58 protein-coding genes, 3 tRNA genes and 2 pseudogenes (1 of these 63 running past the window's edge) are annotated in these 57,671 nt (G+C 42.5%); 42 read left to right on the top strand and 21 right to left on the bottom strand.

Annotated features, from left to right (window positions below; genetic code table 11):
- Positions 1-147, bottom strand: the beginning of a protein-coding gene (gene metK / locus CK1_RS13885) for a methionine adenosyltransferase (protein ID WP_015526821.1). It extends 1,044 nt beyond the left edge of the window; 147 of the gene's 1,191 nt are visible here — the first part of the coding sequence; it begins with the start codon at positions 145-147; its stop codon lies beyond the left edge, outside the window.
- A 723-nt stretch (positions 148-870) separates the two neighbouring features.
- On the opposite strand from metK, the gene CK1_RS13880 reads away from it, so the two are divergent.
- Positions 871-1,263 carry a tyrosine-type recombinase/integrase gene (locus CK1_RS13880; protein ID WP_306288936.1) on the top strand — a complete coding sequence of 131 codons (393 nt, stop codon included), beginning with the start codon at positions 871-873 and terminating at the stop codon, positions 1,261-1,263.
- A gap of 346 nt (positions 1,264-1,609) precedes the next feature.
- On the opposite strand, the gene CK1_RS13875 is transcribed toward CK1_RS13880, so the two are convergent.
- Positions 1,610-1,681, bottom strand: a tRNA-Cys gene (locus CK1_RS13875).
- 37 nt (positions 1,682-1,718) lie between these two features.
- Positions 1,719-1,791, bottom strand: a tRNA-Asn gene (locus tag CK1_RS13870).
- Between the two features lie 244 nt (positions 1,792-2,035).
- On the opposite strand from CK1_RS13870, the gene CK1_RS13865 reads away from it, so the two are divergent.
- On the top strand, positions 2,036-2,605 hold the full coding sequence (locus CK1_RS13865) for an NUDIX hydrolase (protein ID WP_015526818.1): 570 nt from the start codon (positions 2,036-2,038) through the stop codon (positions 2,603-2,605).
- 6 nt (positions 2,606-2,611) lie between these two features.
- Positions 2,612-3,172 (top strand): flavin reductase family protein, encoded by a 561-nt coding sequence (locus CK1_RS13860; RefSeq protein WP_015526817.1) that lies wholly within the window; start codon positions 2,612-2,614, stop codon positions 3,170-3,172.
- Between the two features lie 92 nt (positions 3,173-3,264).
- Here the strand turns inward: CK1_RS13860 and CK1_RS13855 are convergent, their stop codons facing one another.
- Complete coding sequence (locus CK1_RS13855) at positions 3,265-4,086, bottom strand: Cof-type HAD-IIB family hydrolase (RefSeq protein ID WP_015526816.1); 822 nt, start codon at positions 4,084-4,086, stop codon at positions 3,265-3,267.
- A 77-nt stretch (positions 4,087-4,163) separates the two neighbouring features.
- Here CK1_RS13855 and CK1_RS13850 point away from each other — a divergent pair, with 77 nt between their 5' ends.
- From CK1_RS13850 to CK1_RS13835, 4 genes are all read left to right on the top strand, one after another.
- Positions 4,164-4,442 (top strand): DeoR/GlpR family DNA-binding transcription regulator, encoded by a 279-nt coding sequence (locus tag CK1_RS13850; RefSeq protein WP_092070922.1) that lies wholly within the window; start codon positions 4,164-4,166, stop codon positions 4,440-4,442.
- A 190-nt stretch (positions 4,443-4,632) separates the two neighbouring features.
- Positions 4,633-4,776 carry a maltose acetyltransferase domain-containing protein gene (locus tag CK1_RS13845; RefSeq protein WP_015526815.1) on the top strand — a complete coding sequence of 48 codons (144 nt, stop codon included), beginning with the start codon at positions 4,633-4,635 and terminating at the stop codon, positions 4,774-4,776.
- A 109-nt stretch (positions 4,777-4,885) separates the two neighbouring features.
- Positions 4,886-6,187 (top strand): [FeFe] hydrogenase H-cluster maturation GTPase HydF, encoded by a 1,302-nt coding sequence (hydF, locus tag CK1_RS13840; RefSeq protein ID WP_015526813.1) that lies wholly within the window; start codon positions 4,886-4,888, stop codon positions 6,185-6,187.
- A gap of 99 nt (positions 6,188-6,286) precedes the next feature.
- Positions 6,287-6,979 (top strand): hypothetical protein, encoded by a 693-nt coding sequence (locus CK1_RS13835; RefSeq protein ID WP_015526812.1) that lies wholly within the window; start codon positions 6,287-6,289, stop codon positions 6,977-6,979.
- Positions 6,980-7,178: 199 nt separating this feature from the next.
- On the opposite strand, the gene CK1_RS13830 is transcribed toward CK1_RS13835, so the two are convergent.
- Together CK1_RS13830 and CK1_RS13825 are read right to left on the bottom strand one after the other, a co-directional pair.
- Positions 7,179-8,942: an ABC transporter ATP-binding protein gene (locus CK1_RS13830; protein WP_015526811.1), complete on the bottom strand. Its 1,764-nt coding sequence runs from the start codon at positions 8,940-8,942 to the stop codon at positions 7,179-7,181.
- Positions 8,939-10,705: an ABC transporter ATP-binding protein gene (locus CK1_RS13825; protein WP_015526810.1), complete on the bottom strand. Its 1,767-nt coding sequence runs from the start codon at positions 10,703-10,705 to the stop codon at positions 8,939-8,941. The genes CK1_RS13830 and CK1_RS13825 overlap by 4 nt, the downstream gene beginning before the upstream one ends.
- A gap of 320 nt (positions 10,706-11,025) precedes the next feature.
- On the opposite strand from CK1_RS13825, the pseudogene CK1_RS13820 reads away from it, so the two are divergent.
- Positions 11,026-11,900: pseudogene (locus CK1_RS13820) on the top strand (LysR family transcriptional regulator).
- A gap of 32 nt (positions 11,901-11,932) precedes the next feature.
- On the opposite strand, the gene CK1_RS18470 reads toward CK1_RS13820, so the two are convergent.
- Together CK1_RS18470 and CK1_RS13815 are read right to left on the bottom strand one after the other, a co-directional pair.
- Entirely contained in the window at positions 11,933-12,505 is a 573-nt protein-coding gene (locus tag CK1_RS18470) for a hypothetical protein (RefSeq protein WP_015526807.1), read from the bottom strand.
- Positions 12,502-14,091 carry a SulP family inorganic anion transporter gene (locus CK1_RS13815; protein WP_015526806.1) on the bottom strand — a complete coding sequence of 530 codons (1,590 nt, stop codon included), beginning with the start codon at positions 14,089-14,091 and terminating at the stop codon, positions 12,502-12,504. Before CK1_RS13815 ends, CK1_RS18470 begins: the two co-directional genes overlap by 4 nt.
- A 205-nt stretch (positions 14,092-14,296) precedes the next feature.
- On the opposite strand from CK1_RS13815, the gene mnmA reads away from it, so the two are divergent.
- Positions 14,297-15,385: a tRNA 2-thiouridine(34) synthase MnmA gene (mnmA, locus tag CK1_RS13810; protein WP_015526805.1), complete on the top strand. Its 1,089-nt coding sequence runs from the start codon at positions 14,297-14,299 to the stop codon at positions 15,383-15,385.
- A 261-nt stretch (positions 15,386-15,646) separates the two neighbouring features.
- Positions 15,647-16,954, top strand: a complete 1,308-nt coding sequence (locus tag CK1_RS13805) for an O-acetylhomoserine aminocarboxypropyltransferase/cysteine synthase family protein (protein ID WP_015526804.1) — start codon at positions 15,647-15,649, stop codon at positions 16,952-16,954.
- A 177-nt stretch (positions 16,955-17,131) separates the two neighbouring features.
- Here the strand turns inward: CK1_RS13805 and CK1_RS13800 are convergent, their stop codons facing one another.
- The 6 genes from CK1_RS13800 to CK1_RS13775 form a co-directional block, all read right to left on the bottom strand.
- Positions 17,132-17,989, bottom strand: a complete 858-nt coding sequence (locus tag CK1_RS13800) for a polysaccharide deacetylase family protein (protein ID WP_015526803.1) — start codon at positions 17,987-17,989, stop codon at positions 17,132-17,134.
- A gap of 648 nt (positions 17,990-18,637) precedes the next feature.
- Positions 18,638-19,354: a GHKL domain-containing protein gene (locus CK1_RS13795; RefSeq protein ID WP_015526802.1), complete on the bottom strand. Its 717-nt coding sequence runs from the start codon at positions 19,352-19,354 to the stop codon at positions 18,638-18,640.
- Positions 19,351-19,587 carry a hypothetical protein gene (locus CK1_RS13790; RefSeq protein ID WP_288787926.1) on the bottom strand — a complete coding sequence of 79 codons (237 nt, stop codon included), beginning with the start codon at positions 19,585-19,587 and terminating at the stop codon, positions 19,351-19,353. Before CK1_RS13790 ends, CK1_RS13795 begins: the two co-directional genes overlap by 4 nt.
- A gap of 694 nt (positions 19,588-20,281) precedes the next feature.
- Positions 20,282-21,007, bottom strand: coding sequence for a LytR/AlgR family response regulator transcription factor (locus CK1_RS13785; protein WP_015526800.1), 726 nt, complete (start codon positions 21,005-21,007; stop codon positions 20,282-20,284).
- Positions 21,008-21,454: 447 nt separating this feature from the next.
- Positions 21,455-21,832: an IS110 family transposase gene (locus tag CK1_RS13780; protein ID WP_015526799.1), complete on the bottom strand. Its 378-nt coding sequence runs from the start codon at positions 21,830-21,832 to the stop codon at positions 21,455-21,457.
- A 480-nt stretch (positions 21,833-22,312) separates the two neighbouring features.
- Positions 22,313-22,699, bottom strand: coding sequence for an ATP-binding protein (locus CK1_RS13775; RefSeq protein ID WP_306289108.1), 387 nt, complete (start codon positions 22,697-22,699; stop codon positions 22,313-22,315).
- Between the two features lie 621 nt (positions 22,700-23,320).
- Here CK1_RS13775 and CK1_RS13770 point away from each other — a divergent pair.
- The 27 genes and pseudogenes from CK1_RS13770 (at position 23,321) to CK1_RS13650 (ending at position 47,917) form a co-directional block, all read left to right on the top strand.
- Positions 23,321-24,589 carry a hypothetical protein gene (locus tag CK1_RS13770; RefSeq protein ID WP_306288935.1) on the top strand — a complete coding sequence of 423 codons (1,269 nt, stop codon included), beginning with the start codon at positions 23,321-23,323 and terminating at the stop codon, positions 24,587-24,589.
- A gap of 35 nt (positions 24,590-24,624) precedes the next feature.
- Positions 24,625-25,017, top strand: a complete 393-nt coding sequence (locus tag CK1_RS13765; RefSeq protein WP_015526797.1) for a zinc ribbon domain-containing protein — start codon at positions 24,625-24,627, stop codon at positions 25,015-25,017.
- A gap of 216 nt (positions 25,018-25,233) precedes the next feature.
- On the top strand, positions 25,234-25,542 hold the full coding sequence (locus CK1_RS13760) for a hypothetical protein (protein ID WP_306288934.1): 309 nt from the start codon (positions 25,234-25,236) through the stop codon (positions 25,540-25,542).
- Positions 25,436-26,473 (top strand): hypothetical protein, encoded by a 1,038-nt coding sequence (locus CK1_RS13755; protein WP_015526796.1) that lies wholly within the window; start codon positions 25,436-25,438, stop codon positions 26,471-26,473. The genes CK1_RS13760 and CK1_RS13755 overlap by 107 nt, the downstream gene beginning before the upstream one ends.
- A 266-nt stretch (positions 26,474-26,739) precedes the next feature.
- A complete protein-coding gene (locus tag CK1_RS13750) occupies positions 26,740-27,213 on the top strand; it encodes a hypothetical protein (protein ID WP_015526795.1) in 474 nt (157 codons plus the stop codon).
- A gap of 426 nt (positions 27,214-27,639) precedes the next feature.
- Positions 27,640-28,035 carry a hypothetical protein gene (locus CK1_RS13745; RefSeq protein ID WP_015526794.1) on the top strand — a complete coding sequence of 132 codons (396 nt, stop codon included), beginning with the start codon at positions 27,640-27,642 and terminating at the stop codon, positions 28,033-28,035.
- On the top strand, positions 28,025-28,393 hold the full coding sequence (gene tnpB, locus CK1_RS13740) for an IS66 family insertion sequence element accessory protein TnpB (protein WP_015526793.1): 369 nt from the start codon (positions 28,025-28,027) through the stop codon (positions 28,391-28,393). Before CK1_RS13745 ends, tnpB begins: the two co-directional genes overlap by 11 nt.
- A 189-nt stretch (positions 28,394-28,582) precedes the next feature.
- Positions 28,583-28,936, top strand: a complete 354-nt coding sequence (locus CK1_RS18460; protein WP_015526792.1) for an IS66 family transposase — start codon at positions 28,583-28,585, stop codon at positions 28,934-28,936.
- Positions 28,937-29,070: 134 nt separating this feature from the next.
- A pseudogene (gene tnpC, locus CK1_RS18455) lies at positions 29,071-29,967 on the top strand (IS66 family transposase); the annotation flags it as partial.
- Positions 29,968-30,000: 33 nt separating this feature from the next.
- Complete coding sequence (locus tag CK1_RS18450) at positions 30,001-30,225, top strand: transposase domain-containing protein (RefSeq protein ID WP_330591163.1); 225 nt, start codon at positions 30,001-30,003, stop codon at positions 30,223-30,225.
- A 224-nt stretch (positions 30,226-30,449) separates the two neighbouring features.
- Entirely contained in the window at positions 30,450-31,799 is a 1,350-nt protein-coding gene (gene eno, locus CK1_RS13730) for a phosphopyruvate hydratase (RefSeq protein WP_015526790.1), read from the top strand.
- Between the two features lie 70 nt (positions 31,800-31,869).
- Positions 31,870-32,103, top strand: a complete 234-nt coding sequence (gene secG, locus CK1_RS13725; protein WP_021652956.1) for a preprotein translocase subunit SecG — start codon at positions 31,870-31,872, stop codon at positions 32,101-32,103.
- A gap of 185 nt (positions 32,104-32,288) precedes the next feature.
- Positions 32,289-34,550 (top strand): ribonuclease R, encoded by a 2,262-nt coding sequence (gene rnr, locus CK1_RS13720; RefSeq protein WP_288999910.1) that lies wholly within the window; start codon positions 32,289-32,291, stop codon positions 34,548-34,550.
- Entirely contained in the window at positions 34,528-35,031 is a 504-nt protein-coding gene (smpB, locus tag CK1_RS13715) for an SsrA-binding protein SmpB (protein WP_353611173.1), read from the top strand. The genes rnr and smpB overlap by 23 nt, the downstream gene beginning before the upstream one ends.
- A 98-nt stretch (positions 35,032-35,129) precedes the next feature.
- Positions 35,130-35,576, top strand: a complete 447-nt coding sequence (locus tag CK1_RS13710) for an acyl-CoA thioesterase (protein WP_015526788.1) — start codon at positions 35,130-35,132, stop codon at positions 35,574-35,576.
- Positions 35,577-35,774: 198 nt separating this feature from the next.
- Positions 35,775-36,800 carry a hypothetical protein gene (locus CK1_RS13705; protein WP_015526787.1) on the top strand — a complete coding sequence of 342 codons (1,026 nt, stop codon included), beginning with the start codon at positions 35,775-35,777 and terminating at the stop codon, positions 36,798-36,800.
- Positions 36,801-36,814: 14 nt separating this feature from the next.
- Positions 36,815-37,510: a UMP kinase gene (pyrH, locus tag CK1_RS13700; RefSeq protein WP_015526786.1), complete on the top strand. Its 696-nt coding sequence runs from the start codon at positions 36,815-36,817 to the stop codon at positions 37,508-37,510.
- A 42-nt stretch (positions 37,511-37,552) separates the two neighbouring features.
- A complete protein-coding gene (gene frr / locus CK1_RS13695; RefSeq protein WP_015526785.1) occupies positions 37,553-38,104 on the top strand; it encodes a ribosome recycling factor in 552 nt (183 codons plus the stop codon).
- Between the two features lie 66 nt (positions 38,105-38,170).
- On the top strand, positions 38,171-38,878 hold the full coding sequence (gene uppS / locus CK1_RS13690; protein WP_015526784.1) for an undecaprenyl pyrophosphate synthase: 708 nt from the start codon (positions 38,171-38,173) through the stop codon (positions 38,876-38,878).
- Positions 38,879-38,881: 3 nt separating this feature from the next.
- Positions 38,882-39,676 (top strand): phosphatidate cytidylyltransferase, encoded by a 795-nt coding sequence (locus CK1_RS13685; protein ID WP_015526783.1) that lies wholly within the window; start codon positions 38,882-38,884, stop codon positions 39,674-39,676.
- A gap of 12 nt (positions 39,677-39,688) precedes the next feature.
- Complete coding sequence (gene dxr, locus CK1_RS13680; protein WP_015526782.1) at positions 39,689-40,831, top strand: 1-deoxy-D-xylulose-5-phosphate reductoisomerase; 1,143 nt, start codon at positions 39,689-39,691, stop codon at positions 40,829-40,831.
- Positions 40,832-40,841: 10 nt separating this feature from the next.
- Entirely contained in the window at positions 40,842-42,119 is a 1,278-nt protein-coding gene (rseP, locus tag CK1_RS13675) for an RIP metalloprotease RseP (protein WP_286188484.1), read from the top strand.
- Positions 42,120-42,276: 157 nt separating this feature from the next.
- Positions 42,277-43,101 (top strand): outer membrane protein assembly factor BamD, encoded by an 825-nt coding sequence (locus tag CK1_RS13670; RefSeq protein ID WP_288999906.1) that lies wholly within the window; start codon positions 42,277-42,279, stop codon positions 43,099-43,101.
- A gap of 80 nt (positions 43,102-43,181) precedes the next feature.
- Positions 43,182-44,456, top strand: coding sequence for a peptidoglycan-binding protein (locus CK1_RS13665; protein WP_015526781.1), 1,275 nt, complete (start codon positions 43,182-43,184; stop codon positions 44,454-44,456).
- A gap of 222 nt (positions 44,457-44,678) precedes the next feature.
- Positions 44,679-45,737: an FUSC family protein gene (locus CK1_RS13660; RefSeq protein WP_015526780.1), complete on the top strand. Its 1,059-nt coding sequence runs from the start codon at positions 44,679-44,681 to the stop codon at positions 45,735-45,737.
- A gap of 84 nt (positions 45,738-45,821) precedes the next feature.
- Positions 45,822-47,090 (top strand): M18 family aminopeptidase, encoded by a 1,269-nt coding sequence (locus tag CK1_RS13655; RefSeq protein ID WP_015526779.1) that lies wholly within the window; start codon positions 45,822-45,824, stop codon positions 47,088-47,090.
- Between the two features lie 17 nt (positions 47,091-47,107).
- A complete protein-coding gene (locus tag CK1_RS13650; RefSeq protein WP_015526778.1) occupies positions 47,108-47,917 on the top strand; it encodes a Cof-type HAD-IIB family hydrolase in 810 nt (269 codons plus the stop codon).
- Between the two features lie 182 nt (positions 47,918-48,099).
- Here the strand turns inward: CK1_RS13650 and CK1_RS13645 are convergent, their stop codons facing one another.
- Positions 48,100-49,044 carry an AEC family transporter gene (locus tag CK1_RS13645; protein ID WP_015526777.1) on the bottom strand — a complete coding sequence of 315 codons (945 nt, stop codon included), beginning with the start codon at positions 49,042-49,044 and terminating at the stop codon, positions 48,100-48,102.
- A gap of 153 nt (positions 49,045-49,197) precedes the next feature.
- On the opposite strand from CK1_RS13645, the gene CK1_RS13640 reads away from it, so the two are divergent.
- The 3 genes from CK1_RS13640 (at position 49,198) to ilvC (ending at position 52,016) form a co-directional block, all read left to right on the top strand.
- The gene (locus CK1_RS13640) at positions 49,198-50,238 is read left to right on the top strand and encodes a tyrosine-protein phosphatase (protein ID WP_015526775.1); all 1,041 of its coding nucleotides are present in this window, start codon (positions 49,198-49,200) and stop codon (positions 50,236-50,238) included.
- Between the two features lie 164 nt (positions 50,239-50,402).
- Positions 50,403-50,900: an acetolactate synthase small subunit gene (gene ilvN, locus CK1_RS13635; protein WP_015526774.1), complete on the top strand. Its 498-nt coding sequence runs from the start codon at positions 50,403-50,405 to the stop codon at positions 50,898-50,900.
- 96 nt (positions 50,901-50,996) lie between these two features.
- On the top strand, positions 50,997-52,016 hold the full coding sequence (gene ilvC, locus CK1_RS13630) for a ketol-acid reductoisomerase (RefSeq protein ID WP_015526773.1): 1,020 nt from the start codon (positions 50,997-50,999) through the stop codon (positions 52,014-52,016).
- A gap of 163 nt (positions 52,017-52,179) precedes the next feature.
- Here the strand turns inward: ilvC and CK1_RS13625 are convergent, their stop codons facing one another.
- The 6 genes from CK1_RS13625 to CK1_RS18925 all read right to left on the bottom strand — a co-directional run bounded on the left by CK1_RS13625 (position 52,180) and on the right by CK1_RS18925 (position 56,652).
- Positions 52,180-52,305 (bottom strand): hypothetical protein, encoded by a 126-nt coding sequence (locus CK1_RS13625; RefSeq protein WP_306288933.1) that lies wholly within the window; start codon positions 52,303-52,305, stop codon positions 52,180-52,182.
- Positions 52,290-53,075 carry a LysR family transcriptional regulator gene (locus CK1_RS13620; RefSeq protein ID WP_015526772.1) on the bottom strand — a complete coding sequence of 262 codons (786 nt, stop codon included), beginning with the start codon at positions 53,073-53,075 and terminating at the stop codon, positions 52,290-52,292. Before CK1_RS13620 ends, CK1_RS13625 begins: the two co-directional genes overlap by 16 nt.
- Before the next feature lie 90 nt (positions 53,076-53,165).
- Positions 53,166-53,239: transfer RNA gene (locus CK1_RS13615), tRNA-Pro, on the bottom strand.
- A gap of 134 nt (positions 53,240-53,373) precedes the next feature.
- Positions 53,374-53,814 carry a hypothetical protein gene (locus CK1_RS13610; RefSeq protein WP_015526771.1) on the bottom strand — a complete coding sequence of 147 codons (441 nt, stop codon included), beginning with the start codon at positions 53,812-53,814 and terminating at the stop codon, positions 53,374-53,376.
- Positions 53,815-54,382: 568 nt separating this feature from the next.
- Positions 54,383-56,068 carry a glycoside hydrolase family 3 C-terminal domain-containing protein gene (locus tag CK1_RS13605; protein ID WP_502685110.1) on the bottom strand — a complete coding sequence of 562 codons (1,686 nt, stop codon included), beginning with the start codon at positions 56,066-56,068 and terminating at the stop codon, positions 54,383-54,385.
- Positions 55,969-56,652 carry a glycoside hydrolase family 3 protein gene (locus CK1_RS18925; RefSeq protein ID WP_015526769.1) on the bottom strand — a complete coding sequence of 228 codons (684 nt, stop codon included), beginning with the start codon at positions 56,650-56,652 and terminating at the stop codon, positions 55,969-55,971. The genes CK1_RS13605 and CK1_RS18925 overlap by 100 nt, the downstream gene beginning before the upstream one ends.
- Before the next feature lie 471 nt (positions 56,653-57,123).
- Between CK1_RS18925 and CK1_RS13600 the strand changes: the two genes are divergently transcribed.
- Positions 57,124-57,402, top strand: coding sequence for a hypothetical protein (locus CK1_RS13600; RefSeq protein ID WP_306288932.1), 279 nt, complete (start codon positions 57,124-57,126; stop codon positions 57,400-57,402).
- Positions 57,403-57,407: 5 nt separating this feature from the next.
- On the top strand, positions 57,408-57,587 hold the full coding sequence (locus CK1_RS13595) for a VanZ family protein (protein ID WP_306289106.1): 180 nt from the start codon (positions 57,408-57,410) through the stop codon (positions 57,585-57,587).
- Positions 57,588-57,671 lie beyond the last annotated feature (84 nt).

Here is a 57,671-nt window from a genome sequence, read left to right as displayed (position 1 = left end):
ACCCGTTGTAATTGCAGTCTCACAGGCCACTCTGCTCATCGGATCCTTCTCCATAAGAGCATCCAATATGGCGTCTGATATGGCATCACAAATTTTGTCCGGATGCCCTTCTGTTACTGATTCTGAGGTAAATATTCTTTTTTCCATAGTAAATTCTCCTTTGTATCAATATTTCATATTTGTCAATAACATAAAATATCTTTACTATTATTACTATATTTTTTGTCTACATTGTACTTTTTTCTGTCCGGTTGGTTTTATCTTTAAACCAAATAACTTTTCTATTCTTCTACGAAATAACATATCCGTCTGATTAATTCTGGAATATTAACAGGACTGGTTATATAGTCGCTTACACCCTCATGGCGATATTGATATTCTAAAGATAAATCTATATTATCAGTGATATAAAAACGGCAACTCTCTGAATATTGGCTCCTTCGTGTTTTGATATATTCCAGCAAGCTTTTTCATAGAATAAAAAAATCCATAGCAATTCCATCTTGTAAAAACAAATCACACAGAATCAATTCAATATCTTGACATTCTAATAGTTTATTCTCTGCTTCCCATATAGTTTCTACCATAATCATATATATCCCCTTTTTAAGAAATCTCAATCATCCCACCAGAACATGAGCAGATCATAAAAGAAATTGCAATGGAACCCAGTCCAAATAAAAACGAACGCTATTTGTATAGATATGGTCCTGCCATTGTATTCCTTTTAAACACAGGTTTACGTGGTGGTGAATTGCTTGCATTAGGTCAATCTTCTATCGTGCCCTTTTTAGGACGGCGTGGCATTAAAATCACACATACGCTTAGCAGGGTTAAAAACAGAGAGGCCGGTTCCAAAAAAAGACTAAAATGATTTTGACTCCTCCAAAATACCCAAATAGTTTACGGACTATTCCATTAAACAAGGAAGCTGAATTTTCACTATCATGTATGATGGAGCTATACGATAAAAATCGGGTTTTTCCAGATTTGATATTATCTACGCAAAATGGTGTCAGCCCTACAATCCAAAATTTAGCCAATACGCTAAAGAAAATTTGTAAGCGTGCTGAGATTCCAGAATATAATCTTCATGCACTACGGCACACTTTTGCAACAAATCTGATCCGGCAGACTCACAATATGGGAGAAATAAAGGAAGCTGCTGAAATCATTGGCGATAACTATGAGGTGATCATGCGTACTTATGTTCATACAGACAGTGAACGTAAGGTAAGTTTAATTGATGCTATGATTGCATAAATCTTCCGCTTAACAGAGGAAATGGTTGTCTACAGTATGATGGCACAGGCTGTAACAAGCAAAATTCTGCCACCTTATCGTCCACCTTACGAAACGATTTTACTTGATTTTATAAGGTTTTTAACGGTTTTTGGCGGACATATCTATAAATATTAAAGCATGAAAACTTATATTTTAGAATTAATTTTTTAAAAAAGGGAATTGGATTATGGAAAAATGGACTTGTAGAAAAAATTGTGAACTTTTTCTTTCCTATAATTTTGCCACCTTATTTTTTTAGACAGAATTATAGGATTTTGAAAAAAATAAAAAGCCTCGAAAACCTTGATTTTCTAGGCTTTTTAAGAGGCGCAGACCGGATTTGAACCGGTGAATACTGGTGTTGCAGACCATTGCCTTACCACTTGGCTACTGCGCCGTATTTAGTTATTTTGCACAATTATTGGGTTTGTAGCTCCCCCCTGTTGGACTCGAACCAACGACACTGCGGTTAACAGCCGCATGCTCTACCGACTGAGCTAAGGAGGAATATTTAATTTAAGGATTATACCTTAAAAACTACATACATGCCTTGCCTGTAAACAAGGAATTGTTTACAGGCACTTTTTATATGTTTGTATAAATATCCGTTATATATATCGTAATATTTGACCGAATCAAGTAATCCCCTATAGAATGTTTTCTGATAACAGACTGGAAACTATTTCGAAATCATGCTAGAATGAAATTGGTTTGGTTAAGAAAGAATAATTTATGAGAAAGAAGCAGAAAAATGGAATTATTTGATATCATAGATGAAAACGGAAATCCCACTGGAAAGATCGTAGAACGGAGTATTGCTCACGCAGAAGGAATCCCTCATCGTACTGCTCATATCTGGATCATCCGCCGGAGGAATGAAAAAACAGAGATCCTTCTTCAGAAAAGATCCAGAAACAAGGACTCCTTTCCTGGAAAATTTGATACTTCATCTGCAGGTCACATACAGGCGGGAGATGAACCAATGGAATCGGCATTACGGGAACTGAAAGAAGAACTGGGAATCCATGCGGAATCAGCTGATCTGCAGTTTGCAGGAAAATTCCCCATATCTTTTGCCAGAGAATTTCATGGAAAAATATTCCGGGATGAAGAAATCGCTTTTGTTTATATCTACGATCACCCGGTAGAGATCGATCATCTTACACTTCAAAAGGAAGAAGTAGAAGAGGTACAGTGGTTTGATCTGGAAGAAACGTATCAGCAATGCAGTCAGCACAGAGATAAATTCTGTGTTCCGCTGGGAGGTCTGCAGCTTGTACGTCAATTTATAAAAAGTAACGGCAATACAATAAAGGAGTGAAAGATCATGAGAAAAGATTTCGGAGCAAAGCCTTACACTTATCCACAGCCGGTATTAATGATCGCTACATATGGTGAGGATGGAAAACCGGATGTTATGAATGCAGCCTGGGGAGGAATCAGCGATGATAAGGAAATTTCCATCTGTGTCAGTGAAAATCATAAAACAACTGAAAACATCCTGAAAAAAGGCGCTTTTACAGTAAGTATGGCAGATGTGGAGCATATGACAGCCTGCGACTATGTAGGAATTGTTTCCGGAAACAAAGAGCCGGATAAATTTGTAAAAGCCGGATTTACAGCAGAAAAATCTGAAAAAGTAGATGCACCTATTATCAAAGAGCTTCCAATCTGTATAGAATGTAAGCTGAAAAGCTATGATAAAGACACCTGCCGGCTGATCGGTGAGATCGTAAATGTCAGCGTGGATGAGAGCGTTCTGGATGAAAATGGAAACGTAGATGTTGCAAAAGCAGCACCGATCACTTTTGATCCGTTCAACAATGCATATATCCGTCTTGGCGAAAAAGTCGGCGATGCTTTTAAAGCCGGAACGGCACTGAAATAAATAATATCTACTGAAATACAGAAAGTCTCTTTCACAGGTACAGATAAAAAATTATCTTCTGGAAGAGACTTTCTATTTGTTATAAATATTCTTTAATTCAGAACTCCCAATTCTTTAAAGGCCTGAAAAATCCCGTCCTGATCATTACTCTTTGTTACAAAAGAGAAATGTTTTTGCAGCTCAGAAGGTGCATTTCCCATCAAAACTCCACATCCTACTGCCTCCAGCATTTCCAGATCATTATAATTATCTCCGAATGCAATAGTACTGGTAAGAGGGATTTTTCGAAGATCACAAAGATATTTTACAGCTTCCGCTTTGTTTATGCCGCCAGCCATGATCTCCAGAAGAGAATCGGAAGATCTTGCAATAGATAATTCCGGAAAATATTTGCGAAGAAGTGTTTCTGACGGTGACATATATTCAGAATCGCACATACACAGGATTTTATCTACCATAAGCGTATCTGAGAGAGACTGAAGGGATCCCTCTATAGAGGTAGTTTCCACAACCGTTTCTTCATGGATCACATGAGGGTCTGTCCGGTCTTTTACGATCCAGTCTTCTGAGGTAAAAACATTCCAGGTCACGTGAGGACATTTTTTTTCGATCACATCAATGATTTTGGAAGCGTCGGAAATGCTTATTCCTTTTTCGTAAAGGATATTTTGATCTTCATCCAGGATTAGTGCACCACTGAATGCAATGGTACAACAATGGAAATCATTTTTTTTAATAATAGGACGGATGCCGGAAGGGCTTCGTGCTGAAGAAATAGTAAACAGAACGCCCTGATCTGTCAAAGTATGAATGGCGGAACTAGTCAGCGGAGATACCACATGTTCTGAGGTTAGTAAAGTGCCGTCAATATCGCTGAAAACAGCCTGTGGCTTAAATGAAGATAATGGTTTCATATTCGAGATCCTTTCTGTAAAAGATGAGTATAGGTGTTTCTGTATATAAAATAGCACATAAATAACAAAATAAAAATATATCCAGATTTCATTATGACAAAGCTTTTTTTGGAGCCAGTGCAGTAGATGCCTCTTTTGGAGCATCGGCCACTAGAGAGATCGAAGCAGCTGTGAAACGCTGCGTGTATGCCAATGCAGAGGAAAGCTATCTTCTGGCGGACCATACCAAGTTTGGCAAAAAAAATCTCATAAAATATAATGATGTCAGTGAGTACCAGTTGATCTTTACCGATGAAGAATTGGAAACGGAGCAGAAAAATAAAGTGATCCGACAGGGTGGAAGATTTTGTGAATAGCAAAAATACAGAAATTTGTTGACAGAAGATAAATCTGCAGATTATATATAAATATAACAGATTCACGAAAAAGCCTCGGATTATTCAGAAAATTCATGCTTGTAGGTGAATATAGGATATGATAACATAAAAATATCATTTTTGTAAAAACGCAAAAAAGGAGGTGCTGACATGCGCTCAATGAGAAAAAATGCATACAGGAGAGCTATATCTTCCTAATGATGATGAGATCATCCAGGATCAGATCAAAAAGCTGGATCGACTTTATGATTTCAATATGACACGTCCCACACAGTTGGATAAAAGAAATGCTGAAAGAGATACTACACTATGATATAAGAGTGGAAGGAATGTCCGGCTTTTGAAAAATCAAAAAGAAGCAGGTTGATAGGAACAGGAATGGATGAGGACCTGTCTGATGCTGAAAGAAAAGAGGATAAATTATGGGAATGAATGAAACACCGTCAGCAGACCGTGTACATATCGGTTTTTTTGGCAGAAGAAATGCAGGAAAATCCAGTATCGTAAATAAGGTGACAGGCCAGGAGCTGGCTGTGGTATCCGATGTAAAGGGAACTACTACAGATCCGGTAAGTAAGGCCATGGAACTACTTCCTATGGGCCCGGTGGTGATCATAGATACACCAGGTATTGATGATGAAGGACATCTTGGAGAACTTCGCGTCCGCAAGGCGAAACAGGTGTTGAACAGAGTGGATGTAGCAGTTCTTGTAGTAGATGCCACTGTGGGAAAAACCAGTGTGGATGAAGAATTGATCCATATTTTTAAAGAGAAGGAGATTCCATATCTGGTTGTTTATAACAAGGCAGATCTGCTGAAAACAAAAGATGGGAACCGGCTTTCTTCAGATAATAACTTAAACCGGAATACCCATGCGGGTGCGGTCAAAGAGAGTAGTGTCAGCCAGAAACAGGATCATGAAAACCAGAACACAGAGCAATCTATTTATGCCAGCGCCGCCACCGGTCAGAATATCTACGAATTGAAAGAAAAGATCGCTTCGCTGGCAGTAACGGATGAACTGAAATTGCGTCTTGTAGGGGATCTCCTTGAACCATCAGATTTTGCGATTCTTGTTGTTCCCATAGATAAAGCTGCACCAAAAGGGCGTCTGATCCTTCCGCAGCAGCAGACGATCCGTGATGTGCTGGAAGCCGGAGCAGCAGCCATCGTGATCAAAGAGGATGAGCTTTCCAATACACTGGAAACCCTGGGGAAAAAACCAAAGCTTGTGATCACAGACAGCCAGGTCTTTGCCAGAGTCAGTGAAGAAACTCCAGAAGACATTTGGCTTACTTCATTCTCTATTCTGTTTGCCAGATTTAAAGGAAATCTAAAGACAGCGGCAGCTGGGGCAGCAGCACTGGACCGGCTGAAAGACGGTGACAAGATCCTGATCTCAGAGGGATGTACCCACCACAGGCAGTGTGATGATATCGGAACAGTCAAGCTTCCACGCTGGATCCGTAATTATACGGGGAAAGAGCTGGAATTTGAGTATTCCTCCGGAAGAGATTTCCCGGAGGATGTGACGAAGTACAGTCTGATCGTGCATTGTGGCGGATGTATGCTTAATGAGAGAGAAATGCGTTACCGTCAGAAATGTGCATTGGATCAGGAGATTCCTATCACCAATTACGGAATTGCCATTGCCTACATGCAGGGAATCCTGAAACGTTGTGTGGAAATGTTCCCGGATGTGAGGAAAGAACTGGAACAGTAATTTTTTTTCAGGTGTTTACATTTTTTCCGAAAAATGATATAGTAGCGATTGTTCATTTTATAAATTTGCAAAAGGTGACGATAAGGAGTTGCAGATACAATGATCGATCAGACACTTTCACAGGCCCTACAGAAAGAAATTCCAATACTTACAGCTCAGATCCGAAGTCTCTATGCAGAATTCGATAAAAAATTTCATCTTAACGGAGCAAAGATCCCTATAACTTTTGGCATGGAGCCGGATCTGCTGGGATCTTATACAAGAGGCAGCTGCCACGAAAAAGAGCATTTCCATTTTTCTCTGCTGTTTATCGGCTATGCGGTAAAAAATCCTCTGAAAAAAGAAGACCGACTGGATCTTTACAAACATGAATATGCTCACTATATGCAGTATAATTTTCACATTCCCTCAGAGTATCAGTGGCAGCACGGAACCCACGGAAGTGCCTGGAAATACTGCTGTTCCCTGACTGGTGCGGCACCAACGCCATATTATAAGGCAGGGGAAGCTCTGATGAAACACAACTATGAGAAAAAACTCCGAAGCCCGATCCATGACCGTACTGTAACGGTGCGGGATACTTACAGAAGAGAGCAGCAGCACAGGAATACTCAGAACAGTATTGTACGCTATGAGATCGGAGAGGATGTCAGTCATCCGAAATTCGGAACCGGAAATATTGAGCATGTAGAGCAGCTTCCGGGTTCTGTAAGGCTTCACATCCGTTTTGGAGAAGAGCTGAAAGTGATCGATCAGAAATGGCTTCTTCGGACAAAATATAAAAAGATCTGAATATAGTTTTATAAAAATAGACATCATCCTGGATATCAAAATAGATATCATATGGAGATGTTTATTTTTTTATATCATTGAAACAGTATAAAAAATTCTCCGGTACAGAAAATCTGTGTTCCGGAGAATTTTAAGTCAGGCGGATATTTGCGATCCGTATTTATCCAGTTGCCTGATTCGGTTAAAAAATCAGCTTATATTACTCAGAAACCTTCACAAACTGGCTGTTATAAAGCTTCTGATAGAATCCGCCTTTTGCCATAAGCTCTTCATGGTTTCCCTGCTCGATGATGCTTCCGTCTTTCATGACAAGAATCTGATCTGCATTGCGGATGGTAGAAAGACGGTGTGCAACGATAAAGCTTGTTCGCCCCTGCATCATCCGGTCAAATGCCTCCTGGATCAGCATTTCTGTTCGGGTATCAATACTGGAGGTTGCCTCGTCAAGGATCAGCATTGGCGGCAGACACAGCATGACACGGGTGATGCAGAGAAGCTGCTTTTGTCCCTGGCTTAAGCTGTCTTCATAAAGAATGGTATCCAGGCCATTTGGAAGACGGCGGATAAATTCCCAGCTGTGGGACATTTTAGCTGCCTGGATCACTTCCTCATCGGATGCATCCGGCTTTCCGATGCAGATGTTATCACGGACAGTTCCATGCTTGATCCAGGTATCCTGGAGAACCATGCCATAGCTTCTGCGGAGGGCATGTCTGGAAACATCGGTGATGGGGGTTCCGTCCACGGAAATACTTCCACCGGTGACGTCATAGAACCGCATCAGCAGGTTGATAAAAGTTGTCTTGCCACAACCGGTAGGGCCTACGATGGCAATACGTCTGCCTGGTTCTGTATGAAGATTAAAGTTTTTAATGAGAGGTTTGTCCGCTTCGTAGCGGAAGGAAACATTCCGGATATCCACTGCACCTTTTACATCGACAAGAGTTCCGGACGGATCCGGGCTTTCCGGCTCTTCCTCCAGAAGATCAAAGATCCTGGTAGCGCAGGCCAGAGCGTTCTGAAGCTCTGTGATCACGGAGCTGATATCGTTGAAGGGCTTCATATACTGGTTTGCATAAGCCAGCAGTACGGAAAGTCCACCGACAGTCAGATGACCGCCCGGGATCAGAAAGGCACCTGCAAGAGCTACACCTGCGTAAATGATGTTGTTGATACATCGTGTGGATGGGTTGGTGAGGCTGCTGTAAAAAACAGCCTTCTGGCTGGCATCACGGAGTTCTTCATTGATCGCAGCAAAACGTTCGGAAGAACGATTTTCGTAACCAAAGGCCTGAACTACTTTTTGATTTCCGATCATTTCCTCGATCAGTGCAGTCTGACGTCCACGGGCATCACTCTGCGCACGGAACATCTGGAAGGAATGGGAGGAGATGAATTTCGCCACAAAAAAGCTTACAGGTGTCAGGACAATGATCATCAGAGTAATCCACACATTTTTGGAGAACATGAAGAGCAGGGTTCCGATGATGGTGATGACACCGGAAAACAGCTGTGTAAATCCAAGGAGCATACCATCGGAAAGAATATCCGTATCTGCGATGACACGGCTGATGATATCACCGGTGCTGTGTCCGTCCAGGTAGGACAGAGGAAGCTTCTGGATATGGCGGATGGATCTTGCACGGATATCCTGTACTGTGCGGTAGGTCATACGGTTGTTGATGACACTCATGATCCAGGTGGCAATGCCGGAAAATACGATCATGACAAGAATACGGGAAAGATAGAATCCCATTCTTGTAAAATCAACTTCGTGGGCAGCAACGACCTCATCAATGGCATAACCAAAAAGTACGGGAACATACAGCTGCAAAATTACAGTGACTGCTGCTAGGATCACACTTAATACGAGAAGAAAACGGTATTTTCCAATGAAACGTAGTACCTTGAAAAAGGTTGCCATGCTGTTTTTGCTTTTGGCGGTTGTATCTGTTTTACTCATGCCAGGACCTCCTTTCCAGTCGCTTTTTCATATTTGGTACGCTCTTCCGGGAACTGTGAGAAAAAGATCTCACGGTAGGTTTCGCAGGTAGAGATCAGTTCCTGATGGGTTCCTTTTCCGGCAAGCTGACCATCGTCCAGTACCAGGATCAGATCGGCCTGGCGGATGCTGGCTGCTCTCTGGGATACCAGGAAGGTGGTGGTGTTTCCACCAAGCTGGTGAAGGGATTTCCGAAGTGCCGCATCTGTGGCAAAGTCAAGAGCACTGGCACTGTCATCCAGGATCAGGATCTCTGGTTTTTTCACAAGGGCGCGGGCAATGGTAAGTCTCTGACGCTGGCCACCGGAAAGATTCCGGCCGTTCTGTTCCAGACGGAAATCCAGCTGACCGTCCTTTTTCTCTACGATTTCACGAGCCTGAGCGGTGGTAAGTGCTTCCCACATTTCTTCGTCCGTGGCATCTTCCCGTCCCCAGCTTAAGTTATCGCGGATGGTTCCCTGGAAAAGTGCTGCTTTTTGAGGAACTACGCCGATTTTTTCCCTGAGTTCCTGCCTGGAATAGGTCTGTACATTCTGACCGTCGAGGGTAATGACTCCGGAGGTTGCGTCGTAGAAACGGGCGATCAGATCCACAAGAGTGGATTTACCGCTTCCGGTACCGCCGATGATTCCGATCGTAGAGCCTTTTTTTGCGGAAAAAGTGATATCAGAAAGGCTAGGTGCGCCGGTTCCTGCATAGGAGAAACTCACATGGTCAAAAGCGACTGCATAGTCACTGCTTTCCACAGTCGGTAAGGAAGCTTTGTCCGGGTAAGTCATGGTGGAATCGACTTTCAGGATTCCGGCAACGCGATCCGCACAGGCCATGGATTTGTTCAGGGTGATGATCAGGGACGCAAGCTTGATCAGTTCTACGATCATCTGTGCCATATAGTTGTAAAGAGCAACTATTTCACCCTGCTGCATGTTTCCGAGGTTTACCTGTACACCTGCAGTCTGGATCAGGATTACTGTTGCGATATTGATCAGTACATAAGTTGCAGGATTTAAAAGTGCAGAGATTTTTCCGACAAATTCGTTCAGTTTGGTAAGTGCAAGATTGCTTTCGTCAAACTCCGCAACGGCATCAGCTTCACGGCAAAATGCACGGATCACACGGACACCGGTCAGGTTTTCTCTGGTAAGACGGGTGACGGAATCCAGACGTCCCTGTACTTTTTTGAAAAGCGGGATACTTAAAAACATGATCACAAAGACAACCAGGAACAGTACCGGAATGGCAACTGCGAAGATCAGTGCACAGCGTACATTGATGGTAAAAGCCATTACCATAGAGCCTAGAACAATAAACGGGCTTCGAAGAAGAAGACGGAGTCCCATGTTTACTCCGTTCTGTACCTGATTGACATCGTCTGTAAGACGGGTGATCAGCGTGTCAGTGCCAAGGGTGTCCAGCTCCGTATAGGAAAGCTTCTGGATATGGTCAAATACAGCCTGACGCACTTCTGTGGCAAAGCCTACGCTGGCTTTTGCAGCAAAAAACTGTGCAGTAATGCTGACTGCAAGTCCTGCAGCAGCCATCAGTATCAGGATAAAAAACTTCTGAACGATATAGCCGTGGTCATTATTTGCAATTCCCACATCGATGATCTGGGCGATGACGACAGGCACCAGCAGATCAAATACAACTTCCAGAAACTTGAAAAAAGGAGCCAGAACGCTTTCTTTTTTGTAGTTTTGAAGATATTTTGCAAGTGTTCGCATTTCTTTTTCTTCCTCCGTTTCCTTATTTTTCTATAATAAACCTCTGTTATTATACTCCTATGGAGATAATACGTATAATATTGTTTTTAATGTATGATAATATAATTTTGCTATTGCCTGGGACGGAAATCTGTGGGATGATAGAAGTATGGTTTTTCGGATAATTGCATGGGAAAGATATTCATAGTATTTACAAAGCATTGCAGATATAGTATTTTTTAACCGAATTAAGAAAGTACTCTGTGGGACAGCGAAAAGCAATAAGCAGTAGATGGGTTTTGCCTGTGTTATATACCAGATAAAGAAAGAAGGATTTATATATGGAAATCAGACAGCTGGAATATTTTCATGAGATCGCAGCAACAGGAAGCATCAATGAAGCCGCAAGGAGACTGAACATGTCCCAGCCGCCGCTGAGCTATCAGATCAAGCAGCTGGAAGCAGAGCTGAAGGTGAAGCTTTTTGAGCGGACCAGGGCAGGCGTGACACTGACAGAAGCCGGAAAGCTTCTTTATGACAGGACAGAGAACATTTTGAGCTACGTTCGTTCCACAGAACTGGAAGTATCCAAAGCAGGGAAAAAACAGGTTTTACGTATCGGGATCACGCCAACCACAGTGACCACCATTATGCCTTATATTTCCAGATTTTCCAGGGAAAATTGTGATGTAAACTTTGAGGTAAGGGATGCGATCACCTTTACACTTCTGAATTATCTGATGGATGGGATCATTGATGTTTCGGTAGTGCGTACACCTATCAAGCTGGAAGGTTTAAATTATCTGGAACTGGATGAGGAACCCATGATCGCGGTCCTTCCTCCGGAGATCCCGGAAAATGAGACAAAAAAAGAGGGCATCAGCCTTAAAGAGCTGACTGGATGCCCTCTCATTATTTACCGGCGGTACGAAGAATTTCTGATGAAAGCCTTTGGAGAAAAAATCTCCAGCCGGATATTTTCTGTGTCTGCGATGATCCCAGAGACGCCATGCTCTGGGTGCAGGAAGGTCTTGCAACCGCCGTTTTTCCAAGATCCATGGAAGATCTCTGTACAGATCTTCCGATCCGCATCATTGAAGAAGAGAAGCTGAAGACCAGGATCCTTCTTGCCTGGAAAAAGGATCGCAGGCCTTCTGCCGTGATGCAGGATTTTATCAATATCTGTGAGAAATATGCAGGAAACCCTGCAATCTGATCATGGACCTGGAAAGGGGATGTATGCAGAAATCAGTCTTTGAGATGCTCTTCCTTCCAGTGCTTCCATTTCTGAACAGCTTCCGGATTCTGCTTTTCCAGCCGTTCTTCCAGCTTTTTCCGGCGCTGTTCCAGCCGTTCTAGGACTTCCGGATGCTCGGCAAGGATTTTTTCTTTCAGCTTGCCACGGCGCTTTTCTAGAAGATGAAGGATCAGTTTCCGGTCGGAAGTTAATTCCTCAGGCAGCTCATCCATATGTAATTCAATTCTTCGAAGCAGTTCATCCTCATCCAGAACACCCAGCCCATGCCAGTTATCCAGAAGCTCTTCCAGACCTTCTTCGGAGAGACGTTGGATATCCGGGATCTGATGCAGCTGTTCAATAATGTGATGGACAGATTCTTCGATCTCTTTTACTGCATCATCACCAAAAGCCCAGGCGAACTCTTCCAGGGTATTTTCTTCCTCTGCCGGAAGAAAAGCGATACTGCGGCGCAGAAGCTTTGTCTCGTCTTCCTTTGGAACATCCAGTTCATAAGGGGCTTCGATCCCTGCGTCATGCAGAGCAGCAAGAATGGTACGGCGGACCATACCGTCCTTGATCATATGACCGATGCCGAACTGACGCAGCTGGTCATTGATCTGGGTGGAATGCTCTGTGAGGTAAAAACGGATCCCACGTTTTTCAGGCTTGCGGAGATGGCATCCAGACGGTCTGCTGCTGTGATATCAATGCTGTTGATAGCACTGGCATCTACGATCACTACCCTGGTGTCTTTTCGGATGCTGTTCTCAATATCTTCCTGAAAAATCTTTATATTTGCAAAAAACAGGTTTTCACTGAAACGGTAGATCACAACGCCCTTAATAGGGTAGGCGAAACGGTTTTTGGACAGATCAAAATAAGCATCTCTTCCAGGGATCATACCACGGAAGGAGCGCGGCGGGTTGGTGGCCTTCAGGATCACAGCTACGAAAGAGAGCAGGATACCAATGATAACCCCATAAATGGTTCCAAGACAGAGCACACTGAAACCGGCAGCCATGAAGATGTAGAATTCTGTACGGCTTACTTTGAAAAGACGTACAGCCAGATGGGTTTCCACCACATCCATCAGAGCAGAGATCACAATGGCTGTCAGTACAGGAACCGGAAGATATCCGATAAAACCGGTGCCGAAAAGAAGGATCAGAGCCATGGTGATCCCGGCAGTGATGGAAACCGCCTGAGATTTTCCACCGTACTGTTCATTGAGGGAGGTGCGGGAGATACTGCCGTTTACCGGGCAGCAGCCTACTGCGGCGGCAGCAATATTTCCGGCGGCACAGGCCAGGATTTCCTGACGGTCGTTCAGCTTATAATCATTGCGGAACGCAAAGGTATTCTCTGCAAGAAGAGTTTCTGCCATAATGACAACAGCAACCATAAGACCGCGGCCTGCCGCCTGGGTCAGATCAACATTTCCGAAATCCGGGATCACCAGGGAGGGAAGTCCACGTTCTACAGACTGCAGGAGGACTACGCCTTTTTCGTCCACATGAAAAACAACGGTGGAAAGAACACCCAGAGCCATAATAACGATAGCCATGGGGAATTTCGGCGCCAGCTTTTTAAATGTGCGGATCAGCACCAGAGCACCAAGCCCCATGAAGAGGGAAAGCCAGCTGATATTTTTGGCAGCAGCAAAGATATGCTCTGCCAGTTCCAGGAGCTCTCCGGATCCTGCAGGACTTCCCATAAGTTTCGGGATCTGCATCAGGATGATGGTAACTGCGATACCGCTGATAAAACCGCCCATAACAGGTGTGGAGATAAAGTCCACGATCTTATCTGCGTGAAGCAGAAAGAAGATAAACAGCCACAGACCTGCAAAAAGTGCGATGGCAGGAACATAATCCATGGCAGCTTCTGACTCTGCAGCAATGCCAAGAGTAGACAGTGCACCACCTACAATGGCAGCAGGTGCCGCATCAACTCCGAAGATAAACTGTCTTGAAGTGGAAAATAGAGCAAACAAAAGGATCGGCAGAACAGAACCGTACAGTCCGTATACCGCCGGGATCCCGGAAATCTGGGCATATCCCATGGAGATAGGGATGGAAACAGCTGCTATGATAATGCCGGAGAAAATATCTTTGGGAAGATATTCTTTACGGTAACCCCGCAGCGTGGAAAACAGGGAAAGATTCATATAGTCACATCCTTTTCTGAAAAATATTTTCTATTATATACCAAAGAGAGCCTGCAGGAAAGAAGCAAAGCAAAGGTTCCGGGTGAAAAATCGTGGACAAAGAATAACTGCCATATTATAATAAATGCGAAATTGCAGTAACCGTAAGAGAATACATACTGCAAAGTTGAGAAATCATCAATCATCAGGAAAGGTTAAGATATAAATGAAAAAAGTGATCATAGCAATGAGCGGCGGTGTAGACAGCTCCGTGGCAGCTCTTTTGACAAAGGAATCCGGTGACGAGTGCATCGGCGCTACCATGAAACTTTACAACAACGAAGATATCGGTGTCCACAGGGAAAAGACCTGCTGTTCCCTGGACGATGTTGAGGATGCCAGAAGCGTAGCCTATCAGATGGATATGCCTTACTACGTGTTTAATTTTACCGCAGATTTCCATACAGAGGTTATGGACAGGTTTGTAGATGCCTACGAAAACGGCTGCACCCCTAATCCATGTATCGACTGTAACCGATATCTGAAATTTGATAAAATGTTTCACCGCATGCAGGAGATTGGCTACGATTATATTGTAACCGGACATTATGCAAGAGTGGAGTACGATGAGAAACGGGACCGCTACCTTCTGAAAAAAGCAGTGGACGATACAAAGGATCAGTCATACGTTCTCTATATGCTGACCCAGGAACAGCTGGCACATGTAAAGCTTCCGCTTGGAGGTCTCCGGAAGGACCAAGTTCGTGTCATTGCCGAAAAACATGGCTTTATCAATGCCAGAAAGCATGACAGTCAGGATATCTGCTTTGTGCCGGACGGCGACTATGCGAAATTTATTGAGAAGTACACAGGCAAAAAAACACCGGAGGGTGATTTTGTAGATAAAGAGGGAAACTATATCGGACGCCATAAGGGAATCATCCATTACACGATCGGCCAGCGCCGCGGCCTTGGCATTCCGGCGGCCAGCCGTCTTTATGTCTGTGAGATCTCTCCGAAGACCAATACGGTAGTTCTCGGGGACAACGAAGATCTTTTCAGCAGTGAACTGGAGGCAGACAATGTAAATCTGATCTCTGTGGACAGCTTAACTGAGCCGAAAAGAGTGACTGCCAAGATCCGTTACCGTCACAAAGAGCAGCCTGCCACTGCATGGCAGACACCGGATGGCATCCTTCATGTGAAATTTGATGAACCGCAGAGAGCCATCACAAAAGGCCAGGCTGTAGTGATGTATGACGGAGATGAGGTTGTAGGTGGTGGCGTTATAAATAAAATCTATAGCCAGTCATAAATAAAGGTGAGAACCTAAATAGATAAACCCCATTGACATACTAGGAAAAGGGTGATATGATTGCATCATCAAAAAACGGAGCACACAAAACAAGGTGAGCAACGTGATGATCAGGAGGAAATCATGAAGGTTTTACAGAAGTCAACAAGGGTGTTTATCGAAGAAAAGCGAATGTGTTGTTGTCGCTGATAGGCAGATGATCATAAGATAAGAAATTACTATTTTACCGAATATAACAATAAAAGAAAAGAGGACAAACACATGAGCAAAATTACAAGAGATCAGAGAAAATTCAAATTTGAGACATTACAGCTTCACGTAGGACAGGAACAGCCGGATCCGGTTACAGATGCAAGAGCAGTACCAATCTACCAGACATCTTCCTATGTATTCCGCAACTGCGATCATGCAGCAGCACGTTTCGGACTTGCAGATGCCGGTAACATTTACGGACGTCTTACAAACCCGACAGAGGACGTATTCGAGAAGAGGATCGCAGCACTTGAGGGTGGCTCCGCAGCACTTGCAGTAGCATCTGGTGCAGCAGCTATCACATACACGATCGAGAATCTTGCACAGCAGGGAGATCACATTGTAGCAGCCAAAAATATTTACGGCGGTACAACAAACCTTCTGGAGCATACGCTTCCGGCATACGGAATCACAACAACATTTGTTGATGTATTCAATCTCGAGGAAGTGGAGAATGCGATCCAGGAGAACACAAAAGCTGTTTATATTGAGACTCTTGGAAACCCAAATTCTGATGTTGTAGATATTGAGGCTCTTGCAAAAATCGCTCACAAACATAAAATTCCGCTTGTTGTAGATAATACATTTGCAACACCATACCTCGTAAGACCGATCGAGTACGGCGCAGATATCGTTGTTCATTCCGCAACAAAATTCATCGGTGGCCACGGAACTACTATTGGTGGTGTGATCGTAGAGAGTGGTAAGTTCGACTGGGAGGCATCCGGCAAATTTGCATCTCTTACAGAGCCAAACCCAAGCTATCATGGCGTAAGCTTCACAAAAGCATGCGGACCGGCTGCATTTGTTACAAAGATCCGTGCGATCCTTCTTCGTGACACAGGAGCAACAATTTCTCCGGTGAGCTCCTTCATCTTCCTGCAGGGACTTGAGACACTGTCTCTCCGTGTAGAGCGTCATGTTGAGAACGCACTGAAGGTTGTACAGTATCTGAATGATCATCCGCAGGTAGAGAAGGTTCATCATCCGTCTGTATCCACAGATCCAAGCCAGCAGGAGCTTTATAAGAAATATTTCCCTAACGGCGGCGGTTCCATCTTTACATTTGAGATCAAGGGAGATGCACAGAAGGCAAAAGATTTCATTGATAACCTTGAGCTGTTCTCACTTCTTGCAAACGTTGCAGATGTGAAATCCCTTGTTATCCATCCGGCTACTACAACACATAGCCAGTGCACAGAGGAAGAGCTTCTTGATCAGGGAATCAAGCCAAACACGATCCGTCTTTCTATCGGAACTGAGAATATCGATGATATCATCCAGGATCTTGATGAGGCATTCAAGGCTGTCCAGTAAATAAGACAATTAAATAAGAAGAACACCTTCTGAAATCAATAGCACAGAAAAATCTGCTCCGGAACATATGAGAACATAGTCCCGGGGCAGATTTTTTGTGTGCTTATCTGGAGAATCCAAAAAGCGGGAAGAACAGTGTTGATGGCACTGAGGATGCATGGATCATGTGCGATTTTTTCAGGCGGATCCCGATGCCACAAGTTCTTCTAATGTTCCGAAGGTATATCCCATCTCTTCCCATTTTGTCAGCAGCTCATCCAGAATGGAAGCATTGGTGGAAGAGGTGCTGTGCAACAGCACGATGGCACCCGGATGGATCCGTCCCAGAAGCTTTTCAAAAGCTTCTTCTTTCGAAGGCTGCTTATCCTGATACCAGTCCACATAAGCCAGACTCCAGAAAAAGGTGTGGTATCCCATCTCTTTTGCCATCTCTAAATTTTCCACGCTGTAAATGCCCTGGGGCGGGCGATAAAATTTTGTCATTTCTTTTCCGGTGGCTTCCTTATAAAGAACCTCCACATCCTCAAGCTGCTTCTGAAAGGCTTCCTTTGTGGAGATGCCGGACATATCCGGGTGTGTCATGGTGTGGTTGCCTATGGTATGGCCTGCATCTACGATCTCACGGATCAGTTCCGGTTTTTCACGGATCAGAGTCCCCACAACAAAAAATGTGGCATGTACCTGATGCTTATGTAAGGCGTTCAGAAGAGCAGGCATATTTCCATTGTCATAGCCTGCGTCAAAGGTAAGATAGATTTTTTTCTCATCGCTATCGGCTGCATACCAGGCATTGTATTTTTTTAATTCTTCCATAGAAGCATTTCCTGTGGGCCGTTTGCCTTCTTCCTGAAAACCGAGCCCCCAGTTTTCATTTTGGAATGTCATAGAAGCAGAAGAGGTCTGGCTGTTTTTGGCAGAATTCGGATCGGATCGTGGGTCGCAAGTAAAATGGGAATAGATCTTTCCTACAAGACTGCCAAGAGCAAAAGCCATGACAAAGAAAAAAATAAGACGGTAGATGTGTTTTTGTTTCATGGGAACCTCAGAGAAAGTGGAGTTATTAATATGTTTATGAACACAGAGAAGAAGATATGAAGGCAGAAGATCATGAGATCATGTCTGTGAGACAGAGGTCAAAATAAGCAAAAATAAGAGTCATCAGCGATTGATTTCTTCTGCCGATGACTCTTTTAATTTTCATTATCCAATGGAATATACCTCTCATTTCTTAGATTTAAAACTTATACGGAATTAAAATTTACGTTCTCGGTGGTCCGTACCTCCTTGTTTTAATTATGATGGAAAATCTTTAAATCTTCTGGTGGACTGTACCTCTCTTTCTTAGATTATGGAAAGTAAGTTATGTTTTCGGTGGGTTCACGCTCCTTTTTGATTTAGTTTTTTGTTTTCCGTTTGTTTTATTTGATGGTTAAACTATAACAGATAAAATAGAAAATGTCAATACTAAATTTGAAAAATAATAAAAATAAATTAAAAGAGAAATATAATAACAGCCATACATGCAAAATAATCAGATAATATTAAAGCGTCAACAATACAGGAAAAATAAATAGATGTTTTATTAATAGCGCAAAAGAATGACAGATTCAAAAGTATTTCCATAGTCATGCCATTGCCAGCTTCCGTCATACTTGTGGCAGATATCTTCAATAATAGAAAGTCCTAATCCGTGATTAAAAGAATCTTTTTTGTAGTAGTATGATCAAATACTGTTTGCGGATTTTTACTATTTTTAACCAGGATAGAAATAAATCCTTTAGAGGTTGTCAAGGACAGGGAAAGATATGGTTCCGCAGATTCAGAAGAACGGCATGCTTCAATAGCATTATCTAATATGTTAAATAAAACACTGCATAAATCTGAGGACTGAATATTTGATTTTTCAGGAAGAAAAATCTTGTAGTCTGTATGGATACCTAAATGCTGAGCAAACAGTCGTTTGGATTCCAGAATGGCAAGAATAAGATTATCTTCGCAATAAGGATGAAAGCGGTCACGCTGGAAAGCTTCAAGGACCTCGTAAACGAGTTTCTGTGCATTTTCGCAATCATTTTCATGCAGAAGTTTTTGTATTGACTGGAGATTTTCTGAAAATTGTTTCTGGGCTTTAAGTGAGGTGGCTTCCTGTTGATTCATTAATAACAGATGTTCAGAGTTTAAAAGTTGTTGCTTTTTTAACAGATTAAGCTCTGCTTCTACTTTTTCGCTTGTAAAAAGCTGCATTAAAAGCTGATATAAATTGTAACATAAGATAGCTGCAGTCAGGCAGGTCAGTAAAAAAATGAATTCAAATATTGTCCGGTATAATTCGACAGAAGATAAAATATCTGAAAAAAGAGCTAAAGATATAATAAAAATTATTTTTTGTTTAAAAGTCATAGTATCGAATCCTCCTGATTGAGTGATTTACAGACTGATGTATGATTATTATGGTCTATGTTATTGCTTAACACAGAATTACAATATTTTTCTGCTGCATCTGTTTTTTTCATATCTATAAGATAAGCTAACGAAAACAGATGGTTTTCTATATCATGATTCCATTTGCGGATTTTAATGTATTCTTGTTTCATTTCTTCTGATACTTCCATTTGTTTTTTCAGTAATTCCATTTTATGGAGATTCTGTTTGAAATTTATCTGCTCTTGTTCTAAGGATTTAAGACCATGTATAAATAAAAGAAAACTTATACAGCAGCAAGTGATATATAAAATAACAGGAATAAACTGGTTACTGAATTTATAATGCTGTAGGAATTCTGTTGCAATCAGGGGCAGGAAAATAGGAAGAATAATAAACAGCAGTAAAGTAAACTTCAGATAATTTATACATTCCCGTAAAAGAGAGAAAACATTTTTATAAAATAGATAAGCAAAAGAAAAAATGAGCAATTGTATGATCAGCTTTTCATGGAAAGTGCATAGAGAATAAATATTTATTGCAGTATATGTATGCTGGTGAATAAACCGGTTGTAAATTTGTATGTAAATATTCAATGCCAGAAGTTCAGTTAATATGCTGGTAAAAAGAATAATAAAGTAAGCTATCAGCTTTTTTTAATGGAGCCTCTGAATAAAGAAAAAAGATTCAGAAACATGACTATTTGTGTTAACATCGTCATTTCGTTATTGTGTCCATATATTTTGAGCATATGAAAAGAAGACAGCAAAACAAAACAAACTAAAATATGGACAAAAGCTTTCGCTTTTGAATTTATTCGTCTGGGAAAAAGCTGCATGAAACAATATACAGGCATAGTTGAATGATATGCAGCAATAAGCATTGCAAATAACAGGTTTTTTAACATTACAGAACCTCACTTGAATTTCGGAGTAACAATTGTGCAAAGGCATCTTTAGTTGCCTGGTAATAGTTTCGGCTTACAGGAATATGGGTTCCATCAGAAAGTTCAATGCCAGCATGGCTGAAAGTATGTATGGTATTTATGTTGACCGCAAAACTTTTATGACATATACAAAAATCAGGTTTTAATTGTTCGATAAGAATCGGAATTTTTTCACGACAATAGTAAATCTGCGATTTGGTATGTATTTCAGTATTTCGTAGTTTTCGCTCCATATAAAAAATATCGGATCGAAGGAGACGGTAATCTCGGGACTGATAATTAAAACAAAAATACTGTTGACGGAGTTTATTCAGTTTGCGGCAGGAAGCAGAAAGTGCTTTAGGAAGATATTCTTCCATTTGCTGTTTATAAACAAAATAAATATGATCTGTTTCATAAACAGAAGATGCATATTGCAGATATTGGCTGATAAAAATTATCTGTGTATTCGGATTTAATAAATTGATTCTCTGAGCAAGTTTGATTCCAGACACAGATTCAGATCCAAGTTCAATATCCATGAGAATAATATGATAAGGACATTGCTCATTGGAAATTTGATTGAGAAAATCAGTGGCCGAAGAAAAGGTATCAATTTCGACTGGAATTTCAAGAGAAGAACAGGATAATGTATGAATTTGTCTGCATTGAATGTCATTATCTTCACATATTGCGAGTTTCAGCATAGGAATCTCTCCTTGAAATAAGTGATTTTGAAAGTATTATAACACAATTTTTCAATTAATAGTAAAAATTCAAGTAAAAAATCTATGATAAATGAAAAATTTAAAAACTGATGCTTGTAGAAATAGTAAATGGTTAATTATGTACTTTACTATGTCTGTTTATGCAAATGACTAAAAAAAGAAAAAGTATGGTAAAATTAAAGTTACAAAAATTCATCATATTAGGTATTAGGGGGGAAGAGAAAATGGATAAAATAAAAAGATGTTTGCAATGTGGAAGAGAGGTGTCTCAGATTCTGTGGACAATGTGGTAAGAGAGTAAATTGAGCCTGCAAATAAAAAGTCAAGGCTAAATTGAAAGAACATTGAAAATTTTATACAGGTTGAAAATTGGGTATCAAAATAAGACCACCACACCAGTGCTGGTCTGAAAATATTAGTGGATAATTAAGATTCTGGAAGAGATGAAAGATATTCTTTCACTCGTCCGTAGTAGATTCTTAGAAACTTGTTAGCACCTGCAGTCATATAGACATAGTAAGGCTTGCCTTGAGCACGTTTCTTATCTAAGAACTGATAAACAGGATCATCTTGAGGATGCGTTTTAATCAGGACATCCATTACCTGAAATAAAGTCTTTCTAAGATCAGCGGAACCTCGTTTTGAGGTAGGAACACTTTTTTGTTCATAGGTTCCGGATTCATTAACACCAGGATCTACACCGGCAAATGCAGTAATAGCATTTTTGTGAGTGAAACGGGAAACATCTCCGATCTCAGCCATCAACTGAGGACCAAGTGAAGTTCCAACCCCTTTCATAGCCATAACGACAGGATATTCCGGGAGTTTGGATGCAGTTTCATTCATGAGAGTGCGTAGTGATTCAACAGTTGTACGAAAGCAAGATGATGATTAAGGGAGGGATATGATGAGAAAGATTAAAAAGTATTTTATTATAATATTATTAAGTATATTCACTTTAACAACTGTAGAAACTTCATCACTGAATTTTAGTGCATGTAAATGGAGTAAAAAATGGAAATGTACAATACAAATGTTTATATAACAAGAAAAAAATTTCATTAAAAAAATGGAAACAGATAACTGATAAATGGATTAAACAAACAAGCACTTTGAAATATTATAGAAATACTACAAGTAACAGAAAAAAACATATGAAAATGTAAAAGTAATAATCACAGTAAAATAGGGAAGAGGTGCAAATTATGCTCAAACGGAATGCCAGTTCCGCTACTGCGGAACGGCTATTCCATTTTTAACGGTACGAAGTACCGCTAGATGATATCATTCTGTTTCACGCATATTTATACCGTTCATCTCCAGACGATATGTATGATGTTTATCTGTGATTCGTGTAAGGCACGCATCAGCGTAGGTATTATCAGCAAACATATCAAACCATGTACTGACTGGAAACGGTGAGATGACTACAGTTGATTTTCTTCCATCCCTGGTGTCAAGGATTTCAAAAAGATCCCGGCATTTATCAAGATTGAGATCCATAAGGCCAAAATCATCGATCACAAGAAGATCCAGCTTGGTCAGCTTATTCAGGTAATCCAGATTTGTGGATTTGATACGTGCCTGTTCCATTTCGCCCATAAGAGTGTTCGCTTTTATATACTTTACACTCTTAGACTGCTTCATTGCAGTTACACAAAAAGTATTGATTGAAACAATCTCAAACCCTCAGCAGAACTGGGGAGACTCGTGGACACAAGGAGCGATAAATGTAGTATCAAATTAGAATGTGGGTCTAGCAAACCACATAAAAGACAACGGAGGTATCCATGGATAATCAAAGTTTAGCACATAGTAGGTATATACGTACCATATAAGAAGTGATGTCTTTATTGTTAGTAGAAGCAATACAGGCAACTACAAAAGTCTTGTGGATATCAATGCCACAGCAGATTTTGTACACGATTTTTAAAGTCATAGGGATTCCTTTCGGAACCGTGAGGTTCAGAGAATTATAGGGAGTAACGGCATTGACTGAACGCCTAAGCCATAAACGAGATTGTTTATACAAAGATGAGATTACGTGTTCAAAGTCACACTTATTTGTGCTTGAAAAGGCGGACTACACATATAAAAATACGGTCATCCGGCAAGCCGGACAGCCCACTCACCTCCCCGTGATTTGTAGTATACCGAGATCCCTATAAGAAGAATTATAAAGAAAAACTCAGGAAAACATTTTCATAACGTTTTTTGCCTGAGTGAAGCGAAAGGAATGGATATAAATATGAAAAAATAGTACAAATATGTTTGATAATGACAGGAATTTTTTTGGGAGTTTTTAATGTTTATGGATCTTCGACGTATCAGATTCTAAAAGATCAACAAATCGAATTTACGGATATTCTGGTAGAGGGAGATAGTTTAGTTCTGGTAAGAAATGAAAAAAATGGTTTTTCATCAGAAGGAATATATTTAGGTGTGTATAACTGTGTTGAGAGAATGTGGACTGTAGAATATCAGGCCTATGATGAATATTTGGAATCATCCTATTATGCAGGAGATGGAATATTCGCTTTGTCGGATGGAGAGACCACTACGTTATTAAATACTAAGACGCAGGAATTTTTGAAATTGGATATAAATGTTAATTTTAATAATCTTCATTTTTATAATGGATGTGCGGTGAGCGGAGCCAGAGAATCCTATGGAGATCAATTGTATGGAATTTATAAAATCGACGAAGATGGAAATTACCAAAATACAGGTATTACAGATTTTATTACCGAGGATAAAATATTGAGACCTGATGATTTTGAATTTGTATATGCGGATGGAAAGCAGGCTGTTTATATTTATGATGGAGAAGAGTTTTATATATATGATGTTGCTGCAGCAGAAGTTTACGACATTTACAATCCGGATTATGCTGATAAGTTCTGGCATGGGTGGTCTGATACATTAAAAGTAAGTATATGTGGAGAAAAATATCTCGTTCTTTTAAATATGGAAGGTACTGACGGACAAAATTATTATGCGGTTATGGATTTTTATGGAAGTATGATTACGGAGGCAACGAAATGTGATTTGGCAATAGCAACGGAAAAAGGAAACATTGTAGTAAAAAACGGTGATGGATTAAATGAGATTGAGCTTGCTAAATTGGAAACACCAGAAGAACAGTCATTAAATTTGATGCCTTTATTGGAAACAAACCGTTCTTGGAGAAATGAGCAAACGGCTGGAATGGATATTCAGGGAAATACTTATGGAAATGCAATAGAGTATTCTTTTGTCACTGATCCGTTTGGTACAGAAGAATACAGTACGTGCGATGCGTGGTATTTAGGAGAAAATTATTCAAGACTTACGGGAACCTGGTATTTTCCTGCAGATCAGATTCAAGATGGATTTGCACATATAAGATTAATAGGCGATGGAAATGTAATATATGATAATTCAGAGTTAAATGCAGATAATTGTCGGATCGATTTTAATATAGATGTAAGCGGAATCAGAGAGCTTAGTTTTGAATATAACGGGATTTGTGATATGACGGATATTTTGTTTGGCATGTCTGATGCTAAATTATGTAGTTGAGAGATTTTTAAATAAATGATAAAGGGGAAGAGAAAATGACAAAAGTTAAAAGGTGTTCACAATGTGGAAAAGAAGTGTCTCAAGGTGGTTCGTTTTGTCCGTTCTGTGGAAACATTATAAATGAGAATGTGAAGAGTGAAAGTAGAGAATCAGCTATATATGGGTTAGATGATGATACTCAAAAGAAATATCAAACTGATATAAATAAAAAATTACAAAAACAAAAACATCTGGAATATCAAAAAGAAAATTTATTAAAAAAGAAAAAGAGTTTGGGACTGAAAATTGATAATTACAGCAAGATTATACAAAAAGAGATTCCGAGTTGTGAACGAAATAAAACGGCACCGAATATGCCAGTTATAAAAATTGAGAATTCTAAAATGGACGTCAAATGGTATATAAAGTGGTTTTTCAGCATACAGTGATTATTCTGTTGATGAACTGCGTAGTGCAAGATTCGCGAATTCGAATATGGTGATGTGTATAGAAAAAATATCGGGAAAAATCATCAGTGCTGCTGTGGACAGGTGTATTCCAATAAAAATAATAAATGCCCGCTTTGCGGAAAGGAAAGAAGGGATAAGTAGTATGAATGATACAGAATATAGAGAAAGATGCAAAGAGTTAGAAAAAATATACATATGTTAGAATCTGAAGTCAATGTATTAAACAATGAATGTGAAAAGTTGTCGGATTTAAAAGAAAAGAGTCGAAATAGTCTGCAGATGTCTTCTTTTGGGAATAATCCGATATTTGTGGAAAAAGCACAAGTTAATATGGAGAAAGAAATTCCAACAATAGGTAAATCTCAAGATAAAAAACTGAAGATAAAGGAGAAAAGGTATGAAGAAGAAAAGTGCTCTGTTTTTATTGCTGATTGGAGGAACTATGCTATCCGGATGTATTGGAAATCCAAAATTAGAAGAGGATACTATTGGGGAAATTATTAGTGAAAAAGATCCAGTATATGATTATCTGCAGGGATATGTGGATAATGTGTCCCTAGTAAAAGAAAAGGATGATGGCGATAGCAAAACAGTATGGGTAAAAACTACAACCGAGTTTGATAATTTTACATATGAAGGAAGTTACGTAATTGACTGTGGCTTGTATTCCAAGAATGGAAATAAGGAGTGGGACGTGAATAACTTTCAAATTGATTATGAAGACATACGTTTTATTCCAACGCAATATGATTATACGGGAACTTGGATGTCTGAAAATGCAGAATATTGTTTTTATATGAATCAATTTGATTGGGAGAATGGGAAAATAGGAGCGGTCGACGAATTACTATTACAAAATTTTTCCAGAGATTTAATAGGATATATTGATGATAGCGATAACATTTTACATTTTGGTATGAAGACTCGAAATAGTGATGAGCTTAAACTGGATTTTAATAGTGAAAAATATGATGAGAACTATATGGTAATACAGGCATTTGATGTGTATCATTTTGGGGAAAAATGTTATCACATTTCAAATGAGCAAATGGGGATTTCTGGAATCACATATACGGATTTCGCATCAGAGGATGGATATGAATATCGTGATGAAGATTATAATATGGCGAATTGTCTCCAATTAAAGACAAAAGATGGAGAAATGGTTTTAAATGCTTCGGCTCTGTTATATAGTTGTGGCGGAACATCGGAGGTTTGTGTGGATGAAGATGTGAATTACCAATTAGATTTTGCGTACGATATAGAAGATTATATGCGAAACTTTATTGGGCAGGAATTAGAGTTATATTCGTTTGATACGAAGCTTACAACATTATCTTTTTCAGAAGAAGATATATATCCTTTTTTTCATATATTTATTCCGAAAGCGAAAAAGATAAAGTGGAAAAAGCGTATTGCATGTCAAATGCTGTAGATATGTATTGCAAGATTTTTAAACCTGATTATTAATAGACAATAAATTAGCTAGACTAATGCCTTCTTTGTAAACGGCAGGTTGCAAATTGACACAAAGTTTTTTAAAAAACTGTTCTACATGAAAAATTTATGTATTTTCGTTCAGATATTTTAGAAACTCTAAAATTACGTATCAAATTCGAATAAATCTTCGGAACAATACTTATTTTTTAATATCGTGATCCAGTAGTTTGCCATTGAAAACATAAAAAGGAGAAAAAATATATGATTGGTGTTTTAGGGGGACTATCACTTATAGTAGGTCTGTTTTCATTAATAGATACTAGTACTTCAACAAGTTTTTCAGTAACATATTTAGTAATTGGAATTGTTCTGCTTATTATATATTTTGCAAAAGAAATTATCCCTGAAACTAACTTTGGAAGAAAGAAGTTAATGAAGCTATCTTTTCAAACAAATACTACAGAAATCGGCTATAACCGAAGAGAACTAGAAGAAGAACTCAAAAAGTTTATAACTGATAAGGGAAATCTTTGGTATTTATATACTGATTTTCACAATGGAATTTCAACACATTGTACCATATGGATTGAAAATGATTGGAATAATCATTACGATTTTATCTATAGAGATTATGGATATGATAATGTAAACGCAACTTCTGCCAAAGAGATTTTTGAAATATTAGCAGATGATATAAACTGCTTGTATAAACCAGAAATCCAAAAAAATTACTAGGGACAGATTCTGCTGAATATCTAGTATACCCTAGTTTTGATGGAGATTATCACATTGTTCCAGGATCAAGCCGTTCATCATATGACTACATACTAAAAAATATAGCTATATATAGCAATACCTCGTGGAAATGCAGACAACAAGAAAGAGCAAATAAAATTTCTACTTCCAGTGCCACAAATATCCATTACAAACAAACTTAATAATTTCTCTAAAAAAATAGAGGGAGCACGAAATGGACAACTTTTCGAACTCCCTCTCTGAGACGGAATATTACGGTGTGGCAGTCCGGACAGATGGTAAACGGTAGAACCTAAGTACCTTTTCATACCTGTAAACTCGTGCCATAATTATACTCAACAAAATCAAATAGTAAAAAAGTTTAGTATTCAACTTTTTTAACTGGCTATGCTCAGGAGGAATGTTATGGCTACACAAACCAGCCTTGTGGCTCAGCAGGTCAGACTCCAACAGTGGGCGGAGCAGATCCGCGACTGCCAAAGTCGACCGAAAAGAATGGATGTTGAGACTTGGTGTGCCCAGAATAATCTTACAAAAGCAAACTATTACTACCGTCTTCGTCGTGTCCGTGAAGTATGTCTGGAGCAGGTACAAGGGACGGCTGCTACTGCTTTTGTAGAATTACCAGTTTCAACGACTGCTTCAGCCGAACTCCCCAAAATTCCGCAAACAGTTACTTCCGATGATACAGTTCCTTTAATACGCATTAAAAATACTAAGGGACTTTCAGCAGATATATTTTCTGGTGTGTCACCGGAAATGCTGCGTCATCTTATAGGGGCGTTTAGTCATGTTGAATGATGCGGATGCTTCTGGTTTCAAAAAAGTATATCTTGCCATGGGATTCACAGATCTCAGGCGTGGAATTGATGGCCTGGCAACAATCGTGTGCTTTCAGTTCAAACTTGATCCATATGATAAAAACACATTATTTTTGTTCTGTGGAAGAAGATCTGACCGCATCAAAGCTTTACTATGGGAAGGCGATGGATTCCTTCTTATGTATAAAAGGCTTGATAATGGTGCGTTCCGATGGCCGCGCTCTGCAGATGAAGCAATGTCTATCACTAAAGACCAGTATCGTATGCTGATGCAGGGACTTGAGATTGTTGCCCGGTATCCAATTGAAGAGTTAAAAGAAACGCCAAGTATCACGTAGTTTGTGCAGAATGCTGAAAATAAAAAAGTCAAAAAGATATCTGAACAGAGGCTGTACATTTAAATCTAAAGGTTGTCCATAAACAGGCAGACCAGGCAGGATGCATCAGCAAAGAACTGGTTTGTCTGCTGTGGATAATACAAAAAATCTGTTATAATCAGAACCAGTATAAAGACAGGAGTTCCGGTTATGGCATTTAAGTACACAGAAGAACAACTGAATAAACTTGACAAAGAATTGTTGATACATCTATTCCTGGGCATGCAGGAACAAATGGAAGAACTGACCAGACAGACACAGTCATTAAATGACAAGATGCAGCTTATGATGGAACAACTGATCCTTTCCAAAAAGAACCGTTTCGGAAGATCCAGTGAAAAGATGTCCGATCCAGAGCAGATCTGTTTTATGGAGGTTGATGGAACGATCGTGTTCTTTAATGAGGCAGAAGCTGTCTGCGATCTGGATGCACCAGAACCAGATGACCTGGAACCGAAAATGCCAAAGAAGAAAAACAGCCTGGAAAAAAAGCTGCTGACATAGCATCCCTTCCTGTCAACCGTATCGATCATTACATGAGCAAAGAGGAACTGACAGCCGAATTCGGTGAGAATGGATAGAAACAGCTTCCAGACGCTGTCTCAAGGTGCTATAAATTTGTTTCGGCCCGCGTCGAGATAGAAGAACATCATATCGGTGTGTATTCAAGCAAGCTTGATGAACATATGGTAAAGGCTCCTCATCCTCGGAATCTGCTTCGTGGAAGTCTTGTTTCACCGTCCCTCGCAGCAGCAATCATAAACGGTAAATATGTAAATGCGGTGACTTTGTATCGTCTCGAAAAGGAATTCGAGAGGTATGGTCTTTCCATCACCAGACAGAACATGGCAAACTGGATGATTCGGCTGGGAGAAGAATATCTGGGAGTTTTGTATGACTATCTACATAAGCTTCTGTATGATTATCACGTAATACAGGCCGATGAAACTCCGGTCCTCGTCAATAAAGACGGACGTTCTGCCGGAAGCAAGAGTTACATGTGGGTCTACCGGTCAGGGTTTATGTATCCGGAGCGTCAGATCGTCCTCTATGAATACCAGAAGACGCGTAATGCATCACATCCCAGAAATTTTTTAAAGGATTACACTGGGATCTGTGTTACGGATGGATACCAGGTATATCATACGCTTGAAAAAGAGCGTGAAGATCTGAGGATTGCCGGATGCTGGGTTCACTGCAGACGTCGCTTCTATGATGCGTTAGAAGTCATCCCAAAAGCTCATCAGAAAGAATCTATCCTGCATCTGTTTATAAAACAGATACAAGCCATTTACCGGGAAGAAGGAAAACTAGCAGGTCTTTCATCAGAAGAAAGGCTTGCCCAGCGTCAACTGGTGGTGAAACCACTAGTGGATGCTTTCTTTGCGTACCTAAAATAAAATGAGACTAAAGCTCCAAAAAGCGGAAAAACAAGGGAAGCTTTTACCTACGCTTTAAATCAGGAACGGTATCTTAGAGTGTTTCTGGACGATGGTGATGTTCAAATCGATAATAACGCCAGTGAACGTGCAATCCGAGGTTTCTGTATTGGAAAGAAGAACTGGGAGATGATTGATACGATCAACGGAGCAACAAGTTCAGCAATCATCTACAGTATCGCAGAAACAGCAAAAGCGAATGATCTGAAGCCTTTTGCTTATTTTGAATATCTGCTGACAGAGATTCCAAAGCATGCAGAGGATAAAAGCACTGACTTTCTAACGGAACTTCTTCCATGGTCTGCGTCTTTGCCTGAACATATCCGGAAGTCTAAGAAAGCAGTTGAAAAATGATATGGCCGCTGAAAGCGGCCTAATATTTGTCAAGGTACTCAGATTCTATCGTTTACGTAAGCATTTACCGTATACGTAAATTAGTGTAATATCCTCGCTTTTATCAACAGAACCCGTATAGACCAAAACCTTTTCGGACAAGCTACCCTCATGAACATAAGAAGAAAATCAGAAAGCGCAGGAGATCATAAACAGTATTATTATTTTCAAGGAGGGAAAAACTTATGCTACGTTATCTGCCTGTTCGAAAAGTTCATGCAAGACAGGTCCTTGATTCCAGGGGGAATCCTACGGTGGAAGCGGAAGTGACGGTAGGTGAAGGAATTGTGGGGATTAACGGATACACAGGAAGAGCCATGGTGCCGTCCGGAGCATCCACAGGTAAATTTGAGGCTGTGGAGCTGCGGGACGGAAACCGGGAGGAATATCTGGGACAGAGTGTGAAAAAAGCAGTGGAAAATATCAATACACGTCTGGCAGATGCCATTATCGGAGAGAATGCCCTGAACCAGGCATGGATCGATCATCTTTTGATCGAAACCGACGGAACGGAGAACAAAAGCAGTGCAGGAGCCAATGCCACGCTGGCAGTATCTCTGGCAGCAGCCCGTGCAGCAGCCGGGGCCCTTCGGCTTCCTCTTTATCAGTATCTGGGCGGCTGTCATACCATGCAGCTTCCGGTACCGATGATGAATATTTTAAACGGGGGAAAGCATGCGGACAATACGGTAGATCTTCAGGAGTTTATGATCATGCCAACAGGAGCTTGCTGTCTGGAAAAGGGGATCCGCATGTGTGTGGAAGTCTATCAGCACTTAAAGCTTCTTCTCCGGGAAAAAGGACTCTCCACAGCGGTTGGAGATGAAGGCGGCTTTGCTCCGGATCTTACAGATTCGGAGGAAGTGCTTACCCTGATCGTTCATGCCATAGAAAAAGCAGGATATAAGCCAGGAGAAGAGATCACCATTGCCATTGATGCAGCCTCCAGCGAGCTTTATGATGAGGAAAAGGGCGTATACTTTTTCCCTGGGGAGAGCCGCATGAAAGGAGAAAAGATCTACCGGGATGCCGGTGAGATGACAGAGTATTATGAAAAACTGGTGGAAAAATTTCCCATTGTTTCCATTGAAGACGGTCTCTGGGAGGATGACTGGGAAGGCTGGAAATATCTGACGGAACACCTGGGGAAAAAGATCCAGCTGGTAGGTGACGATCTGTTTGTCACCAATATCAAACGGCTGCACTGTGGCATCGGACTTGATGTTGCCAATGCTATCCTTATCAAGGTAAACCAGATCGGAACTCTCACGGAAACTCTGGATGCGGTGGAGATGGCTCAGCATGCCGGGTATCGTGCAGTGATCTCTCACAGGTCCGGGGAAACAGAGGATTCCTTTATCGCAGATCTGGCAGTTGCCTGTGGGGCGGGACAGATCAAAACAGGCGCACCCTGCCGTTCGGACCGGAACGCCAAGTATAATCAGCTTCTGCGGATCCACGAACAGCTCGGAGCTCTTGGAAGATATAAAGATCCTTTTGCAAAAAAATCTCAGAAAAAGCCCTGCATAAAATAAACGGAAAATGGTTGAAATCCCGGTTTAGCTATGGTAAAATAACCTCTAGTTGATTAGGAGGTGTAACCGCGTGAACATTTTGAAGATTATTCTGACTGTAATTTATGCAATAGATTGTATCGCTCTGACTGTTGTCGTACTGATGCAGGAGGGCAAGCAGCAGGGTCTTGGCTCTATCGCCGGAGTAGCTGATACTTACTGGGGTAAGAATAAGGGCCGTTCCATGGAAGGTGGTCTTGTAAGAGGTACCATTATCATGGGAGTTATTTTCTTTGTACTGTCAATCGTACTGAACATTATCTGATCTGTCAGGGGCAGAACAGAAGTTGGTAACACTCTTGCTGCGTTAGCATGCAGAAGAAACTCGGATGGGGACTTCTTTTGTTAATCAGCAGGAGTGTTTTTGCGTTGATACAGGGGCACGGGTGAGCCTTCCTCCGGAATGATAACAGGGTAAAAATGAAATATAAATATGAAACAGGAGAAAATGTGAAAAGATCGAAAAATTTTGAAAAAAGAAAAAAGTTTACAATGGAGCTTCTGGGAGATCCGCTGTATAAGCCCATGCGCCTGCGTGAGATCGCATCTCTTCTTCAGCTGGATAAGAGTGAGAAAAAAGAGCTTTTTGACGTGCTGGACGAGCTTTGCGCCCAGGGCAAGGCTGAAGTAGATAATAAAGGAAGATACAGCAAGGTTTCCAGCAAGCGCAGAGACAGACGAAAGAATAAAGAAGCTCTGAAGGCAGAAAAGCCGGAGCGTGGCCGTAAAGGAAGAGAACGCAGAGAGAAGAATCATGAGGAATATCGTTTCTCCGAGAAGGACGGAACCCTCATGGAGGGGACTTTTATTGGCCATTACAAGGGCTTTGGCTTTGTGGAGGTGGAGGATCAGGAACAGGATATTTTTATTCCGGAAAATGACACGGGAAGCGCCATGCATCAGGATAAGGTGCAGATTCTTGTACGGAACGGACATAAAGAGGGAAAACGTCAGGAAGGCGTTGTGCTGAAGGTTCTGGAAAGGGGAATGCCTTCGATCGTGGGAACATACCAGAGCAGCCGTGATTATGGCTTTGTGATCAGTGATAACCCCAAATTTTCCAAAGATATCTTTATTTCCAGAAAAAACTCCATGGGAGCAAAGGACGGAGACAAGGTAGTTGCAGAGATCACAGATTACGGCTCCAGAAACCGGAAGCCGGAAGGAAAGATCACAGAGGTGCTGGGAAACTTACGTTCACCTGGAACAGATATCCTTGCTATTGTGAAGAGCTTTAACATACCAAGTGTATTTCCTGACAAAGTACTTCGTCAGGCTGACCGTGTGCCGGATCATGTACAGGAAGCGGATCTGGATGGAAGACTGGATCTCAGAAATCTTGTTACAGTTACCATTGACGGTGAGGATGCAAAGGATCTGGATGATGCCATTTCCCTGACAAAGGAGGATGGAATCTACCATCTGGGTGTGCACATCGCAGACGTGAGCAACTATGTTCAGGGCGGCAGTGCCCTTGACAGAGAGGCACTGAAGCGCGGAACCTCCGTCTATCTTGCAGACCGTGTCATTCCCATGCTCCCGGAGCGGCTTTCCAACGGTATCTGTTCTCTGAACCAGGGACAGGACCGTCTGACCTTAAGCTGTCTGATGGATGTTAATGAAAAAGGAAAGGTGATTTCCCATAAGATTGCAGAAACCGTGATTCGTGTAGATGAGCGTATGTGTTACACAGATGTGAAAAATATTCTGGAGGATACCGACGAGGTGGCGAAGAAACGCTATGAAGCTCTGATCCCCATGTTTTTCCTGATGAAAGAGCTTTCCGGGATCCTGCGCAGCCGCCGTCATACAAGAGGTTCCATTGATTTTGATTTTCCGGAGAGTAAGATCATCCTGAATGCGGCAGGAAGAGCTATTGATGTGCAGCCCTATGAGGCCAATGTGGCAACCAGGATCATTGAAGATTTTATGCTTCTTGCCAATGAAACCGTGGCACAGGAATACTGTACCGGAGATTATCCCTTTGTATACAGAACGCATGAAAATCCGGATCCGGAAAAGATTGAAAGTCTTCTGATGCTTCTTCATAATGAAGGAGTCAACATACAGAAATCCGGACAGGAGATCACGCCTGGTGAGATCCAGGAGATCCTGGAAAGTATTGAGGGAATGCCCAATGAGGCACAGATCAGCCGACTGACCTTGCGTACCATGAAACAGGCAAAATATACTACGGAATGCAGCGGACATTTCGGACTTGCAGCGAAGTATTACTGCCACTTTACTTCTCCGATCCGAAGATATCCGGATCTTCAGATCCACAGGATCATCCATGACCGTCTGAGAGGCAGACTGGTAAGGGAAGGACGTACCGAGCATTACAAGGAGATCCTGGATGAAGTAGCACGCCAGTCCAGTGTGTGCGAACGGCGTGCAGATGAAGCGGAAAGAGAATCCGATAAGCTGAAGAAAGCAGAGTATATGTCCTATCATCTCGGAGAGGAGTATGAGGGAATCATCTCCGGCGTTACAGGATGGGGACTTTATGTGGAGCTTCCGAATACCGTGGAAGGACTGATCCATATCAATACATTACGAGATGACTATTATGTATTTGACCAGGATGCATATGAACTGCGGGGCGACATGACAGGAAGGATCTTCCGTCTTGGGCAGAAGGTCCGTGTCCGTGTGGCAGATGCGGATAAAATGCTGAAAACCGTGGATTTTGTCCTGGCTGAGGAAGACTGAGGGAGCGCGAAATGGCAAAAAAACAGGAATAAAACTGATCGCAAATAATAAAAAGGCTTTTCATGATTATTTTATCGAGGATACTTATGAGGCCGGGATCGCACTTGCAGGAACCGAGGTGAAATCCTTACGTTCCGGTAAATGCAGCATCAAGGAGGCCTTTGTCCGTGTGGAAAACGGAGAAGTTTATGTATATGGAATGCATATCACTCCTTATGAGAAAGGAAACATTTTTAACAAAGATCCTCTTCGTGTGCGTAAGCTTTTGCTGCATCGCTACGAGATCAATAAGATCGAAGCTAAATTAAAGGAAAAAGGATTGACTTTGGTACCACTGAAGGTTTATTTCAAGGACAGCCTGGTAAAAATAGAGATTGGCATGGCACGTGGTAAAAAGCTTTATGACAAGCGCCAGGATATTGCAAAGAAGGATCAGAGAAGAGAAGCGGAGCGAGACTTTAAAGTAAAAAATCTTTATTGATCGGCTGGTTTCAACTGAAAAAGTAAAAGTATGATAAAATGCGGGGAATGAGAAATGACAGAGGTACAGGATAGACGTAAAAAACGGTAGAAGCATCGATGACGGAGCAGGTTCATCTGATCATGCAGCAGCATCTGAACGGAGGCGGAAGACTTTTTGGCGGAGCGCTGATGCAGTGGCTGGATGAGGTTGCCGGAGTGGTAGCTATGCGTCATGCGGAGACATATCGGGTGGTAACTGCGGCAGTGGACAATCTTCAGTTCAAGCATGCAATCTATGAGGGAGAGATCGTAGTACTTAAGGGATATGTGACTTATGTGGGAAGAACTTCCATGGAGGTCGAGATCGATACGTATGTGGAACAGCCGGATGGCATGCGTCATACTGTAAACCGGGCATTTTTTGTGATGGTGGCTGTAGATGAAGACCAGAAACCGATTCAGGTGCCGGAACTGATCATTACCACAGAAGCGGAAAAAGCCCGGAATGAAGCTGCGAAAATGCGCCGTGATATGCGCAGACAGCGAAGGGAAAACGGGTTCTGACCTCAGCTGTTCCAAATGTCTCGGGTTTTCTGTGACCTTCGCTTACAAAAAACACCTCGCGGAATATTATCAGTGAACAGTAACTCTAAAGATTCTGTGAAATTCAGAACGGTCAGGTTGACAAGAAAGAGATACTCTGTAATAATAGAAAAGGAAAACCTGACAGCGAATAGGACCATTTTATATGGAGGAGATATAATGAAAAAACGTTATTTGATTCTTGCCGGAATTCTTGCAGCGAGCATGCTTGCAGCCGGTTGCGGAAAGAAGAACTCTGTGGCACCGGAGCAGAAGGTGGAGGCAACGGCAACCCCGACGGTAACGGAAGCTGCGAAAACGGATGTGGTGGAGATGCAGACCTCTGCGGATGAAACAGCAAATATCAAGAACGTAATGGGAACCAAGAGTGAGACCACTACCAGTATTGTATTTACCAACAAGATGAACTCCACGATTTCTGCAATTTATGTCCGTCCGACCAGAGATGATGGCGATGACAGTGATGAGACCTGGGGAAGTGATCTTGTAAATGGTAAATTCACACTGGCTTCCAACGACAAGGCTGTTTATTATATGGAGAAGAGCCAGAAGGACGATAACGGAGATACAGCAACAAGCTTTGATGTAAGGATCACATTTTCTGACGAAGAGCAGAATGAATGTTTCTTCCGCCAGCTGCCGCTTCTGACGATCTCACAGCTGAGTCTTTGTATGGATGGTGAGGGTGAAGACGGAATCCCATATGCTACATATCTGGCGAGCGGAAGCACCAAGGAGGTGTCTACCCTGAAGGATGTAAAGGCAAGGCTTGGCATTGAGGATGACAGTGAAAGTGACAGTGACAGTACAGATTCTTCAGACAGTACGGCTGTGACTCCGACTCCGGAGAGTTCTGATGATAATGGAGACAGTACAGACAGCAGTTCGTCCGGCAGTTCGGACTCCACATCCACACCGGATCCAACATCTGCACCAGCTTCCTCTGATTCTTCCGATGCGGATCCTACGGAAGCACCATCCGGCGAGGATGATCCGGCATCTGTAGCAGCAAGATATATCGGTCGGTCCATGTCTGAGCTTGAGAATGCATGCGGCAGCCCAAATGGCAGTGATTATGAGGACGAGCCGGAGTCCGGTAAGACAGGTTATTATTATTATGATACGTTTACGGTATCCACAACTTTTGACAATGACGGCAATGAAGTTGTATCCGGCGTATGGTAAAGGAGAATAAACATATGAAAAGAGTGTTACTGAAATTAAGCGGAGAGGCTCTTGCAGGAGAGCAGAAGAGAGGCTTTGATGAAGCAACTGTTACAGAGGTTGCCAAACAGATCAAGACGATCGTGGATGAAGGACTTCAGGTTGGTATCGTGATCGGAGGTGGAAACTTCTGGAGAGGACGTACCAGCGGAGCCATGGACAGAAGCAAGGCGGATCAGATCGGTATGCTTGCTACTATCATGAACTGTATCTATGTGTCTGACATCTGCAGATATGTGGGACTTAAGACAGAGGTGTTTACCCCGTTTGTATGTGGTGCATTTACCACACTTTATTCCAAGGATGCTGTAGAAGAGAGCTTCGCAGAAGGAAAGGTTGTATTCTTTGCAGGTGGTACCGGCCATCCGTATTTCTCTACAGATACAGCTACTGTACTTCGTGCTGTTGAGATCGGCGCAGATGCCATTCTTCTTGCCAAGGCTGTTGACGGAATCTATGACAGTGATCCGAAGGTAAATCTGGATGCCAAGAAGTATGATGAGATTTCCATCGATGAAGTAGTTGCAAAGAAGCTGGCAGCTATGGATCTTACCGCTTCCATCATGTGTATGGAGCAGAAGATGCCGATGCTGGTATTCGGTCTTGATGAAAAGGACAGCATCGTCAATACCGTACATGGCAAGTTCTCCGGAACAAAGGTAACCGTGTGATCAAAAGGGAATAATAAAAAACCATACAGGGAGATATGTGAAATGGATGAGAGAATTCAGGTATACGAAACAAAAATGGGAAAAACACTGAATGCTTTGGAGAGTGAGCTGACAACCATCAGAGCCGGCCGTGCAAACCCGCATATTCTTGATAAACTTACCGTAGATTATTATGGAGCACCGACTCCGCTCCAGCAGGTTGCAAACATTTCTGTACCGGAGGCACGTATGATCCAGATCCAGCCGTGGGAATCCAGCATGATCAAAGCGATCGAGAAAGCAATCCTTTGCTCTGATCTGGGATTAAACCCGAGCAACGATGGAAAAATGATCCGTCTTGTTTTCCCGGAGCTTACCGAGGAGCGTCGTAAAGAGCTGGTGAAGGACGTTAAGAAAAAAGGCGAGGGTGCCAAGGTTGCAGTAAGAAATATCCGTCGTGATGCCAACGATGCATTTAAGAAACTTGCAAAACAGGATGTTTCTGAGGATGAGATCAAAGAGCTTGAGGATCAGATCCAGAAACTTACAGATAAGTACATCAAGGAAGTTGACAAGGCGATCGAGAACAAGTCTAAAGAGATTCTGACTGTATAATTGTAAGAAATACGAGGATAGAGAGGGCTTCTTTGAAGAAGCTCTCTTTCTGTATGGAGGAGATTTATGAACGTACCAAATCATATCGCGATCATTCTGGACGGAAACGGACGTTGGGCAAAGGAACGAGGAATGCCGAGAACCTATGGACATGTAAAGGGATGCGCCAATCTTGAAAACATTTGTTATGATATCAAAGACCTTGGGGTGAAATATCTTACGGTTTACGCTTTTTCCACAGAAAACTGGAAACGATCCAGAGAAGAAGTGGAAGCACTGATGAAACTGTTCCGCGGTTATCTTAAGAAATGTATCAAGATTTCCAAGAAAAATAATATGAAGATGAAAGTCATCGGAGATGTTACTGCCTTTGCACCGGATATCCAGCAGAGTGTCCGGGAACTGGAGGAATATTCCAAAGATTTTGACGGTATTTATTTTCAGCTGGCATTAAATTACGGAAGCCGTGATGAGATCCGCCGTGGAATGCAGAAGATGGCACAGGATGTAAAAGACGGAAAAGTTGAGCCGGATGGTATTACAGAAGATACGATTGAGAGCTATCTGGATACTGCAGGTGTACCGGATCCGGATCTTTTGATCCGCACAAGCGGTGAGCAGCGACTTTCCAATTTCCTGCTTTGGCAGCTTGCCTATTCCGAGTTTTATTTTACACCGGTTGCATGGCCGGATTTCAATAAAGAAGAGCTGATCAAAGCCATCGAGAAATACAATCAGAGAGACAGACGCTACGGTGGCGTCAAGGAGGAGTAGATCATGTTTAAGACAAGACTGATAAGTGGTATCGTCCTTGTCATTATTGCCCTGGCAACTATCATTTCCGGAAGCTGGATCTTATTTTTTACACTTCTGGCTGTTTCACTGATCGGAATGAGAGAGCTTTACAAGGTAATGAAGGTAAGCGATGAGCATGTTACCGTGCTGGAACTTGTAGGATATCTTGGAGCAGTGCTTTATTATATTGCCATGAAAGCTGATTTTGGAAATTATGGAACAATGGCGATCATCATCAGTATGATCCTGATCCTGTTTGTTTATGTATTCGGTTATCCGAAATACCATGCAGAACAGGTGATGGCAGCATTTTTTGGAGTTGTATATGTTGCTGTGATGCTTTCCTTTATCTATCTTACCAGAAGCCTTCCGGACGGAAAATTCCTGGTATGGCTGATATTCCTGTGCTCCTGGGGATGTGACACCTGTGCTTACTGTGTGGGAATGCTTATCGGAAAGCATAAAATGGCGCCGGTTTTAAGCCCGAAGAAATCCATCGAGGGAGCTGTAGGAGGCGTTGCGGGAGCGGCGCTTCTTGGAGTGATCTATGCAGCGGCAACACAGGGAAAAATGGCTGAGTATGCCTTGATCTGCGCAGTTGGAGCTCTGATCTCCATGGTGGGTGATCTGGCTGCATCTGCGATCAAAAGAAACCAGAACATCAAGGACTATGGAAAGCTGATCCCGGGCCATGGAGGAATCCTGGACCGTTTTGACAGTGTGATCATCACAGCCCCTGTTATTTACTATCTTGCAAAAATGATTCTTGGAATTTAGGAGACATTAGAAATGAAGAATATTGCAATCTTAGGTTCTACCGGCTCCATCGGGACCCAGACACTGGATGTGGCAAGAAAAAACGAAGACCTTCGGGTTGTTGCAGTCAGTGCAGGCAAAAGTGTGGAGAAGCTGGAAGAGCAGATCCGTGAGTTTCATCCGCTTCTGGCAGCAGTCTGGGATGAAGAAGCAGCCCGGGATCTGAAAACGCGTATTGCGGACACGGATACAAAGGTAGTCAGCGGAATGGAGGGACTTCTGGAGCTTGCGTCCATGCCGGAATCAGAAATTCTTGTCACTGCGATCGTGGGAATGATCGGGATCCGTCCTACTATGGAGGGAATCCGTGCCGGAAAGGACATTGCCCTGGCAAATAAGGAAACCCTTGTCACAGCCGGTCATCTGATCATGCCCATGGCAAAGAAATATGGCGTATCTATCCTTCCGGTAGACAGTGAACACAGCGCTATTTTCCAGGCTATCCACGGAGAAGAAAACAAAGAGATCCACAAGCTTCTGATCACGGCATCCGGTGGTCCCTTCCGCGGACGTACCACAGAAGAGCTGCGAAGGGTCACTGTTGCAGATACTCTGAAGCATCCAAACTGGGTAATGGGACGAAAGATCACCGTAGATTCCGCAACCCTGGTAAACAAAGGTCTGGAAGTTATGGAAGCCAAATGGCTGTTTGACATGGATCTGGATCATATTCAGGTGGTGGTGCAGCCGCAGAGTATCATCCATTCCATGGTGGAGTTTAAGGATGGTGCGATCATGGCACAGCTTGGAACTCCGGATATGAGACTTCCGATCCAGTACGCTCTGTACTATCCGCACAGACGATATCTGGACGGAGACCGCCTTGATTTTACGAAGCTTCATGAGATCACATTTGAGGTTCCGGATATGGAGACATTCCGGGGACTTCCTATGGCGATCCAGGCATCCCGGGAGGGCGGAAGTATGCCGACTGTCTTTAATGCAGCCAATGAGCTTGCAGTAAAGAAATTCCTGGAGGAAAAGATCGGCTTTCTGGATATTTATGAGATTATTGCACAGTCTATGGAAAGACATAAAAAAATCGCACATCCGGATCTGGATGAGATCCTTTCTGTAGAGCAGGATACTTATCAGTGGATCGAAAGCAGGTGGTAAATTGAAATTTGTGATTGCTGTAATTATTTTCAGTGTTGTGATACTGATCCATGAGCTGGGACATTTTCTTCTGGCAAAAAAGAACCATATCGAGGTATTGGAATTTTCTCTTGGTATGGGACCCAGGATCATAAGTACGGTAAAGGGCGGCACACGTTATTCCGTGAAACTGTTTCCTCTTGGAGGTTCCTGCGCCATGGCCGGAGAGGATGCGGAAGATGACAGTCCGGGAACCTTTAATTCGGCTCCTGTGTGGGGCAGGATCGCAGTGGTTGCTGCAGGTCCGATATTTAATTTTCTGCTGGCATTTGTTTTGTCTGTGATCATTGTAGGCTGTATGGGCTATGATCCGGCAACCGTATTAGAAGTAACCCAAAATTCTGCTGCGGAAAAGGCAGGATTGAAAAAGGGTGATGTGATCACGGAATATCAGGGCTATCATATTGATCTGGGGAAAGATCTTTATGTATATTCGTATCTCAACGAACTGAAAGAGGGAGATACCATCCGGCTGAAAGTAAAACGTGATGGAAAGGAACAGGAGATTTCCTATAAACCAGATGTAAATGTGCGGTATCTTCTTGGCTTTAACCGTTCCGATGTAAATTCCATGACAGTGGAATCACTGATCAAGGGAATGCCACTGGAAGAGGCAGGTCTGGAAGCCGGCGATGTGATCACGAAGATCAACGGTGTGGAGGTTCCGGACGGAAATGCATATGAAAAATACATCGAGGAGCATCCGTTATCCAAGGAACCTGTGACGATCACCTATGAGCGTAACGGACTGGAATATGAGGCAGAGATAACACCAAGGGAATACAGAACACCGGTTTCCGGTTTCGGATATAACACATACAGTGAAAAGACTTCCGGCTTTAATGTTCTGAAATATGGTGCTGTGGAAGTGAAATACATGATCCGTACTACGATCTTAAGCCTGAAAGAGCTTGTGACCGGTCACCTTGGAATGAAAGACTTAAGTGGTCCTGTGGGTATTGCGGATGCCATTGGCGACACTTACGAACAGTCCAAGAGTGAGGGAACGCTGATGATCTGGATGAATTTGTTGAATATGGCAGTTCTTCTTTCTGCAAACCTGGGAGTGATGAACCTTCTTCCTCTTCCTGCGCTGGATGGAGGAAGGCTGGTATTTCTGGTGGCAGAAGCGATCCGGAGAAAACCGGTAAACCGTCAGGTAGAAGGCATGATCCATTTTGCAGGGCTGATGCTTTTGATGGCGTTGATGGTTATCGTTATGTATAATGATATTCTGAAGATATTCTGATATCTGGCGGAAGAAGGTAAATATCAAGTGTTACTGAGAACGGAGTGAACAATAACTAGCAAGTGCTGTATGATCTGTGAGGAGATGATACAGCACTTTTTTTGTGCAGATATTTATTATATAATAAAGGCATCAGAGTAAAGGGGGATATATAAATTTGAAAAAGGATATTTTAATACTGGTGGCATTGATAGCAGTTGTTATAGCAGTTCCTTTTCTGGCTACAAAGGCAGAAGAGGCAATCCAGATTAAAAATGAGGAATTTAAGGAAAAACAGAACAGGGAATGTTATGAAAAAGCGGAAGAATGCATGGATGCAGGCAAATATGATGAGGCGATAGAGTTGCTGGAAAAACTTCCGGGATATTATGAGGATGTAAAATATATTATCCAATATGCAAAGTTTTGCGATGCTGTTCAGAATGGAGAAGGAATTGAGGAGTTGCATAAGCTTATATGGTATGTTCCAAAGGGAGATGAGTACAGTAGCAAATATATAGAAGAAATGAGGAAGGCCCAGAAAGATACAGAAGAACAATACAAAAAATATATGGCACAGAAAGAAAAAGAAGAGGAAGAAAGAATGAGAAAGAAGGATGAGCCATATAAGGGAATGAAAGAAAAATACATAAACATTACGCTTCTGGGAAGGGCAAAAGAGAAAAGAACAGAACATTACTGGCGGGACACACCGGGAAAAAGGACACAGGACATTCAGTACAGATATATGTGGTATAACAGCAATGGAGCAAAAAAATTCATGGCAGTCTGCAGAAACGGACGGGTCAGCAGTGTAGTGGAATTTGTTTCATCCACAACATCCGGGAAAAAAACTTACCGTGGAAATACCAGCAGGAATAATGACAGAAAAGATATGTACGATGTGCAGGATTATGATGATCCGGAAGATTTTTATTATGATCATGCAGATGAGTTTGATGATATCCAGGATGCGGAAGATTACTGGGAAGAAGCACAGTAGGAGATATGGCATTTTGAGATTCTGTACATATACTAGCAGAGAACCAGTGTGCTTTCAGGCACAAAAAGGAGCCTCTGTTTATGAAAAATCATTCTTATATTTCCATGCAGCAGGATATGCCGGATCAGGGACAGCTGCAGGTGACGGTGCTGGACAGTGCCAGTAACCGTCCTGTGGAAAATGCTACAGTGCGGATCTCGTACACAGGAGTCCCGGATAATGTGATCGAAGAAATCCGTACGGATTCCTCCGGAAAAACGCCCATGCTGGAGCTGGCAGCTCCTCCACTGGAATACAGCATGAAACCGGTGGAGCAGCAGCCTTATGCAGAATATACAGTTCGGATCAGTGCAGAGGGTTTTACACCAAAAGAAGTTGCCGGGACAGAAGTTCTTCCCCATTCCATTGCCAGGCAGGGAGCATCCCTTAGCAGACAGCAGGGTAGTGGAGAGGACTATCAGCGGATCGTCATCGGACCCCATACGCTTTTTGGGGAATATCCTCCAAAAAATCCGGAAGCAGAGATCAAGCCGATAAATGAAACCGGCGAGATCGTATTAAATAAAGTGGTGATCCCGGAGTATATCGTAGTCCACGACGGGCCAATAGGGGATACCTCTGCACAGGATCATTATGTAAGATATAAGGATTATATCAAAAACGTGGCCAGCAGTGAGATCTACGCAACTTGGCCGGAGGACACGATACGTGCCAATGTTCTGGCAATCATGTCGTTTACTCTGAACAGAGTTTATACAGAGTGGTACCGAAATAAGGGTTATGATTTCACCATTACATCCTCCACAGCATACGACCACAAATGGATCCATGGCAGGAATATTTTTGAGAGTATCGACCGGATCGTGGATGAACTTTTTGAAAACTACCTTTCCAGACCGGATGTACGTCAGCCGATCCTGACCCAGTACTGTGACGGACGCCAGGTGCAGTGCAGGAATCGGGGATGGATGACCCAGTGGGGAAGCAAAGCTCTGGGAGATCAGGGATATTCCGCCATTGAGATCCTGCGGAGCTTCTATGGAAACGATATGTATATCAATGTGGCGGAAGCAGTTTCCGGGATTCCCGCATCCTGGCCGGGATATGACCTGACTATCGGTGTTACCGGAGAAAAGGTACAGCAGATCCAGGAACAGCTTAATGCCATAGCAAAAGCCTATCCTGCCATCCCGTCAGTGACTGTGGATGGTATTTATGGTCCGGCTACCGCTGCATCTGTAAAAAAATTCCAGAATATATTCGGGCTTCCTGCATCCGGAGTGGTGGATTATCCAACCTGGTATAAGATACAGGACATTTATGTAGCAGTGACCAGGATAGCGGAGCTGCAGTAAATATAAAAATAATAAAAATGTTCTTGGCCATTTTCGGAGTGATCTGATCGGGGCTGAGGTGTAATGCGTGAACATGATTTCAGAAAAAATATTTGACGTTTTAGAATAAACCAAGTATAATGGCTGTTTGTATCTTTGAACGTAAATTGTAAAGAGATTGCGTTTATGAGCATGTGAAAAAAGCGAAATGAGAATGTCTGCTTTACAAAAGGAGTGATGAAAATGACATTTTATCAGGAACTGCAGTTAAGCTCAACCGGATCAAAACAGCTGATCAGAAATACCACAGACAAAAAGGAGAAAAGAAGGCATATTCTGATCTATAATTTTAAAGTGTATCTTGTCATGGCATTTTGTGTGGCGGTTGTGACATTGTACAGTAAGATAACCGGCAATGACAACAGTGTTGTAGGAGTAACCGTACTACTGGCAGTGCTGGTTTTAAGACAGGCGGATTTCGGAATCCGGACGTCCCACGGATTGTTGTCCATTGCCGGGATTTTCTGTATTCTGATCGCAGGACCGAGATTATCCAATATGGTTTCACCGGTACCGGCATTTTTTGTTAATGCGATAAGCATCCTGTTACTGATGATCCTGGGATGCCATAATGTAATTATGTATAACCATTCCACATTTGTTCTCGGATATCTGCTTCTGATGGGATATGACGTAACCGGAAAGGCGTATCTGCTTCGTGTAGAGGGGCTTTTGGCCGGAATGGTTCTCTGCATGGTAGTTTTTTATAAGAATCAGAAAAACCGCCCGTATCGCAGGACGTTTCTGGACCTGTTCCGGGAATTTGATCTGCATTCCGCAAGAGGCAGGTGGTATTTAAGACTGACGCTGATCGTTTCCAGCGCTATGCTGATCATGTCTCTTCTGGGACTCCCAAGAGCAATGTGGGCCGGAATTGCCTGTATGTCCGTGTGTCTGCCGTTTACCGCGGATTGCAGGGGAAGAGCCGGAAAAAGAGCTATGTTCAACATCGTTGGCTGTATTCTGTTTGCAGTGCTTTATCTGATACTTCCGGAATCTATGTATCCCTATATTGGAATGATCGGAGGAATCGGTGTGGGATATTCCGCAGGTTATGCGTGGCAGACTGCATTTAATACATTTGGAGCACTGTCCATTGCATCAGGACTGTTTGGAATGCCGGCAGCAGTGCTGCTCCGTATTGGAGCCAATGTATTTAGTTCAATTTATACTATGCTCGCAAATAAGCTTGGGGATAAGCTTGTGCAGCATATGTGGGTACGAAAGAGTGCAGAAATCTGAGATATTGCCCTGAAAAAAGTTTTGCCGTATAATGGGTAATAGCATAACAGCCTGGATATTACCGGGCCGACAGAGGAGAAGATTATGTACGAAGAAACAACAGAAAAACTGCTGGAATTTATCAGTAAAAGTCCTACAGCCTTTCAGGCGGCAGAGGAAACAAGAAGACGTTTTTTGGAGGAAGGCTTTACAGAATTGAAGGAAGAGGAGCGCTGGGAGCTGGAAAAGGGCGGAAAATATTTTGTCATGAGAAATCATTCCGCGATCATCGGATTTTCCATTCCTGTCAATGACTGCAGGAGATATCATATCATTGCAAGTCACAGTGACTCCCCGTCTTTTAAAATAAAAGAAAATCCGGAGATGTCTGTAAACGGAGCTTATGTGAAGCTGAATGTGGAGCGGTACGGAGGAATGATCCTTTCTACCTGGTTTGACCGTCCCCTTTCTGTGGCAGGTCGCATGATCGTCCACAAAAACGGAAAAATTCTGGAAAAGCTTGTAGATATTGATAGAGATCTGGTCATGATCCCGAGCCTTGCGATCCATATGAACCGAGATATTAACGGAGGCTATCATTATAATGTCCAGAAGGATATGCTTCCATTGTACAGTGGCAGTGGCGAAAAAGGAAACTTCATGCGGATGCTGGCAGAAGAGGCAGAGATCCGTCCGGAGGATATCCTGGGCCATGATCTGTTTCTCTATAACCGGATGCCCGGAACGATCTGGGGATCCAGGAATGAATTTGTTTCCAGTCCAAGATTAGATGATCTTCAGTGTGCTTTCGCTTCAATGGAAGGCTTTCTTCAGGCAGATAAGAAGAAGGGCATTGCAGTCCACTGTGTACTGGATAATGAAGAAGTGGGAAGCACTACCAGGCAGGGAGCTGCATCCACATTTCTTAAAGATGTACTGTTTCGTATCAATCTGGCCCTTGGCGGAGATCAGGAAAGTTATCTGATGGCCCTTGCGGAGAGCTTTATGATTTCTGCGGACAATGCACATGCATTACATCCGAATTATACAGACAAGGCAGATCCTGTAAACCGTCCGGTGATGAATGGTGGAATTGTGATCAAATATAATGCCAATCAGAAATATTGTACCGATGGGATTTCCACAGCAATCTTTAAGGAACTCTGCAGAGAGGCAGATGTGCCATATCAGACATTTGTGAACCGTTCTGATATTGCCGGTGGTTCCACTCTGGGAAATATTTCCAATACCCAGGCAGCCATAAATACGGTCGATATCGGTTTGCCGCAGCTGGCGATGCATTCCGCTTATGAAACAGCTGGAGTGAAAGATACGGAAAGCCTGATCCGTGCGGCAAAGGTATTTTACAGGTGATATCGGAGGACAGGAAAATGAGCAGAAAAGCAGTATTTTTTGATGCGGACGGAACAGTCTGTGATATGAAAAAAGGAGTGCCGGACAGTGCCATAGAAGCCATCCGTGCGCTGGTAGATAACGGACATGAAGCGTGGCTCTGCACAGGAAGAAGTCGTGCGTTTGTATCCTGGTATCTGGAGCAGATCCCTTTTACGGGAATGATCAGTGCCTGCGGATCCACCATTGAGAAGGACGGGAAGAGACTTTTTAATAAAGAGATGACGCCGGAGGTTGCAAAGCTTTCTGTGGAGGTTCTCAGAAAATACGGACTGATCCCGGTAATGGAAGGCGCGGATTTTATGTATTATGACAAAGAGGAGTATACCGATGAAGTGAACTGGTATGCCAGTCTGATCACAGAATCCCTGGGCGATAAATGGAGGCCTATCCGTGGAAATGAGGATTGTATGCGGATCAATAAGATCAGTGCAAAAATGACGGAGGGATGTGATGCGGAGGCAGCGTTATCCATTTTATCAGAATACTATGATATCATCCGCCATGAAGGCAGCAGTTCGTTTGTGGGAAATACCATTGAACTGGTGCCAAAGGGCTTTAACAAGGCTGTTGGGATCGCAGCTGTGATCCGCCTGTTTGATATTCCGTGGGAGAATACCGTTGTTTTTGGAGACAGCAACAATGATCTTGCCATGTTTGAATACGCTGCAACAAAGGTTGCCATGGGAAATGCTTCTCCGAAGATCAAAGAACTGGCAGATTATGTTACGTCTGATATGTTCCACTACGGCATTCGGGATGGCTTGAAATATCTGAAGCTGATCTGAGAGAATGCTTCGTTTGTTTTGTAGGCTATGAGATTGTAAGAACAGAAACATCCACATCAGAAATGATAGCTTTATGTGAATATGCTTTTATAAAAAAATGCTGTAAGAACCAGAAATCATAGTTCTTACAGCATTTTATGTTATAGATTTTTCCGGGTAGATAATATGCAGAAGCTGCAATATCAGATCAGTCCCAGACCTTTGCAGATAAACAGCCAGAGTGTCAGGGTAAAGGCACTGAATAATGTGGTAAGAAGCACGACTCCCGAAGAAAAAGAGCCCTCATGTCCCATGTTTTTTGCCATGACAAAGCAGGTAACGGTGCTGGCAGACCCTAGCATGATAATGATGGAAACCAGCTTGTCCTTTGTAAAACCGCAACGGATGGCAAGAGGAAGAAAAAGTGCTTCATAACCGACAAGTTTCATAAATGTACAGGCAACAGTTGCTTTCAGCCGGGAAAAGGCTTTTCCGAAGTGCAGAGATCCGCCCATAGCCATGAGGCCAAGAGGAGTGGCGGTTTTTGCAAGATTGCCTGCCGTAGAGTCCAGAATCTTCGGAAATGGAAGACGAAGAAGGGACCAGAGTGTACCGGCTGCAATGCCGAGAATGATGGGATTGGTGACAATTCCCTTTAAAGTGCGCTTCAGAACGGTACCATCTATTTTTCCCTGACCTGGTTTAAAGACAGAGAGAACTACAACAGCCATTACATTGTAAAGAGGGACGCTGGCAATGATCATCAGTGGTGCCATACCTGCATTTCCGTAAAGGTTCTGGATAATGGCGATACCAAGGATCGCTGCGCTGCTGCGGTAGGATGCCTGGATAAATTCGCCCTGGATATCGGAAGGGTGGAGAAAACGGGACAGGAGCACGGAGATCATAATACTGAGCGATGTGATCGCAAAACAGAAAAGAACCATCTTGGGATCCCAGGCCTCATAGATATCGATTTTAGCGATGTCCTGAAACAGAAGCACAGGCAGGGGGATGACAAATACAAATTTGTTCATACGATTGACAAATGTTTCATCAAACAGTCCGATCCTCCGGAAAAAATATCCCAGGAGCAGTGTAAGAAAGATGGGCACGGTAACATTCAGACAGAAAATAAGATTGTCCATAAAAGAAAGCCTCCCTGTGGTAAAATTTCTCTGTTTATTATATCCAAACCACGAAAATTGTCAAACGAGGTATACGGGACTGGAGATTTCTGGTATGATAAAAAGTGTTGCGAAGAAAGCAGCACAGGGGTTGAGAAGGAGAAAGGAAAGAAAATGAGATACGGAAAAATACGGATCGAAGATGGCTTTTTTGTGTTTACCAGACATATGATGCTCAACAGTCTTCCGTGTAAAGATATTCTCTGGGCGTACATGCGCCGTGAGGGAACCGATAAAACCGGTGAAAAGCAGCTGATCATCAATTATCTGGTGATCATAACCAGACGTCAGAAGCGTTATAAATTTGATATGACAGAGCAGGAGGTACAGGATTGCCTTCAGCTTCTTAAAGTATTGAATCCGGATCTTGCGGTTGGTTTTCCAAAAGGAAGCAGGCTTCCGCTTCAGAATCTTCCGAATACAAGAGATCTGGGTGCATTGATGACAGTAGACGGTTCGCATATTCTTCCCAGAAAGCTTTTGCGCAGCGGAGAAATCTATCATGCTTCTGCTGCAGACAACCGGATCCTTTCAGAAGAATATAATGTAAAAACAGTGATTGATTTCCGGTCAGCTGCAGAAGTAAAGAAAAAACCGGATGATATCATGGCAGGAGTGGAGTATTATCACATTCCAATCCGGGATGAGGACAGCAGCGGAAACAGCTTTTTTGAACATGTGATGTCCTGCTATGGTGATGTAGACCGGTATATGCAGGACTGGTACCGGAATTTCGTTACGGATGAGTATTCTCTGAAGCAGTATGCACGTTTTCTAGATGTCCTGCTTCATGTAAAGAATGGAGCTGTTGTTTTTCACAGTGCCACAGGAGAAGACCGGACAGGAGTCGGAACAGCACTTTTGCTCTTTGCTTTGGGTGTACCTAAGGAAACGATACGAAGGGATTATATGCGGTCGAATTCATGTCTGGAAGATGAACTGAAATATATGTGCAGGCTTTACCGGGCAGACCGGCCGGAAAACAGCCGGAAGCTTGCAGATCTGAAAGCCTTCTATCAGGTGAAGGAGTCTTATATCAATACAGTTTTTGATGTCATCGAAAAAGAAAACGGAGGAATTGAAAGATTCCTTCGGAAAAAACTCTATCTGACACCAAAGGCATCCGAGGAGCTTAAGAAAAAATATCTGATCTGAGGATAAAAACATTTCTTATCATCCTGAAGGAATTTTGCAGGAAATTTTGATTGACAAAATTTTCGAAGTTGTTATAATGGTAAGAAAGCAAGGGTTTATTAGATTAAAGCGTTAACTGACGAAGTCGGTTTTCTATACATAAAAGTGTTGAAAGCAGGTGTATTATGGAAAAGAGAATACTATCCATCCTTGTGGATAATACCTCCGGAGTCCTTAGCCGTGTGGCTGGTCTTTTCAGCCGCCGTGGATATAATATTGACAGCATTACCGCAGGAGTGACTGCAGATCAGAGATATTCCCGTATGACAGTTGTATGTGAGGGAGATGATCAGATGCTCCAGCAGATCACTAAGCAGCTGGCGAAGCAGGAAGATGTACGGGATGTTAAGGTCCTTGAACAGGACGACAGCGTTGCCCGTGAGCTGATGCTCGTCAAGGTTGCTGTGAAGCCGGAACAGAGACAGGGAGCTCTTTCTGTTGCAGATATCTTCCGTGCCAAGGTGGTGGATGTAAGTAAGGATTCTCTTATTATGGAGATGACCGGAAGCCAGAACAAGCTGAAGGCGTTTGTGGAGCTGATGGCTGACTATGAGATCCTTGAGCTTGCAAGAACGGGAATCACAGGTCTGTCACGAGGCAGTGACGATGTCCGTTACCTGTAAATTTTTTACATATGTTTGCTAGGAGAGCAGCTACTCTCTTAACGATAAATAATTTTTATGAAGAAGATGTTGTAAACATCAGAGGAGGAAAGTAAAATGGCAAATAAGATTTTTTACCAGGAAGACTGTAATCTTGGATTATTAGATGGTAAGACAATTGCGATTATTGGATACGGAAGCCAGGGACATGCACATGCACTGAACCTTAAAGAGTCCGGATGTAATGTAATCATCGGCCTTTACAAAGGAAGCAAATCCTGGAAAAAAGCTGAGGAGCAGGGCTTCGAGGTATATACATCTGCTGAAGCAGCTAAGAAAGCAGATATCATCATGATCCTGATCAACGATGAGAAACAGGCTGCACTTTACAAGAACGATATCGAGCCGAACCTTGAGGAAGGCAACATGCTTATGTTCGCTCATGGCTTCAACATTCATTTCGGATGCATCAAACCACCAGCATATGTTGATGTTACAATGATCGCTCCGAAAGGACCTGGACACACAGTAAGAAGCGAGTATCAGGCTGGTAAAGGTGTTCCTTGTCTGATCGCTGTAGAGCAGGATGCTACAGGTAAAGCTCAGGATATCGCACTTGCATATGCACTTGGAATCGGCGGAGCAAGAGCTGGTGTTCTTGAGACAACATTCCGTACAGAGACAGAGACAGACCTCTTTGGTGAGCAGGCTGTACTTTGCGGTGGTGTTTGCGCACTTATGCAGGCTGGTTTCGAGACACTTGTTGAAGCTGGTTATGACCCAAGAAACGCATACTTCGAGTGTATCCATGAGATGAAACTGATCGTTGACCTGATCTATCAGTCAGGATTCGCAGGAATGAGATATTCTATCTCCAATACAGCTGAGTATGGCGATTACATCACAGGACCGAAGATCATCACAGAGGATACAAAGAAAGCAATGAAGAAAGTTCTTTCCGATATCCAGGATGGTACATTCGCAAAAGAGTTCTTACTCGACATGTCCGATGCAGGTGCACAGGTACACTTCAAGGCTATGAGAAAATTAGCTTCTGAGCATCAGTCTGAGAAAGTCGGCGAGGAGATCCGTAAACTCTACAGCTGGAACGGCGAGGATAAGCTTATTAATAACTAAGCAAAATTTATTGCAGGTGCAATAAATTTTGCGCTACTCGAACGAAGCGCAGCGAAGTTTGAGTCAAAAAAGTCACACACGTAATACAGTGGTAGGAAACTTTTTTGAAATTTAAAATTCCCATCTGGTCGCAATGATCAGATGGGAATTTTTTTACATTCCTTTATTTATCCGGATGCTCTGTTTCATCATCAAAAAATGGCGCGATCAAAGCCGAATCAGCATCTTTCTGTCTGCATACAAACCCGATCTCACGCAGCGGAAAAGAAAATCCTACCGGTACTTCCACCAGAGTTCCTTCTTCCAGCTCTTTTTTACAAAATCACGGATCACACATGCAATCCCAAGACCAATTTCCGCAAACTGGATCAGAAGATCCATAGTTGTTATTTCCAGAATATGGCTTAATTCCACATGATGTTCTTTCAGCTGAGTGTTTACGGTCTGACGTGTAATATTGTCCTCATCTAGCATCATGAAAGTTGCTGCCTGGATCAGAGGTTCATCCGGATAGAGCTTTTTCTGATTTTCCAGATACTGCTGTGTACAGACAAAGGTATCCTGGATTTTCAAAAGAGGCTGAAAATAATATCCCCGAAGCTTCTGCGGCCGTCCGATGAGTCCCAGATCGATTTTTTCCTCATCCAGAAGCTGCAGCGTCTGATAAGTAGACTGGCAGGAAATTGTGATACGTACATGAGGAAAACGTGCAATATAGTTTTCCAGGTGGGAGAGCAGTACATATCTGGTAAGAGTAGAACTGGCACCCAGACGCAGCTTTGGAATGTCCCGGGAACGGTTATGGCGAATGGAATTTTCTCCTTCATCCAGAAGTGAAAGAGCTTCTTTTACTTTTTCAAAAAGAAGCTCACCGTCCGGGGTCAGAGTGACACCCCGAGAACTGCGTTTAAAAAGAACGGTATCCAGATTCTGCTCCAGCTTCTGGATCGCCTTGCTGATAGCAGGCTGACTGATATAAAGGTCCCGGGAACTGTGGGAGATACTGCCGGTACGTGCTACCGTATAAAAAATATGATAAAGAGACAGATTATCCTGCATGCAAAACCTTCCTTTCGAAAGTAAGGTAATAAAGGTAATAAAAAATCCGAAGTCATCAGACCTCGGAAATCCTTGAATTTGTTAGAAATATCGGGGCAACAGGATTTGAACCTGCGACCTCACGGCCCCCAGCCGTGCGCGCTACCAAGCTACGCCATACCCCGCAACGCATATAACTATAACATAAACGAATTGTAAATGCAACCATTTTTTGAGGAGAAAGATGGTTGTATGGATGATAATAAAGAGTGTGATCCCTTGATACTTTCATAGGCTTCACACGCTTTACATGATATGATCAGGCTGTCTGTATTGTGTTACCTGGGTCAGGTAAAATACCTCTTCCCTGAAGTACAACGACAAGAGTTTCTGTTGTGTCCTGTAAATTCTTGATATCTTTTCGGATATCCCGTTCTGCAAGCTTAACATCCAGTGAAAGGTCGTCCAGGCGTTTTCTGTTGGTATCACATTTCAGATCGATCATTTCAAGTCTGTTTTCTACCCGGTTGAAGCGGGCATCTATTTCATCAAAACGAACATCCATAGCATCAAGACGAGCGTCGATACCGTCAAAACGAACATCCATAGCATCAAGACGAGTGTCGATACCGTCGAGACGAGTATCCACTGCATCCAGTCTGGCATCGATACCATCTAATCGGTTATTTATATTGCCCAGCTGGACATTGATCGGGTTTATCATACCGGCTAATAATTCCAAATCTTTCTGATCTAGCATATGCGCATCCTCCCACAAAAATTGTACCGCATATTTCTCTGTGCGGATATTGTATCATGTTTCGAGTGTGAAGTCTATGAAATTATCAAAGAACAAAATGGACGGGAACAATAAGTTCTTAACTAGTATAATATATATAATAAGAAAAAACAAGACATATTTTTATATCTTTAATAATAATAGAAAATGCAGGCGAACTACCTGAAGAATAAAAAAGGAGGCCGGGAGTTGTGCGGACTCCCGGCAAAAAAGTATGAAAAAGAAAAAGATTGTTTAGCATTTGCTATCTACAGTTAATAATATAGTAAAAAAATGTGTGCATTGTGTGAAAGGAAAATGAAGAGAATGTGAAAACTGCCGCTTAATGTTAGATTAAGCGACAGTAATTTTTTCGGATTATTCTGTTGTTTGATCCAAGATTTTGAACTATATGTAATGATAACATCCGCTTTAATGCTTGTCAAGCGATCTGAAACTGCCATAGCAGTCCAATTATGTCGCTTTTTGTGCCGTTTTATGCAGCTTTTTATGTAAGTATAATTCGTTCGGCGGAGGATGTCCTGTGAAATTATACCAGTTTATTTAATTTTTCAATAATTTCTGTAAGTTCTTCTCTGGAATATCCGCCGAAGCTTACCAGCGCACGTAATGGCATGGAGTCGGTCATGGCTTCTGTCATTTCTTCAGTGATAGCTTCGGAAGCGGCTTCAGAAGAGGACTCTTCACCAACGTTCATGGCTGAGATATATTTTGCTGTCAGTTCTTTTGCTGTTTCGCTTGTTTTCGGGTTGCGGAACAGTTCGCCCAGGGTGGTGTTCATATGAACATGCATCGGAAGCTCCTGGCTGCTGTTCAGATGGATCCTGCCTTCAAGATGGATATCTCTGGAAGATGTACCGACAAGGAGCTTATATTCGCCGCTGGCTGCGAACCAGTCGTGAAGCTCCGTATTGTACCATGCGAAACTTCTCTTGTCCAGCTCCATGGTTACTGTTTTGGTTTCGCCTGGATTCAGGAAAACCTTTTCGAAGCCCTTGAGCTCTTTTTCCGGACGGATCGCGGAACTGGTACAGTCTTTGACATAGAGCTGTACGACTTCTTTTCCTGCCATATTTCCTGTGTTTGTTACATCAACCGAAACGGTGATGGTGTCTTTGTCTGTAGGATTTTCATTGGAGATCTTCAGGTCGCTGCAGGCAAAGGTAGTGTAGGAGAGTCCATAGCCAAACGGATATGCTACATCCATTTCTTTTGTATCGTAGTAGCGATAGCCTACGAATACGCCTTCATGGTATTCAACCTTTTCACCACCGCCGAAGTTCAGGTAAGATGGATTGTCGGAGAGCTTGAGCGGCATTGTCTCGGCAAGCTTGCCGCTGGGATTTACTTTTCCGTAAAGGATGTTTGCGACAGCGGTACCGCCTGCCTGACCGCCGAGGTATGCTTCCAGAAGGCCTTTTATATCATTGAGCCATGGCAGCTCCACGGGGGAACCGTTGTGGAGGACGATCACGGTATTCGGCTGTACTTTAAGGATCTCAGCAATGAGACGGTTCTGGCATTCAGGAAGCCTCATGTGGGAACGATCGTATCCTTCAGATTCAAAGCTGTCCGGAAGTCCGGCGAAGATCACAACCTTGTCAGCGGCGGCAGCAGTTTTGATCGCTTCAGTTGCAAGTGTGTCATCGTAGAGATCTTTGTCTGCAGGAAAACCTTCTGCATAAGTAACCTGTGCATCGGAAGGAACGGAATCCAGTGCGTTTGTGATCTTGAAGCAGTTGATATGAGAGCTTCCGCCGCCCTGGAAACGAGGCTTCTTTGCAAAACCACCGATGAAAGCAACTTTCTCGGATGCTTTCAGAGGGAGGATCTGTTCATCGTTTTTCAGAAGAACCATAGATTCTTCGGCAATGTGGCGTGCTTCTTCATGGTCTTTTTCCATGGTGAATTCCTGCGGTGCCCGGTTGTCTGCATATTCAAAAATTATGCGTAGAATGCGTTCGACAGCCTGGTCAAGAATGTCTTCCTTGAGGGAACCGTCTTTTACGGCCTGTACGATGAGGGCATCGTTGACCCCATTGGAGGAAGGCATTTCCAGCTCAAGACCAGCCTCAAGACCTTTGACGCGGTCATTGACTGCACCCCAGTCGGACATTACATAGCCCTTGAAGCCCCAGTCGCCGCGGAGAACATCTGTGAGAAGCCATTTATTCTCAGATGCGAAAGTGCCGTTGATCTGGTTGTAGGAGCACATGAAGGTGTATGGCTGAGCTTTTTTACTGCGGTTTCGAATGCAGGGAAATAGATCTCACGTAAAGTGCGTTCATCAGCCTCGGAAGAATTGCTCATGCGGTGATATTCCTGGTTGTTTGCTGCAAAGTGCTTGATAGAGGTTCCTACATGCTGGGACTGTACTCCGTTTATAAAAGCGGCTGCGATCTCACCTGCAAGATAAGGATCCTCGGAATAATATTCGAAGTTTCTTCCACAGAGAGGAGAACGTTTGATGTTTACGGCCGGTCCGAGAACTATGGATACATCGTTGGCCTGAGCTTCTTTTCCGATGGTTTTGCCCATTTCTTCCATCAGCTTGCAGTCAAAGGAGCAGGCGCTTAAAGCGGCCGGCGGGAAGCAGACGGCTTTGATGCTGTCATTCATTCCAAGATGATCGCCCTTGTCATCCTGCTTACGAAGTCCGTGAGGGCCGTCGCTGACCATTACTTCCGGGATCCCCAAGCGTTCCACATGTTTCAGATGCCAGAAATCAAGACCTGAGCACATGCCGGCTTTTTCTTCCAGTGTCATCTGGCTTACGATTTTTTTCAGATCACGTTTCATTAAAAATACCTCCGAAATGTTTTTCTTACTATGAACTATAGCATGTTTTGCTGGTAAAATATAACAAAAATTCGTTAAAAATAAAAAATATTGTAGTTTAGCCGAATTAAGTAAGTCTCTTACTTCAATTGCGAATATCCGCATGCCCCTCACATTTTCAGGAATATAAAAACGATATGCAGGTCGATTGACAGAGCGGTGAGAGATATCTTTTTCTGGCTTTTGTGGGAAGAGTGTAGTAATATAGGTAGGAATAATGACAGAGCTGCCGGACAGAAGAATGGTCGACTGTCTGGTTTATGTGAAAGGACTTATAATGAAAGACATCATATCAAGTATTATTACAAGTGTACTGACAGCTTTGTACCAGCCATTTTGGTTTTCTGTGATCCTATCTGTGATGGTACTGTTTTTTATCTCTTTGCCTACCATAATGAGACAGGTGGAAGGGGAATCAGGGGAGCTTTTTCCGTGTGGTGGCAGTATTTCAGAGGAAATGCTTTTTTTCGGAAGCTGTTTTTTCTGACCTTTTATACAACCATGATCTTGTTTTGTACGCTGCTGAACCGGGATATGTGGATGAATCCCCTTTCGGATGTGATGGCGAACTGGTGGATCTGGAAATATGGAGAGGATGGTACCAGATATCTCACAACCGAGTGTATTGAGAATCTGATGCTGTTTATTCCGTTCACGATCCTGCTGTTCTGGACCGCAGGAAAGAAAATATTGAAAAAACAACATTCTTGAATATTGTGTGGACCGGACTTAAGATTACCTTTGTATTCTCACTGTCCATTGAACTTCTGCAGCTTTTCCTGAGGCTTGGGACGTTCCAGGTTTCTGATCTGACATATAATACTCTTGGAGGAGGTATTGGCGGGGCTGTGTACTGGATTGGTCATCAGCTTTCAGTCAGGCGGGGAGCCGAATAATGTCTGCCACAGATAGCAGGAAGACAGAGAAACGGATCAGCCCGGATTTCTGTTCGAGAGTGATACTTTGAAATTTTTGTAGTT

The sequence above is a fragment of the Ruminococcus sp. SR1/5 genome (genome assembly GCF_000209835.1).
Classification (GTDB): Bacteria; Bacillota; Clostridia; order Lachnospirales; family Lachnospiraceae; genus Blautia_A; species Blautia_A fusiformis.
Note: the sequence above shows the minus strand (reverse complement) of the source record. Positions and strands in the feature narration are given on the sequence as shown.

What these genes read in the sequence shown, in the direction of transcription:
- pyrH (WP_015526786.1), top strand. Translation starts at nt 36,815, where the DNA reads ATGAAAAGAGTGTTACTGAAATTAAGCGGAGAGGCTCTTGCAGGAGAG.
- CK1_RS13685 (WP_015526783.1), top strand. Translation starts at nt 38,882, where the DNA reads ATGTTTAAGACAAGACTGATAAGTGGTATCGTCCTTGTCATTATTGCC.
- CK1_RS18470 (WP_015526807.1), bottom strand. Translation starts at nt 12,505, where the DNA reads ATGATCAAGGACGGTATGGTCCGCCGTACCATTCTTGCTGCTCTGCAT.
- CK1_RS13605 (WP_502685110.1), bottom strand. Translation starts at nt 56,068, where the DNA reads ATGTGCTCCTACAACCAGATCAACGGCACTTTCGCATCTGAGAATAAA.
- frr (WP_015526785.1), top strand. Translation starts at nt 37,553, where the DNA reads ATGGATGAGAGAATTCAGGTATACGAAACAAAAATGGGAAAAACACTG.
- CK1_RS13765 (WP_015526797.1), top strand. Translation starts at nt 24,625, where the DNA reads ATGACAAAAGTTAAAAGGTGTTCACAATGTGGAAAAGAAGTGTCTCAA.
- uppS (WP_015526784.1), top strand. Translation starts at nt 38,171, where the DNA reads ATGAACGTACCAAATCATATCGCGATCATTCTGGACGGAAACGGACGT.
- CK1_RS13795 (WP_015526802.1), bottom strand. Translation starts at nt 19,354, where the DNA reads ATGACTTTTAAACAAAAAATAATTTTTATTATATCTTTAGCTCTTTTT.
- CK1_RS13760 (WP_306288934.1), top strand. Translation starts at nt 25,234, where the DNA reads ATGTTAGAATCTGAAGTCAATGTATTAAACAATGAATGTGAAAAGTTG.
- CK1_RS13755 (WP_015526796.1), top strand. Translation starts at nt 25,436, where the DNA reads ATGAAGAAGAAAAGTGCTCTGTTTTTATTGCTGATTGGAGGAACTATG.
- CK1_RS13750 (WP_015526795.1), top strand. Translation starts at nt 26,740, where the DNA reads ATGATTGGTGTTTTAGGGGGACTATCACTTATAGTAGGTCTGTTTTCA.
- CK1_RS13845 (WP_015526815.1), top strand. Translation starts at nt 4,633, where the DNA reads ATGCATACAGGAGAGCTATATCTTCCTAATGATGATGAGATCATCCAG.
- CK1_RS13665 (WP_015526781.1), top strand. Translation starts at nt 43,182, where the DNA reads ATGAAAAATCATTCTTATATTTCCATGCAGCAGGATATGCCGGATCAG.
- CK1_RS13710 (WP_015526788.1), top strand. Translation starts at nt 35,130, where the DNA reads ATGACGGAGCAGGTTCATCTGATCATGCAGCAGCATCTGAACGGAGGC.
- CK1_RS13880 (WP_306288936.1), top strand. Translation starts at nt 871, where the DNA reads ATGATTTTGACTCCTCCAAAATACCCAAATAGTTTACGGACTATTCCA.
- CK1_RS13855 (WP_015526816.1), bottom strand. Translation starts at nt 4,086, where the DNA reads ATGAAACCATTATCTTCATTTAAGCCACAGGCTGTTTTCAGCGATATT.
- CK1_RS18450 (WP_330591163.1), top strand. Translation starts at nt 30,001, where the DNA reads ATGATTGATACGATCAACGGAGCAACAAGTTCAGCAATCATCTACAGT.
- CK1_RS13620 (WP_015526772.1), bottom strand. Translation starts at nt 53,075, where the DNA reads ATGCAGGATAATCTGTCTCTTTATCATATTTTTTATACGGTAGCACGT.
- CK1_RS13745 (WP_015526794.1), top strand. Translation starts at nt 27,640, where the DNA reads ATGGCTACACAAACCAGCCTTGTGGCTCAGCAGGTCAGACTCCAACAG.
- CK1_RS13645 (WP_015526777.1), bottom strand. Translation starts at nt 49,044, where the DNA reads ATGGACAATCTTATTTTCTGTCTGAATGTTACCGTGCCCATCTTTCTT.
- CK1_RS18460 (WP_015526792.1), top strand. Translation starts at nt 28,583, where the DNA reads ATGGCATTTAAGTACACAGAAGAACAACTGAATAAACTTGACAAAGAA.
- CK1_RS13610 (WP_015526771.1), bottom strand. Translation starts at nt 53,814, where the DNA reads ATGCTAGATCAGAAAGATTTGGAATTATTAGCCGGTATGATAAACCCG.
- CK1_RS13640 (WP_015526775.1), top strand. Translation starts at nt 49,198, where the DNA reads ATGAGATACGGAAAAATACGGATCGAAGATGGCTTTTTTGTGTTTACC.
- eno (WP_015526790.1), top strand. Translation starts at nt 30,450, where the DNA reads ATGCTACGTTATCTGCCTGTTCGAAAAGTTCATGCAAGACAGGTCCTT.
- CK1_RS13865 (WP_015526818.1), top strand. Translation starts at nt 2,036, where the DNA reads ATGGAATTATTTGATATCATAGATGAAAACGGAAATCCCACTGGAAAG.
- CK1_RS18925 (WP_015526769.1), bottom strand. Translation starts at nt 56,652, where the DNA reads ATGAAACGTGATCTGAAAAAAATCGTAAGCCAGATGACACTGGAAGAA.
- CK1_RS13825 (WP_015526810.1), bottom strand. Translation starts at nt 10,705, where the DNA reads ATGCGAACACTTGCAAAATATCTTCAAAACTACAAAAAAGAAAGCGTT.
- CK1_RS13830 (WP_015526811.1), bottom strand. Translation starts at nt 8,942, where the DNA reads ATGAGTAAAACAGATACAACCGCCAAAAGCAAAAACAGCATGGCAACC.
- CK1_RS13655 (WP_015526779.1), top strand. Translation starts at nt 45,822, where the DNA reads ATGTACGAAGAAACAACAGAAAAACTGCTGGAATTTATCAGTAAAAGT.
- CK1_RS13785 (WP_015526800.1), bottom strand. Translation starts at nt 21,007, where the DNA reads ATGCTGAAACTCGCAATATGTGAAGATAATGACATTCAATGCAGACAA.
- CK1_RS13660 (WP_015526780.1), top strand. Translation starts at nt 44,679, where the DNA reads ATGACATTTTATCAGGAACTGCAGTTAAGCTCAACCGGATCAAAACAG.
- hydF (WP_015526813.1), top strand. Translation starts at nt 4,886, where the DNA reads ATGGGAATGAATGAAACACCGTCAGCAGACCGTGTACATATCGGTTTT.
- ilvN (WP_015526774.1), top strand. Translation starts at nt 50,403, where the DNA reads ATGGAAAAGAGAATACTATCCATCCTTGTGGATAATACCTCCGGAGTC.
- CK1_RS13790 (WP_288787926.1), bottom strand. Translation starts at nt 19,587, where the DNA reads ATGGAATTACTGAAAAAACAAATGGAAGTATCAGAAGAAATGAAACAA.
- CK1_RS13805 (WP_015526804.1), top strand. Translation starts at nt 15,647, where the DNA reads ATGAGCAAAATTACAAGAGATCAGAGAAAATTCAAATTTGAGACATTA.
- dxr (WP_015526782.1), top strand. Translation starts at nt 39,689, where the DNA reads ATGAAGAATATTGCAATCTTAGGTTCTACCGGCTCCATCGGGACCCAG.
- CK1_RS13800 (WP_015526803.1), bottom strand. Translation starts at nt 17,989, where the DNA reads ATGAAACAAAAACACATCTACCGTCTTATTTTTTTCTTTGTCATGGCT.
- ilvC (WP_015526773.1), top strand. Translation starts at nt 50,997, where the DNA reads ATGGCAAATAAGATTTTTTACCAGGAAGACTGTAATCTTGGATTATTA.
- CK1_RS13650 (WP_015526778.1), top strand. Translation starts at nt 47,108, where the DNA reads ATGAGCAGAAAAGCAGTATTTTTTGATGCGGACGGAACAGTCTGTGAT.
- tnpB (WP_015526793.1), top strand. Translation starts at nt 28,025, where the DNA reads ATGTTGAATGATGCGGATGCTTCTGGTTTCAAAAAAGTATATCTTGCC.
- CK1_RS13815 (WP_015526806.1), bottom strand. Translation starts at nt 14,091, where the DNA reads ATGAATCTTTCCCTGTTTTCCACGCTGCGGGGTTACCGTAAAGAATAT.
- CK1_RS13835 (WP_015526812.1), top strand. Translation starts at nt 6,287, where the DNA reads ATGATCGATCAGACACTTTCACAGGCCCTACAGAAAGAAATTCCAATA.
- CK1_RS13860 (WP_015526817.1), top strand. Translation starts at nt 2,612, where the DNA reads ATGAGAAAAGATTTCGGAGCAAAGCCTTACACTTATCCACAGCCGGTA.
- CK1_RS13780 (WP_015526799.1), bottom strand. Translation starts at nt 21,832, where the DNA reads ATGGCTATGAAAGGGGTTGGAACTTCACTTGGTCCTCAGTTGATGGCT.
- mnmA (WP_015526805.1), top strand. Translation starts at nt 14,297, where the DNA reads ATGAAAAAAGTGATCATAGCAATGAGCGGCGGTGTAGACAGCTCCGTG.
- CK1_RS13705 (WP_015526787.1), top strand. Translation starts at nt 35,775, where the DNA reads ATGAAAAAACGTTATTTGATTCTTGCCGGAATTCTTGCAGCGAGCATG.